Here is a 40,915-nt window from a genome sequence, read left to right as displayed (position 1 = left end):
GGCACGACTGCCCGCGGAGAGCGGAGAGCGGAGAGCCGGTACGGGCGGCTCTTTGCTAGTGGGTGTTGTGAGAGTTATAGTCTCTAACAGTTGTGAGGGGGATTGAGTGATCCCTCTTGTTCGCTGTCGAGGAGGCCGTCATGTCCGCCGCCACCCATGAAACCCGCCCCCTGCACGCCGTCCTGGGATCCGGCCCCGCCGGAACCACCCTCGCCCGGGAGCTCGCCCGGCGCGGTCACGCCGTACGGCTCGTCGACCGGAAGGGGGACGGACCCGCGATCGAGGGAGTCCGGCGGCATGCCGCCGACGTCGGCACCGCCGACGGCGCACGCGCGGCCGTCGCCGGCGCCGCCGTGGTGTACCACTGCGCCAACGTCGCCTACCACCTGCAGGTCGAGGTGATGCCGCGGATACAGGAAGCGGTGCTCGCCGCCGTCGAGGAGTCCGGAGCCCGGCTCGTCGTCCTCGACACGATCTACCCGTACGGCCCGACCGGGGGAGCGGTGATGACCGAGGACACCCCCTGGCGGGCGACCAGCCGCAAGGGCCGGATGCGCGCGACGCTCGACGAGCGGTATCTCGCCGCGCACCGGGAGGGCCGCGCCCGGGTGGTCCTCGGCCGCTCCGCCGACTTCGTCGGCCCCGGCGTGCTCAACTCCTCCCTCGGCGGCGCCGTGTTCCCGGGGGCGCTCACCGGCGGCGAGGTGATGGGGGCGGGCGACCTGGACCTGCCGCACAGTTACACCGACATCGGGGACGTGGCGGCCGGCCTGGCCACCCTCGGCGAGCGGCCCGAGGGCGACGGGCGGGTGTGGCACCTGCCCACCGCGCCCGCCGTCAGCACCCGCGAGATCCACGCCATGATCGAGAAGCGGACCGGCCGGCCCCTGAACGTGGTCGTCCTGGAGGAGCCGCGCCCCTTCGGCCCGTTCGACGAGGTCTTCATGGCCGAACTCGCCGAGATGTTCTACCAGTACACCGAGCCGCAGATCGTGGACTCCGCGGCCTTCGAGCGGACCTTCGGCGTGACGCCGACGCCGCTCGAGGAGACCGTGGACGCCACGGTGACCTGGTACGAGCAGTGGCTGTCCCGCCGCTGACGCGGACCGCCGGATTCCGTCAGCGGCCGGCCTTCGCGCGGTCCAGCGCGGCCACTCCCAGTGCGGCGAGGCCGATCTGGATCAGCCACTCCACCCAGTCGACGCCCTCGGTGTCGGCCACCCCGAAGGCCGCGGCGACCGCCGAGCCGATCAGTGCGGCGGCGATGCCGACGAGAATCGTCCAGAGGATTCCGATGCGCTGACGGCCCGGGACCACGAGCCGGCCCAGGACGCCGATGACCACACCGATGACGATGGCGCTGATGATGCCGTCGATCTCCATCTCACCCCTCTTTTCCTGACCTCCGCTGCACTGCGTATGCCCCCCGGCCGCCGGGGCAGTCCCGCCCGGACATGGGAACGCCGGTCCGCGGTCGACGCGGGCCGGCGTTCGGCTCCTTTCGCGGTCCTCCTACGACCGGCGGCCGCTCCTGACGGCCGTGGCGGCGCAGGCCGTGCCCAGGATCAGGGTGAGGGCGCCGATGACGACGTTGTTCCAGATGACGCCGGCGTCGGGGTCGGTGCCGACGATCCACGGCGAGATGATCATCCACAGGCCCAGGGCGCACATGGCCCCGCTGAGGCCGTACATACGCGCCGGGGCCGCGGTGAACCCCAGGGCGAGCAGGCCGATCGCGATGCCCACGATCAGGTTGTGGGTCACGAGCGCGGGCTGGCTCGTCGTGTAGTGGAGTATCCACGGGGACACCGCACAGTAGAGACCGAGCAGGAACACCGGTCCGTCCACGAGGGCCACATCACGACCCCCGAGCATACGGTCGTACCGTGCCCGCATCTCCGAGGCATCGGGGTGGCTCGTGATGTCACCGCGCGGATGTGAGACGTTGGCCATGAGTCGTCTCCTTTGACTAGCAGGCCTGACCGCGTCTGGTGCGGTATGCGGTAAGAGCCGCATAAGTGCATTCTGCCCTTATTTTCCCTTTATGTGTAGAGCTCGCGAGGGTTCGGTCCCGCCGCGGCCCCGCCCCGGCATCGGCCGCCGCCGACCGATCGGCATGTTCGCGTCACGATGACTGGTCTAAACCCTTGACTGGTACAGACCAAAGCGGTTGAGTGTGTTCTCACACCCCCCACCACGGCCGCCCCCACTGCCGTGACCGGCCCCGCCGGCATGTGCGGGCGAGGCCCCGCTCAGGCATGTCCTCGTCCGGGAGCGGCCGCGTTCCGCGAAGGAGTTGTTCCCTTGTCGAGAAGACGCATCGCCGCCGTGACCGCAGCCCTCGTCCTCGCCGGCGGCGCGCCGGTGCTGCTCCCCGCCGCCTCCGCCTCCGCCGCCTCGTGCTCCAGTTATCCGAACTGGGTGGCCGGAAGGTCGTACAACGCCGGTGACATCGTGCGCTACACCGACGGCCGGGCGTACATCGCCGAGCACGCCAATCCGGGTTACGACCCGATCATCAGCACCTGGTACTGGGAGCCGTACGCCTGTGACAACGGCCCCGGAACGCCCGTCGGCAACTTCGTCGTGACCGAGGCGCAGTTCAACCAGATGTTCCCGAACCGGAACCCCTTCTACACCTACAGCGGGCTCACCGCCGCGCTGAGCGCCTACCCCGGTTTCGCCAACACCGGCAGCGACACGGTGAAGAAGCAGGAGGCCGCCGCCTTCCTCGCCAACGTCAGCCACGAGACCGGCGGTCTGGTGCACATCGTGGAGCAGAACACCGCCAACTACCCGCACTACTGCGACTACGGACAGCCGTTCGGGTGCCCGGCCGGGCAGTCCGCTTACTACGGGCGCGGCCCGATCCAGCTGAGCTGGAACTACAACTACAAGGCGGCGGGCGACGCACTCGGCATCGACCTGCTGAACAACCCCTGGCTGGTGCAGAACGACTCCGCCGTCGCCTGGAAGACGGCCCTGTGGTACTGGAACACCCAGCGGGGTCCTGGGACGATGACCGCGCACAGCGCCATGGTCGACCAGGCCGGATTCGGTCACACGATCCGCGCCATCAACGGCTGGGTGGAGTGCGACGGCAAGAACCCGGCGCAGGTGCAGAGCAGGGTGAGCAAGTACCAGCAGTTCACCCAGATCCTCGGAACGTCACCCGGCGGCAATCTGTACTGCTGACGTCCGACCGCTCGGCGTGGTGTCATGCACCTGACCTAAGACGCTCGGATCGCGGCCCGCGCACCGCACGTGCGCGGGCCGTCCCCCGGACGAAGGGCAGCCGCCATGCGCACCCCCCACGCCCTGCTCGCCACGACCGTCACGGCCGCCGCGCTGGCCGCGACGGTCGTGGCACCCGCACCTGCCGCCGCCGCGGCGACTCCGTCGCCCGGCGCCTACTACGTCCAGAGCGCGACGACCGGACTGAACGCCGCCGGCACCTCCGGGGCGGTCGAGCAGCACAGACCGCGCGGCGACGAGGACCGTCAGCAGTGGAACCTGAGAGCCGACGGCACCCTGGAGAACACCGACAGCCCCGGCACCTGCCTCGGCCGCACTGGTGATCAGGCCCGGACCGTCGCCTGCGCGAGCCCGGAGGCACGCTGGGAGATCACCTCCGTGGGCGCGGACCGGTTCACGCTCACCGTCCCCGGCGCCGACCGCCGCCTCACCGTCTCCCCGAAACCCTCCGGTGCCAATTTTCCCGCCCCGCTCGCCGTCGGCACCGGCACGGGCGACCTCGCCACCTGGTACCTGACCCCGGTCGACCCGGTGACCCGCCCCCTGCCGCCGCGGGACCGACGCACCCTGGACGAGGTCACCTTCCTCACCGCCCACAACGCCTACGCCAACGGCGTCGACGGCGGCTTCGCCCCGCCCTTCATCGACCTCTTCCCCAACCAGAACCGGGGCATCGAGCGCCAACTCGCCGACGGTGTCCGCGGATTCATGCTGGACATCCACCAGACCCCGGACGGCGCGATCCTCTGCCACAACAGCTGCACCCTGGTCAGCAGGCCCGTCGCCCTGTGGGTGGACCTCCAGCGGATCGTCGACTTCCTGCGCGCCCACCCCGACCAGTTCGTCACCGTCTTCCTGGAGGACTACGTCGCCCCGGACGTCCTGCGCGCCGAACTCGCCCGCGTCCAGGGGCTGTCGGACGTGCTCTACCGACCCGACCGTACCGGTGTCCGGGAGGACGGCTGGCCGACCATGGGGGAGCTGACCGCCGCCGGGCAGCGGCTGCTGATCCTCACCGACCACAGCCGTGCCGCCGACCGGGCCGCCGGAACGACCCGGGACACCTTCGGCGTGATGTACCAGCGCGAATGGACCGTCGAGAACCACTGGTCCATGGGCCCGGGCGTCGGCGCCTCCGACTGGTCCTGCCACAGCCGGTGGTACGACGCGGGCACCAACATCCCGCTGACCCGCACCGAGCCCGGCTTCCGCCCCCTGTTCGTCATGAACCACTTCCGGGACACCACGATCACCTCCACCGCCGGCACGGACAACTCCAAGCTCGCCGACCGCGCCCGCCGGTTCTGCGGACCGGCCGCCCGCAAGAAGCCCAACTACCTCGCCGTGGACCGCTACGACCTCGGCGACCCGGCGGCCGCCGTCGCCGCCCTCAACACCTACGCGTATCCGTAGCCGCCCCGCCGGTCCCGCTCCGGGCCGCCGGTCCCGGAGCGGGACTGGCGCGTTCGGCAGTTTTACGTATAACCTCTCCGGTCAATCCCCCTTCGAGAGGGCACGATGAGACGCATCCCCCTGGTCACCCTCGTCGTCGACGACTACGACGAGGCGATCCGCTTCTACACCGAGGCGCTCGGTTTCCGGCTCGCCGAGGACGCGCCCCGGCCGGACGGCGGCCGCTGGGTCGTCGTCGAACCGGACGCCGGGCACACCGGCGCGGGGCTGCTGCTCGCCCGCGCCAAGGGGGAGGGGCAGCGGGCCAGGGTCGGTGACCAGACCGGCGGGCGGGTGGGCTTCTTCCTGTACACCGACGACTTCGCCCGCGACCACGCCCGTATGACCGCCGCCGGCGTGACCTTCCTGGAGGAGCCGCGCCACGAGCCGTACGGCTCGGTCGCCGTCTTCCGGGACCTGTACGGCAACCGCTGGGACCTGCTCCAGCCCGCCGCCCCCTGATCCACTCCGCTTTTTTGCCGAACGACCCGCTGAGGAACGACCGCACATGTCATCTACGCGCATAGACACCGAGACTCTCCGTCGCCTCCCCAAGGCGGTGCTGCACGACCACCTCGACGGCGGTCTGCGTCCCGCGACCGTCGTGGAGCTGGCGGAGGCCGTCGGCCACACCCTGCCCACCACCGACCCCGACGAGCTCGCCGCCTGGTACGTCGAGGCCGCGAACTCCGGTGACCTGGTCCGCTACATCGCCACCTTCGAGCACACCCTCGCCGTCATGCAGACCCGTGAGGGCCTGCTGCGCACCGCCGAGGAGTACGTGCTCGACCTGGCCGCCGACGGTGTCGTCTACGGCGAGGTGCGCTACGCCCCCGAGCTGAACACCAGGGGCGGGCTGACGATGAGCGAGGTCGTGGAGACCGTCCAGGAGGGCCTCGCCGCCGGCATGGCCAAGGCGGCCGCCGCCGGGACGCCCGTCCGGGTCGGCACCCTGCTCTGCGGCATGCGGATGTTCGACCGGGTCCGTGAGGCCGCCGACCTGGCCGTCGCCTTCCGGGACGCCGGGGTCGTCGGCTTCGACATCGCGGGCGCCGAGGACGGCTTCCCGCCCGCCGACCACCTCGACGCCTTCGCGCACCTGCGCCGCGAGAACGTGCCCTTCACCATCCACGCCGGTGAGGCCCACGGCCTGCCCAGCATCCACCAGGCGCTCCAGGTGTGCGGCGCCCAGCGCATCGGGCACGGGGTGCGGATCACCGAGGACATCGTGGAGGGCAAGCTCGGCCGTCTCGCCGGCTGGGTCCGCGACCGCCGGATCGCGCTGGAGATGTGCCCCACCTCCAACCTCCAGACCGGCGCCGCGACGTCGATCGCCGAGCACCCGGTCACCGCGCTGAAGGACCTCGGCTTCCGCGTCACCCTCAACACCGACAACCGTCTCGTCTCGGGCACCACCATGACGCGGGAGATGTCCCTCCTGGTCGAGCAGGCCGGCTGGACGGTCGAGGACCTGCGCACGGTCACGGTGAACGCCGTGAAGAGCGCGTTCCTGCCGTTCGACGAGCGGAACGCGCTCATCCGGGACGTGGTCCTGCCCGGCTATGACGCGGCGCTCTGAACCAGCCCCCGTACGTACGCGGCCTGTCCGACGTGCTGCAGATCGTCGGACAGGACGCTGACCAGCCGTACGCCCAGGGTCACCGGGGGATCCCAGCCCTCGTCGATCACCCGTTCCAGGTCCTTGGCGGCCACCGTGCGCAGCGCGCCGAGGGTCTGCTCGTGCACCGCGTCGTGGTAGCCGGTCAGCAGACCGCCGTCGTCGACCCGTACCTCGGCGACCTTCGCCGAGGTGTGGCCGTACCCCGTGTCGCGGCGGGGCAGGCCGAGGTCCAGGCGTTTCTCCCAGCCCTGGGAGAGCCACACCTGGTCGAGTCCGAAGGCGTCGGCGATGTGGTCGTCCTGGACCCGGGTGAGGTGCCAGACCAGCCAGGTGACGGAGTTCGCGTCGGGGCCGGGCCGGGCGTTGAGCGCGTCGGGGCCGAGGCCCTCGACGGCGGCGTGGACTTCTTCCCGGATGCGGCCGAAGCCGTCGATGAGGATGTCCTTGGCATGCATGCCTCCACCCTCGCGCATCCGCGCGCCTCACGCGCCCCCGTCGTCCAACAGGGCCATCAGCGCCCGTGCCGCCGGGCTCGTCGCCCGCGGTGACGGCACCAGGGCGACCGTCTCGTACACCGCCTCCCCGGTGTCCTTCAGCGGGAGCGCGGTGAGGGCCTCCCGCTTGTGCCGGAAGTGCCGCGGTACGACGGCGACGCCCAGGTTCTCGTCGACCAGGTCGAGCAGGCTGTGCACGTCGTTCACCTCCAGCGCCACCGTGCGCCGTACGCCCGCGGCGGCGAAGGCGGCGTCGGTGGCGCGGCGCGGACCCCAGTCCGGGTGGAAGTCGACGAAGACCTCGTCGGCCAGGTCGTGCGGGGTCAGCGGCGCCCCCGTCCGTGCGAGCCGGTGGTCCGGGTGGCACAGCACGGTCATCGGCTCACTGGTCAACGGCACCGACCGCAGCTGCTCCGGATCCGCCTCCGTCCGGTAGGCGAAGGCCAGGTCCAGCCGCCCCGCCGCGACCTCCTCCGCCAGCGCGGCCGAGCCCCACTGGCGCAGCCGGATCTCCACGTCCGGGTGGAGCCGCCGGAACGTGGCGAGCAGCTCCGCCACGTTCACCCCGGCGATGCACTGCTCGGCGCCCAGCGCGAGGGTGCCGCGCAGCACACCCTGCACCGCGGCCACCGCCTCGTGCGCCGCCCGCACCTGCGCCAGGATCCGCTCGGCCTCCGCCAGCAGCGCCCGCCCCGCCTCGGTGAGCGTCACCCTGCGGGTCGTCCGTACGAAGAGCGGTGTCTGCAGCTCGCGCTCCAGGGCGCGGATGGACGCGGACAGGCCCGACTGGGAGACCATCAGCCGCTCCGCCGCGCGGGTGAAATGCTGGTCCTCGGCCACGGCGACGAAGTGCTGGAGGTGACGCAGTTCCATGATTGAGAAGCGTATCCGCTGAATCCCATCGGATTCTTCTGTTGGACCACTGCCCGCAGGTCACGACAGAGTGGACGGGCGGTTCGACGGAACCGCCGAGACGTGTGCCAACCCCTCTGGAGTCGTGTTGTACACCGCACACCCCGACCGTTACGCGGACATGCCCTACCGGCGCACCGGACGCAGCGGCCTGAAGCTCCCCGCGCTCTCGCTCGGCCTGTGGCACAACTTCGGTCCCGACCGTGCGGCCGAGACCCAGCGCGCCATCCTGCGCCGCGCCTTCGACCTGGGCGTCACCCACTTCGACCTCGCCAACAACTACGGGCCCCCGCCGGGTGCGGCCGAGTCCGCCCTCGGCGAGGCGCTGAAGTCGGACTTCGCGGCCTACCGCGACGAACTGGTGATCTCCACCAAGGCCGGCTACCTGATGTGGCCCGGCCCGTACGGCGAATGGGGCTCGCGCAAGTACCTGCTGTCCTCGCTGGACCAGAGCCTGAGCCGGATGGGCCTGGACTACGTGGACATCTTCTACTCGCACCGCTTCGACCCGGAGACTCCGCTGGAGGAGACGATGGGCGCGCTGCACTCGGCGGTCCAGCAGGGCAAGGCGCTGTACGTCGGTGTCTCCAACTACTCCGCGGAGCAGACCCGCGAGGCCGCCCGCATCCTCGGTGAGCTGGGCACGCCGCTGCTGATCAACCAGCCCCGCTACTCGATGCTCGACCGCCGTCCGGAGGACGAGGGGCTGATGGACGCCCTGGACGAGCTCCAGATCGGCTCCATCGCCTACTCCCCGCTGGAGCAGGGCCTGCTGACCGCCCGCTACCTCGACGGCATCCCCGAGGACTCCCGGGCCGCGAGCGACAGCCCCTTCCTGAACACCGACGCCGTCACCGGGGAACTGGTGGGCCGGCTGCGCACGCTCGACGAGGTCGCCGCCTCGCGCGGCCAGAGCCTGGCGCAGATGGCGCTGTCCTGGGTGCTGCGCGGCGGCCGGCTCACCTCCGCCCTGGTCGGCGCGAGCAGCCCGCAGCAGCTCGAGGACAGCGTCGCGGCCACCCGGAACCTCGATTTCAGTGAGGACGAGCTGTCCCGTATCGACGCGGTCGTGAAGCAGTAGCCCCACCGGTACGGTCGAGGTCCGGGCGAGCGCCGGTAGGACACTCGCCCGGACCACGCCGGACGCGTAGGCCTGCTCGGCCTTCGGCGACCCCACGGAAGGTGGGGGTCACGCCCCCTCGGGCACCCGGTCCAGGAAGCCGTACACGGCGCGGACGCGGTCCTCGGCGTCGAGCGTGATCACGTCCGAGCCGGCGACGGGGGCCGAGCCGTCCGCCCGGTTCACCAGCTCCCAGGAGAAGCGCGCGGTGTCGTGGTGGCCGTCGACGTTCCCCGCGAGCCGGAAGGCGAAGCCGGGGAACTGCTCGTGCGTCGCCGCGATCACCGCGGTGATCGCCTCGTGGCCGAGGGCGTCGGACAGCGGGTCGGTGTAACGGCCGTCCGCGGTCCACACGTCGGCCACCGCCTTGGCGCGTGCCTCGGCGCCGTCGGCGTTCCAGGCCTCGAAGTAGCGGGCGACGACGGCGTCGTAACGGTGGGCGGCTGTGGTCATGGCGAATCCCCCAGGGAGGTCGTGTCTGCTGGTCGGACGGTGGATCCCGGTCGTGGTGACCCGGTGCCCCCACCTTGCCCGCGCCCCCGGTCCGCGGTCGATTACCTCCGAGGTCATATGCGGCCCGTCGGTCGCACCCGCACTGTTTCGGCCAGCGGCGGCTGTGAATATGCCAGGAGACTGGCCGGAAACACATGGTGACAGTGTTTCAGCGGTGAACATACTCGACTAGCGAGAGCGCTTCACACCGCGCGACGGCGCCCTCACGCACAGCATGCGAGCCACGAGGCGGGCAGCCGGCCCGGCCCGGCGGGCGAGCAACGCAGCGGGGGAGGGAACGTGCACGACGAATTCCTGTGCCATGTCACCGCGTACGGGGTCTGCGACGGCCGGCGCATCGGCGTACCGCTCGGCACCTACCGGGCGCCCACCCTCGCCCTCGCCCTGTGGTGGCTGCGCGACCGTGCCCTCTGGATCGCCGAGCGCCTCGACCCGCAGCCCGACGCCGAGCACTTACCGCCGGGGGCACTCGTCCCCGTCGCCGACGGCGTGCCCGACGTCCCCGCCGTACTGCGCACCTGGTGCGGCGACGTCGCCCGGCAGGAGGAGGTGGCCGAGACGCTCGCCGCCGGGCGGATGGTGCGCCTCGCCACCGGCGACGACACCACCGAGTACGAACTGCTGGCCGAGTCCGTGGACGCCCTGCGCATGCAACGCGCCGCCCGGGTGCTCGGTGTTCCCGTCGCCTGAGGAGGTGCCGGGCGACTGATCGGACGCGTCGTTGACCGACGCTCGGTGAGTGGTGATCGAGCCGTTGCCACCCCGGCGGGATCCGCACCGGCTGACCCCGCAGACGGTGCTGTGCGCGCCGGGCACCGGCTGCGCACGACGGCTGATCCCGCACGACCTGGCCCCTGGAGCGTCGCCTGCCGGTGGTTCTGCACCCGGACGGCGGACGGGATGTGCAGCCCTCGGCGGCTGTGCCGGACCCGCAGTCCACCCGGACCGGCAAGTCCCCCGCCCCTTTCCGAGGCGCACGGCCGCACCCCGGCCGGTGACGCCGGGCACCCGAACGGGCCAATGGGTAGAATCCAGACATGGCGGAGCGACTGGTCGCCCCGGAGCTCGTCCTGGAGACCGAGACGGGCTCCACCGTGATGAGTCCGGTCCGCGACTACCACGTGGGACGCGACCCGTCGAGCGACATCGTCATCGACGACGCCCGGGTCTCCTGGCACCATGCGGTGCTCCACCCCGTGGACGGCCGCTGGACCGTCGAGGACGAGCACAGCACCAACGGCACCTACGCCGACGGCCGGCGCGTCCGAGCCCGGGAGGTCGGCCCCGGCAGCGTCCTCCACTTCGGCAATCCCGAGGACGGCCCCCGCGCCGTCCTCGCCGCCCCCGCACACGACCGGCCGCAGGCGGTCTCCCGACCCGCCCTCACCCACACCTTCCGGCAGCCGGCCTCCGTACGACCCCTGCCCACCCGCACCGTCCGCATCGGCCGGGACCCCGACAACGACCTGGTCGTCGACGACCTGCTCGTCTCCCGGCACCACGCCGAACTGCACGTCCACGCCGACGGCTCGTACGAGATCGTCGACCTCGGCAGCCACACCGGCACCTACCTCAACGGCGTGCCGGTCGACCGGGCCGACATCCTCCCCGGCGACATCGTCGGCGTCGGCCACTCCGACTTCTCCCTGATCGGCGACGAACTCCAGGAGTACGTCGACACCGGCGAGGTCTCCCTCGACGTCCAGAACCTCACCGTCGCCGTCGACCGGGGCGCCAAGCGCCTCCTCGACCACGTCTCCTTCCCGGTGGGGGAGAAGTGCCTGCTCGCGGTCGTCGGCCCGAGCGGCGCCGGCAAGTCCACCCTGATGAACGCGCTCACCGGTCAGCGCCCCGCCGACCACGGCACCGTCCTCTACGACGGCCGCGACCTGTACCACGACTACGCCGAGCTGCGCCAGCGCATCGGCCTCGTACCGCAGGACGACATCCTGCACACCCAGCTGACCGTCCACGCCGCCCTGTCCTACGCCGCCGAGCTGCGCTTCCCGCAGGACACCGCCCAGGCCGAACGACGGGCCCGGGTCGACGAGGTGATCCGTGAACTCGGCCTCGCGGAGCGGGCCCGCCAGCATGTCCACAGCCTGTCCGGCGGACAGCGCAAACGGGTCAGCGTCGCGCTGGAACTGCTGACCAAGCCGTCGCTGCTCTTCCTCGACGAGCCGACCTCCGGCCTCGACCCCGGCATGGACCGCTCGGTGATGCGCATGCTGCGCGGCCTCGCCGACGACGGCCGGACCGTCGTCGTCGTCACCCACAGCGTGCTCAGCCTGGACGTCTGCGACCGCCTCCTCGTCCTCGCCCCCGGCGGCAGGGTCGCCTACTACGGTCCCCCCGGTGACGCCCTCGCCTTCTTCGGTTTCGAGCACTGGCCGGAGGCCTTCGAGGCGTTCGAGCAGCAGCAGGACCGGGACTGGGCGGGGCGGTACCGCGACTCAGCCTTCCACCGGCGGTACGTCGTCGAGGCCGCCGCCCAGCCCGAGCGGCCCCGCGAGGAGCCGGTCGTCGTGGGGCCCCCGCCCCGGCCGCGCGGTTGGGGCGCCCAGCTCCGCACCCTGGTCCGCCGCTACACCGCCGCGCTCGCCGCGGACCGCACCTTCCTCGCCGTCATGATCGCGCTGCCGTTCGTGATGGGTGCCATGGCGCGGGCCCTCGCGGGCAGTGAGCTGACGCGCAGGTCCGCCATGAACGCCCTGCTCATCCTGTGCGTCGGCGCGGTCCTCACCGGCGCGGCCAACGCGGTGCGCGAACTCGTCAAAGAGCGGGTGATCTACCAGCGGGAGCGGGCCGTGGGCCTGTCCAGATCGGCGTACCTGATGTCCAAGGTGGTCGTGCTCGGCACGGTCACCGTGCTCCAGGCCGTGGTGCTGACCCTCGTCGCACTGCTCGGCGTGGACCTGAACGCACCCGGCGGCGAAGGCGTGCTGATGCCGCCCCTTGTCGAGATCACCGTCGCCGTCGCGCTGCTCGCCTTCACCGCGATGATGCTCGGCCTGCTGGTCTCCGCGGTGGTCCGCAAGGAGGAGGTGACGATGCCGCTGCTGGTGCTGCTCGCCATCGTCCAGGTCGTCTTCTGCGGCGCCCTGCTGCCGCTCGACGGCGTGCTCGTGCTGGAGCAGCTGGCCTGGCTGGTACCCGCCCGCTGGGGGTTCGCCGCGATGGCCGGCACCATCGGGCTCCCCGCGCTCTCGCCCGGCGACCTGAGCCGTGATCCGCTCTTCGCGCACACGGCGGACGGGTGGCTGCTCGCCGTGGGCATGCTGCTCGCCCTGTCGCTGCTCCTCGGCCTGCTGGTGTCCCGTCTGCTGCGGCGTCACGAGCCGGCCGTGATGCGGGAGTAGGCGCCCACGATGACGGCCCCGGATTCCGTCCCACGCTCGTCGTCCCCGAGCACGACCTGTCCGCCCGGGAGACCACCGACCCCGGCCGGCCCACCGTGTCCCTCGACCCGCTGCTGCCGGTGCGGCCGCCGGAGCGGTGCGGCGACCGGGGGCACGTGCTGCGCTCCAACGGCCGGCCGGCGTGGATCGACGGCCGCCGCCCGGTCTTCGTACCCCGGGGCCCACCCACCGCCGGCGCTCCCACGGCCGTGACCGGCCGTCCGGCGATGCTGAGGGACCTGCGTGTGCCCGGACCCGACGCGGGCGAGGACCGGCCCGAGCTGCCGCGCCGGGCGCGGCCGGCGTCCGGTCCGCAGGTGTGAACCCGGTCAGTGGCCGGTCCTGCCCCTCCGGCGTACCCCTCGCGCCGGCAGCGCCCCCGCGAAACCCGTGACCAGGCCCCACAGCAGGGCCAGGCCCAGGGTGCTCCACAGGCGTGGTCTCAGCAGCACCTGGCCGGAGAAGCCCTCGCCCAGGTCGCCGATGCCGAGCACGGACAGGCCGAACCGTGCGGAGATCCGGGCCATGAGGCAGATCATCAGCACGGTCAGCGCCAGCGCCACCGCCATGTGCACGGCGTGCTGCCAGGCCCGCACCCGGTCGGGGGAGCGGGCCGCCATCAGGAACGCGGTGGTCAGCAGCAGCACCGCTGTCACCACCAGCAGCCACCACCACTTCCCGCCGTCGTGCTCGGTGAGGGTGCCCAGGTTCAGGGTGGAGACGTCCGGTGTGCGCAGCACCTCGTCGAGCACGTGCGGCATGGGCAGCCCGAAGGGCCCCTCCACCCTGCCGTCCCAGGTGGCACCGAACCCGATCGTCAGCGCCGGCCAGACCACGTTGGGCAGCCCCAGCAGGATCACGGCGAACGTCTCGGCCGGATGCCCCCGGGTGGCGGCGACGACCAGCGCGATGACGAGTCCGATGACGACGGCGGCCAGCAACAGCAGCAGCATCGCGTGCGCCGCGGGACGCACCGACGTCTGGAAGCGCAGCAGCCCGGCCGGCAACGGGGCGCCGCGGGACACCATCAGCGCCACCAGCAGCACGCCCGTCAGCCAGAGCAGGCCGATGAGGACGGTCGGCGGCACGTCGGTGGAGAACCCCACCACCGGCCTGATCCCGAACAGCTCACCCAGGTCACCGAGCGGGCCGTCGCCGAGGGAGAGCTCGTACGTGTGCCGCGCGGCGAGCGCGAGGCCGAGGACCGCGAGCAGCCACAGCGCGGCGATCCGCGCCGCCCACCCGGCCAGCTCGGGCGCCCCGGCGACCGCCCGGTGCCGCAGCGGGCGCAGGAAGCACCGGCCGATGACCAGCGCCCCGGTGAGGGTGACGGACAGCGGGATGACCGTCAGACCGCCCTCCGCGCCGGCCAGCTCGCCGGCGTCCCCGGAGAGCTCCACCGTGCCGCCGACGGCCGTGACCACGGTCGCCGCGACCACCTGGGGGAAGGAACCGCCCGGGAGGTCCGTGGCGCCGGCCGCCCACAGTCCCAGCGCGGCCACCGCGCCCATGGCGACCATCGCGCCGAGTACCGTGGCGAGGGCCTGCGCCCAGCCGTGGCGGGCGGCCGGACGGCCGGAAGGGGTGCGTGAGCTCACCCCTGCACGCTAAGCAGCCCCGGCCCGCCCCGCCCGCCGGGAGACCCTAACCGGGATGTCCGTGGCCCGTCCGGATCACCAGGGCGTGGTCGCCGAGGCCCAGCAGGCGGCCGGCCGGCAGCTCGCCGAGGGTCGTCAGGACCGCCTCGATGCGGGCGGTGGCCGGATCGAACGCCGCGTCGAGCACGGTGCCGCGCTCCTCGCCGCACTCGGTGAGCACCCTGCTCCCCACCAGATCACGGTGGGGCGGGGCCTCGCCCGGCCGGCCGGCCGGGCGCGCGATCAGCATGTCCGGGCCGACCGCGCCCAGGGCGCTCCAGGCCACCACGGCCTCCCTGCGCAGCCGCCCACGCCGTATCCGGACATGTGTGACCTCCCCGGACGCCGCGTCGACCGTCAGCGCGCGGACCACCCCGACCCGGTCCGCGTCGCCCGGCGTCAGGACGGGCAGCCCGCGCACCCGTGAGAACAGCATCATCGGACCGCGCCCCTCCCGCGGTCGTGGTGGGCGCCGGCCCGGGCGACGAAGGCCGGCAGGCCGTCGGTGACGTACGTCGTCGCGTGCGCCGGGATCACCAGCGTCCGGCCGGAGACGCTCAGCACCTCGCCCCGCGGCACGTACACCTGGTGCCGGCGGTGCCGGGAGCCGTGCACCAGCTCCCGGTGCGCGGCGAGCCGGAACGCGACGAGCCGGCCGCTGGTGCCGCCCTCGACCAGCACGTCGAGCACGGTGCCCACCAGGTCGCCGTCGTCGGTCAGCACCTGCGCCCCGAGCAGCCGCCCGCGCAGGGCGTCCCGGCGCGCCACCGACAGGGGCAGGTCGCACAACGCCCCTTCGTCGCGGACCATCACCGCGTGACGGCCCAGGCAGTGCACCGCCGGCCAGGGCAGATCCTGCGGCAGCGGGCCCGACATCAGGGTCCGGCCGGTGAGGGTGAAGCTCGCGATCCGCCCGGCCGCCGGGTCGAAGACCGTGTCCTTGACATGTGCCACGGCATCGCCGCCCAGCGTCACCACGGGCAGCGTCGTCAGGCTCCGTACCGCCGTCAGTCCGTTCATGGCGCCCCTTCCGCCGAACCCGGCGGAACCCGGGTTCCCCGCCCCACGGGGGCGAACACCGATCAGGGGGACTGTGCCGCGAAACTCGGGGTACCAGGACTGGTGCAGATTCGTCCGGCCGGCCCGGCTTCGCGGAGAGAAACGAGCATGACCTACCACCTGGACGGGGCAGTGATACCGACTGGTTTCGACGTGCCCGTGGAACCGCTGCGGCGGGCGGCACACTTCACCGGCGAGCCGGGGTGCATCGCCGAGGCGCGGACGTTCGCCGCGCACTTCCTCCAGCAACTGCGGACCGAATGGTGCGCCACGATCGACGAGCGGGCCGACGGCGCGGTGCTGCTGGTGGTGAGCGAACTGGTCACCAACGCGGACCGGCACAGCGAGGGCCCGTACATCCTGGAACTGGAGGGCACCGACACCGCGCTCACTGTGGCGGTCTACGACAGCAGCGCCAGCCTGCCCCGGGTCTTCCCGCGCGACCCCGAACGCGTCGGCCGGCACGGTCTGGAGATCGTCCGCGCGCTGGCGCGGGACGTCACCGTCGAACACGTGCCGGTCGGCAAGTGCGTACGCGCGGTACTGAACCTCGGCGCCGCCTGACCGGCCACGCCGCCGCCCGCCCGGTCAGGCGCAGCCGAGCTCGCCCAGCATGCCCTCGCGCAGCCGGGTGATGATCCGCTTGATCAGGCGGGACACGTGCATCTGCGAGCAGCCGAGACGCTCACCGATCTCCGCCTGGGTGGCCTCCTCCACGAACCGCAGGTGGATGATCTCCCGGTCGCGTTCGCTGAGCTCGGCCATCAGCGGAGCGAGCGAGTGGAAGTCCTCGACGAGGCGCAGCCCCTCCTCCTCGACGCCGATGAAGTCGGCCAGGACGGCCTCGCCGTGCTCGGGGCCGTCACCGGTGAGGGCGGCGTCCAGCGACGACGAGTTGTACCCGTTCGCGGCGATCTGTCCCTCGACGACCTGCTGCTCGGTGATGTTCATCAGCGTGGCCAGCTCACCGACCGTGGGCTCCCGGTCCAGCCGGCTGGCCAGCTCCTCGCGGGCCTTCGCCAGCTCGACCCGCAGCTCCTGGAGCCGGCGCGGCACGTGCACGGCCCACGTGGTGTCCCGGAAGAAACGCTTGATCTCACCGACGATGTACGGCAGCGCGAAGGAGGTGAACTCGACCTCGCGGGACAGCTCGAACCGGTCGATGGCCTTGATCAGACCGATCATGCCGGTCTGCACGATGTCGTCCATGTCGTCGCCGCGGCCGCGGAACCGCCCGGCCGCGAACCGGACGAGGGACATGTTCATCTCGATGAGGGTGTTGCGCGCGTACTGGTACTCGTGCGTGCCCTCCTCCAGCTCCGCCAGGCGACGGAAGAACTGGCGGGACAGCTCCCTGGCGTCGCGCGGGGCGACGGCACGCGGATCCACCACGTCCTGCGGATTCCCGTCACGCGTCCCGGCCTCGGTGTGCTTCTCGGCTACCTGCGCCTGCGACCGGATCACGGCGGTCCTCATTACCTCTCCCCACGAACGTCACGGCTGACATGTGCCTGAGACCTGCGAGTACCCAGGTCGCACGGACCCATGCCCACCAAGTTCCGGGAGGATCGGAACCGCGGTGCGCACCGGTCGTCACTCGTACGTCCGATGGTACGGGGGCGCGGCCCGTACGGCGCTCCGGGCCGCGCCCCGGAGCGCCTTCACTCAGGGCGGAATGCCGGTCCCTTCCCCTCGGGGCCGGAATTCCTAGGCTGAGGAGGTGACCAATCAAGAGGTGACCGGCCCAGCGCCGGACCGTGCCCGTGTCATCCCCCTGCGCCCCGGCCCGCCGCCGGACCCGGCGGCTCCCGCGCCCAGGGAACCGCTGCTGCGCGACCTCGTCGGGGACGTGCTCCGCAGCGAGCGGCTCGCCCAGGAACGGACGCTGAAGGACGTCGCCGACGCGGCCCGGATCTCCATGCCCTATCTCTCGGAGGTGGAGCGGGGCCGCAAGGAGGCCTCCTCGGAGGTCCTCGCGGCCGCCGCCCAGGCGCTCGGCCTCGGCCTCGGCGACCTGCTGACCCGGGCCCACGGAGAACTGGTCCGCGTCACCGGCCGGCGGGCCCTCACCACGACCCGGGGAGTGTCCGGCTCCGCGCACAACGGACTCTGCCTGGCCGCCTGACCCGCGCCCGGCGCCTCACACCCCCACGAGGCGCCGGGCCAGCACCTCGTCGGCCAGGCCGTACGCCACGGCCTCCTCGGCGGTGAACACCTTGTCGCGGTCCATGTCGGCCCGCAGGGTCGCCACGTCGTGGTGCGTGTGCCGGGACAGCACCTCCTCCACCTGGGAGCGGATCCGCACCATCTCCTTGGCCCGCAGCGACAGGTCGGACGCCGTGCCGCGCGTCCCGCCGGTGGCGGGCTGCCCGAGCAGCACCCGCGCGTGCTCCAGCACGAACCGCCGCCCCGGGTCCCCGCCGGCCAGCAGCACGGCCGCCGTGGACGCCGCCTGCCCGACGCAGAACGTCGAGATCGGCGCCTGGACGAACGTCATCGTGTCGTAGATCGCCATCAGCGAGGTGAACGAGCCGCCGGGGGAGTTGATGTAGACCGCGATCTCGCTCTCCGGGGCCGACGACTCCAGATGGAGGAGCTGCGCGATGACGACGTTGGCGACCCCGTCGTCGATCTCCGTCCCCAGGAAGATGATCCGCTCGGCCAGCAGCCGGCTGAACACGTCGTAGGACCGCTCGCCCTGCGGGGTGCGCTCGACGACGTTCGGAATCGTGTACGACCCCATCACCGCAGCCCCATCCTGGGCCGGGCGGCGGCCGGACGGACGTCGTCCAGCGACTCCACCACCCGGTCGACCATCCCGTACTCCCTGGCCTGCTCGGCGGTGAACCAGCGGTCCCGGTCGCCGTCCCGGGAGATGGTCTCCGGGGTCTGGCCGGTGTGCTCGGCGGTGATCCGCTCGATGGTCCGCTTGGTGAACTCCAGGCTCTCCGCCTGGATCTCGATGTCGGCGGTGGTGCCCCCGATGCCGCCCGACGGTTGGTGCATCATGACGCGCGCGTTCGGCAGGGCGTAGCGCTTGCCGGGCGTGCCGACACAGAGCAGGAACTGGCCCATGCTGGCCGCGAAGCCCATGGCCAGGGTCGAGACGTCGTTGGGGATCAGCCGCATCGTGTCGTAGATGGCCAGGCCCGCGTGGACCGAGCCGCCGGGGCTGTTGATGTACAGGCTGATGTCGGTGCGCGGGTCCTCGGCGGACAGGACCAGCAACTGCGCGCACACGCGGTTGGCGGACACCTCGTCGACCTGCGTGCCGAGCAGCACGATGCGCTGCGCGAGGAGCTGGGAGGCGAGATGGTCGTCGAACCGGGTCGGCGGGGTGTCGCCCTCCTCGGCCCGGGGCAGCGGGACCGGCCACGGGCCGGCGGTGAACGGAGACATCGGCGCTCCTGAAGGTCGCTGGAACGCGGCCGGGACGACCGCGTGCCCCCACTCTCGACCGGCCCGCCGGGCCCGCGGGGAAATCTCTGCCCGTGGCAGATTCGCCACGGGCAGAGCGCTCGTCCGTGCCGCCGTCCGGACTGTTCCGGGGCCGCACCGATGAGTTCCGGGGCAGGGCCGGGTCACCACCCATGACCGTGTTCCACGCCCGGGAGGTACTCATGACCACCGACGGATTCACCACCTGCCTCTGGTACGACGGCCAGGCCGAGGAGGCCGCGAACTTCTACGTCTCGGTCTTCAAGGACTCGAGCCTCGGCGACATCGTCCGGAACACCGGCGCCACGCCCGGCGCCGAGGGCTCCGTGCTCACCGTCGAGTTCACGGCCAACGGCCAGAAGTTCGTCGCGCTCAACGGCGGGCCCGAGTTCAAGTTCAACGAGGCGATCTCCTTCCAGCTCGACTGCGCGGACCAGGCGGAGATCGACCACTACTGGGAGAAGCTCGTCGAGGGCGGCGGCGAACACGGTCCCTGCGGCTGGCTCAAGGACCGGTTCGGCGTCTCCTGGCAGGTCAACGCGGTGCGGCTGACCGAGATGATCAGCGATCCGGACCGGCAGAAGGCGGACCGCGCCATGAAGTCCATGATGTCGATGGGCAAGCTCGACATCGCCGCCCTGGAGAAGGCGTACGCGGGCGAGTGAGGCGGCCCGGACCGACGGCGGGGCCGCCACGGGGCCCCGCCGTCCCCGGTCGGGCACGCTCGTGGGCCGTCGCACGGCAGGTACCGCGCCCAGGTGCACCGGGCCCCGCCGGGCCCGCCGGAGGCGGCGGCCCGATCCCCGTACGGCACGGTCACCCGGCGCACCCGGACGACGGGCCCGTGCACGCGCCGGGCGGTGCGGCGGCCGGCGCCGCGGGCACGGTCCACGGCTTGCGCGTACGGCGGTTCCCGCCCGGCGCGAGGAGACGGACCGGCCCCCGTCCGGAAGGGACCGAAGCCACGGCCGTACCGCCCGGAGGCGCCCCGCGCCGGGCCGACGCGACGGCCGGCGGCCCGCAGGACGGCGCCCTCCCGGTGACCGGCGTCACCACCCCGGGCGGGCCCGGCCGGTCCGGCCGGACATGGCATGATCGGGCGCATGCGTGAACGAGTTGTGGCCGCGTGCGACGGGGCTTCGAAGGGGAACCCGGGGCCCGCCGGCTGGGCCTGGGTGGTCGCCGACCGGTCCGAGACGCCGGTCCGCTGGGAGGCGGGAGCGCTCGGCAGGGCCACCAACAACATCGCCGAACTCACGGCGCTGGAGCGGCTGCTGGCGGCGACCGACCCCGCCGTACCGCTCGAGGTCCGGATGGACTCGCAGTACGCCATGAAGGCCGTCACCACCTGGCTCCCCGGCTGGAAGCGCAACGGCTGGCGCACCGCTGCCGGCAAACCGGTCGCCAACCAGGAACTCGTCGTCCGCATCGACGAACTCCTCCAGGACCGCTCGGTCGAGTTCCGCTACGTCCCCGCCCACCAGGTCGACGGCGACCGGCTCAACGACTTCGCCGACCGCGCGGCCAGCCAGGCGGCCACCGCCCAGGAGGACGCCGGCAGCGAGCTGGGCTCGCCCGAGCCGCCGGCCGCTCCGGACCGCCCGGCGGGCGGCGCGGCCGGGCGCGGGTCCGGCGGGGCGAGGACGCCCCGGCAGCGCGGCGGCTCCTCGTCCCGCACGATCAAGGCGAAGTTCCCGGGCCGCTGCCCGTGCGGACGGTCCTACGCGGCCGGCGAGCCCATCGCCAAGAACGGCAAGGGCTGGGGCCACCCCGAGTGCCGGACGACGGCCCAGAGCGTCTGAGCGGGCGCACGACGACGACGGCGGAGCCGCCCGCCGGCCGGGCGGCACGGATGACAGACTGACCCCATGGACGAGCGCACATTCGACAGATCGCAGCAGCACGCCTCCGTGATCGGTCTCGGCACATGGCAACTCGGGGCGGACTGGGGCGACGTCGACGACAAGGAAGCCCTCGCGGTGCTGGAGACCGCCGCCGAGTCCGGCGTCACCTTCTTCGACACCGCCGACGTGTACGGCGACGGACGCAGCGAGCAGACCATCGCGTCGTTCCTCAGCGGGCGGCCCGATCTGCACGTACTGGTCGCCACCAAGATGGGCCGCAGGGTCGACCAGATCCCCGGGAACTACGTCCTGGACAACTTCCGCGCCTGGAACGACCGCTCGCGGCGCAACCTGGGCGTCGACCGCGTCGACCTGGTGCAGCTGCACTGCCCGCCCACCCCCGTCTACTCCACCGACGAGGTCTTCGACGCCCTCGACACCCTGGTGGAGGAGGAGCGGATCGCCGCCTACGGCGTCAGCGTGGAGACCTGCGCGGAGGCGCTCACCGCGATCGCCCGGCCGAACGTGGCGAGCGTGCAGATCATCCTCAACCCGTTCCGCATGAAGCCGCTGCGCGAGGTCCTCCCGGCCGCCCGCGAGGCGGGCGTCGGCATCATCGCCCGCGTCCCGCTCGCCTCCGGACTGCTGTCCGGCAAGTACACCCGGGACACCGTCTTCGCCGAGAACGACCACCGCACCTACAACCGGCACGGCGAGGCATTCGACCAGGGCGAGACCTTCTCCGGCGTCGACTACGCGACCGGCGTCGAGGCCGCCGCCGAGTTCGCCGCGCTCGCCCCCGAGGGGTACACGCCGGCCCAGCTCGCCCTGCGCTGGATCATCCAGCAGCCCGGCGTCACCACCGTCATCCCCGGCGCCCGCTCGCCCGAGCAGGCCCGCGCCAACGCGGCCGCCGCCCGGCTCCCGGAGCTGCCCGAGGCGACGCTCACGGCGATCCGGGACCTCTACGACCGGCGCATCAAGGACCAGGTGGAGGGCCGCTGGTAGCGGCCACGGACGTCACGGCTCCAGGAGCAGCTGCCTCTCCTGCTCCTGGTCGCCGGAGGCGGCACCCTCGTCACGCGCCGTGAAGGACCGCGTGAGGGTGTCGCTCGCCCGCCGCACCGCCTCCGGGGTGCCCTGCACGGTGACGGTCACCGGCGCCGACAACGGCCCCGCGTCCGCGTCCCCGGCCGCCGCCTCCCGCCTCTCCCCGGTGAACGTCGCCACGCGGACCGTCGCGTGCTCCGCGGAGGGACGCTGGTCCGCGTCCCCGAACGCGCCCTCCAGGACCCGGACGACCGTCCGGGCGTCGTCGACGTCCCCGCCGCTGAACGTCACGGTGAGCTGGGTGTCCGACATGCGTCCCACGACCTCCTGGCCTCGGTGTCATCGCCGTCCGTGTAACCGTGCCCCGCACCCCCAAACCGGCGACCGGCCAGGGAGAACGGCGGCTTTCGGGGCATCCGGAGAGGGAGACCCACGGAAAGGGGAGGCACTGTGCAGGACACGGATCGGGGCGAGGACAGGCGCCGGGGACGCAACGAGACGCAGGACGAGAGAGCGGACCGGATGTGGACGGAACTCATCCAGGAGGTCCGCGTCGCCCAGATGGGGGTGCAGATCCTCTTCGGCTTCCTGCTGACCGTCGTGTTCACCCCGACCTACGCCAAGCTGTCCGACACGGACGAGACGATCTACATCGTGACCGTGGTGCTGGGCGCCTGCGCCACCGGCGCCCTCATCGGCCCGGTGTCCCTGCACCGGCTCGTCTCCGGACGGCGCATCAAGGCACAGGCCGTGCAGTGGGCCTCCCGGCTCACCCTGCTCGGCCTGCTGCTGCTGCTGGCCACCACCAGCTGCTCCCTGCTGCTCATCCTGCGCGTGGCCACCCACGACGACTTCGTCCCGTATCTGGTGGCCGGAGTGGTGGCCTGGTACCTGCTGTGCTGGTTCGGCCTGCCGATGTGGGCCCGGTACCGTCACACCGCGCGCCAGGGGTTCAGTTCCCGGTGAGGACGTCCGCGAGGAAGTCGTCCACGCGGACCTCCTCGCACCCCGGCGGCACCAGCAGCCGGGTCTCGTGCAGGAACTCGCCGACGGTCTCGGCCCACGCGAACACCACCGCGTGGTGCCGGCCGCCGTCGGCGTGGGCCTCGCCGAGGAACTCCATCCGCAGCTCCCGCCCCACACCCCGGGACTCCGGCCGCAGCCGTACGTCCCCGATGCCGACCGGGCGGGTGAGACCCTCGGTGACCATCTCCCGGTCGAGCTGCCAGCGGGCGAGGACCCGGCCGTCGTGGCTGAAGACGATGGTGACGGCGAACGGGTCGGACGGGTCGTAGCTCAGGTGGGCGAGCACGGGAAAGCGGTCCGTGTCGCCCGCCTGGAGCTCCACCACCAGGGTCTTGTGCACGAACGAGTTCACGAAAGGGCCTCCGGGAAGTACCGACGTAGAGCCCTCTAGTACCCCGCATCCACGCAAGATGCTCAGCTCTACGGGTGAATCACCGACCGTGCGGGGCCGTCGGGGGGGGCATCAGCCGAGGGCGTCCCGCAGCGCCGGCAGCAGTGTCTTCTCCGACCAGTCCAGGTACGCCGGCTGCGACTCGCCGCCGATCTGCACCAGGGCGATCTCGGTGAAACCCGCCTCGGCGTAGGGGCGGACGGCCTCGACGAAGTCCGCCGGGTCGCTGCCGCACGGAATCGACCCGGCGACGTCGTCGGGCCGGACGAACTGCGTCGCCGACGCGAAGGAGTCCGGGTGCGGCAGCTCCGAGTTGACCTTCCAGCCGTTGCCGAACCAGCGGAACTGGTCGTGGGCGCGTTCGACGGCCGCGTCCCGGTCGGGGTCGTAGCACACCGGAAGCTGCCCCACCCGCGGCTTGCCCTGCCCGCCGTGCCGGTCGAAGTCGTCGAGCAGCTCCGCTTTCGGCTCGGTGGCGATCACCAGGTCGGCCAGCCGGCCCGCGAGGGCGCAGGACCGCTTCCCGGACACCGCGATGCCGATCGGCGGCGGCTGGTCCGGCACGTCCCACAGCTTGGCCGACTCGACGTCGAAGTGGGTGCCCCGGTGGTTCACGTGGCCGCCCTCGAACAGGGCACGGATGATCTCCACCGCCTCCTCGAGCATCTCGTGCCGCACGTCCACGGACGGCCAGCCGCCGCCCACCACGTGCTCGTTGAGGTTCTCGCCGGAGCCGAGCCCCAGCCGGAACCGGCCCTCGGACAGCAGCTGCACCGTCGCCGCCTTCTGCGCCACCACCGCCGGGTGGTAGCGCAGCGTCGGACACGTCACGTACGTCATCAGCGGGATGCGCGAGGTGGCCTGCGCGGCGGCGCCCAGCACGCTCCAGGCGTACGGCGCGTGACCCTGCGACGCCAGCCAGGGGAAGTAGTGGTCCGAGGTCACCGAGAAGTCGAAGCCGGCCTCCTCGGCCCGCACCACATGGTCGACCAGCTCACGGGGCCCGGCCTGCTCGGTCATCATCGTGTATCCGATTCGCACCATACCGCCCGGGTCCCCCGGCCCGGGGCGGGGAAAACGATGGATCACCCGGCGGTGCCCCGGGCAGGATGCCCCTCATGACTGCCCACCCGCTCCCCACCGCCGACCCCGCCGCCCAAGGCGTCGACGCGTCCGGCGTCCACGCCTTCCTCGACGCCCTCGAAGCCGCCCCGGACATCGAGCCGCACAGCCTGATGATCCTGCGCCACGGCCGGCTCGTGGCCGCCGGCTGGTGGGCGCCGTACACCGCGCGGCGCCCGCATCTGCTGTACTCGCTCAGCAAGAGCTTCACGGCGACCGCCGCCGCCCTCGCCGAGGCCGAGGGACTGATCGACTTCGACGCCCCGGTGCTGTCGTACTTCCCGGAGTTCGAGGCCGACGTCACCGACCCGCGCAGCCGGGCGATGCTGGTCCGGCACGTGGCGTCCATGGCCAGCGGCCACGAGAGCGAGACCGTCGACGCGGCGTACGGCACCGACCCCGCCGAACCCGTGCGCGGCTTCCTGCTCCAGCCGCCGCAGCGCGACCCGGGCACCGTCTTCGCGTACAACCAGCCCTGCACGTACACCCTCGGCGCGATCGTGCAGCGGGTCACCGGGCAGACCCTCACCGACTATCTGCGGCCCCGGCTGTTCGACCCGCTGGGCATCGGCGAGACGCTGTGGCAGCGGGACCGCACCGGCCGCGAGATCGGCTTCAGCGGACTGCACGCCGCCACCGACGCCGTGGCCAGGCTCGGTCTGCTGTACCTGGACGACGGGGTGTGGCGGGGCGAACGGCTGCTGCCCGAGGGATGGGTCGCCCGCGCCTCGCGCCCGCACATACCGACCGCCGGTGCCATGGGGGAGCAGGACCGGCAGGACTGGGACCGCGGCTACGGACACCAGTTCTGGATGTCCCGGCACGGATTCCGGGGCGACGGGGCGTACGGGCAGTTCTGCCTCGTCCTGCCCGAGCACGACGCGGTGATCGCCGCGACCACGGCGACCGAGCGGATGCAGGAGTACCTCGGCCTGGTCTGGCGGCACCTCCTGCCCGCCTTCCACCCGGCGCCGCTGACCGGCCGTCAGGCCGCGGACACCGCCCTGCGCGAACGCCTCGAACGGCTCGCCCTGCCCCCGGCCGGGGGCGGCCCCGTACCGCCGGAGCGGGCCGGGGACTGGTCCGGCGCCGCGTTCACCCCGGAGGGCGGGGGCTGCGGCGACCAGCCGAAGCTGACCGCGGCCGAGGTCACGGCGGACGCCGACGGCGGCTGGACGCTGACCCTCACCGAGGACGGCGAACGGTTCGACGCACGGTTCCTCGACGGGCAGGGGTGGACGACCGCCGAGAAGCCCGTCCCGGCCGCCGCGAGCGGCGGCTGGGCCGACGGCGACACCCTCGCCGTGGACCTGGTGTTCCTGGAGACGCCGCACCGTCTCCGGATCACCTGCTCCCTCACCGGCCGGACCTTCCGGGCCCGCTGGTTCACCCGCCCGCTGCACGAGTGGCCCCTGCGCAGGCTGCGCGCCCCGCGCGGCTCAGTCCGCGGCGGGCCGGAACGTCCGTAGGAAGGTCCGCAGGGCCTCCCGGCTCGCGGGTTCCTCCCAGCCGGCGGCCGGGGTCGTCCAGCGCAGCGAGAAGCCGCGCCCGCCGCCCAGCAGGAACCCGCGGCCGAAGGTGCGCACCCGGGCGCCGCCGGCCTCGGCGTACCACTCCAGGTCGGCGGCCTCGCGCCCCTGGTACGTCGTCGCCCGGATCCCGCCGATCCGCTTGTAATCGTCGCCGGACCGCTCCAGGCGCGGCTCCACGTCGTCCCGCCACACGGCCACCGCGTCCGACCCCACCCGCTCGCTGTAGGTGACGGCGAGCGTGCGCGGGTCCCCGTCGGCGCCGAAGGTGACGCGGTAGCCCCGGTCGGAGCCGCGGGAGGTGTCCAGCCGCTCCCAGCCCTCGGGCAGCGCGACGGAGAAGCCCTCCGGGGCGTGGTAGGCGCGGTAGCCGGGCGGGAGGCCGCCCGCGCCGTCCGACGGGGAGGGGGACGGGGTGGGCGCGGACGGGTCCCCGGGCCCGTCCGGTGGGCCGGCCGGCGCGGACGCCGAGGGCGGCGGCGCGTCGGCGGCGGAGCCGGCGCCGGCGCCCGGCAGCCCCCGCGCCGCGGCGAGCACGGCGACCGCCACCGTGACGACGGCCAGCGCGGTGCCGAGGAGCGTCGTCCGCCTGCCCCACTCCCGGCCCGCGTACCGCACGGTGCCGGTGCGCCCGCCGTGCGGCCGGGGGCCCGGCGCCGCCGGGGCGGCACCCGGGTCCTCCCGCAGCACACGGGTGAGCGCCCCGCGGACCACCTGGCGGGTCAGCCGCTCCCGCGGGTCCTTGCGCAGCAGCCCCTGGACGACCTGGGTGAGCGGGCCCGCCCGTACCGGTGCGCGCGGCGGCAGCCGGTCCACGCCCTTCAGCGTGGCCTCGGGCCGCCCGCGGTCCCGGAACGGCGGACGCCCCTCCAGCATCGTGTAGAGGATCGCGCCCAGCGCCCACAGGTCCGCGGCGGGCCCGATCCGCTCGTCGCGGGCCTGCTCCGGGGAGGCGTACGACGGTGCCGTGAGCCGGGGCGCCGGCACCGTGCCGGCCAGGCCGTACCCGGTGACGACGGCCGGCCCGCCCTCGCGCAGGAACACCTGGCCGGGGCTGAGCTCGCCGTGCGTGACGCCCCCGGCGTGCGCGGCCTCCAGCACGTCGAGCAGCTCCAGCGCGACGCGGGCGGCCCGCACCGGGGTGAACGTGCCCTCCTCGGCGAGGACATCGTCGAGCGGTGTGCCGTCGATCCACGCGGTGACGGTCCACAGGAAACCGGCCTCCTCGACGGTGTCGACGACGCCGGCGATCCGGCCGGGGCACAGTCGCGCCACGCTCTCCGTCGCCCGCGGCGCACGGGAGGGCGCGCGGCGCGCGCCGGCCGTGTCCTGCGGGAGCCCGACCTGGGTGACCAGGCACGGGCGGCCGGTCCGCAGATCGTCGGCGTACCAGCGGACGCGGTTGGTCTCGCGATGGGTGATCTCGACCAGCCGGTAGCGTCCGGCGACCGGCCGTTCCGTGGAGACGTGCGCCCTGCCCATGGCCATCCCCCGTCGAACCGCCGGCTCCCGCTTCCCCCAGTGGTACGGGAAGCGGGCGGGGTCCGTTCAACGGGAGGCTCAGCGAAGCTCGAAGTGTTCCGTCCAGGCGATCATGTCGCCGGTGGTGGCGTTGCCGCCGCACACCACGAGACCGAGCCGGGCCCCCTCGCCGGCCCGCTCCAGCACCCGCCGCGCGGCGGGCAGCAGACAGCCGGCGGCCGGCTCGGCCCACACCTTGGCGTGGTCCGCGAGCTCCAGCGAGCCCCGCACCGCCTCCCGGTCCGGTACCACCAGCACCTCGGTGACCAGCTCCGACACATGCTCGTACGTCAGCGGGGAGACGGCCGGGGCGCTGAGCGTGGAGACGATCGACGTCAGCTCCACCGGCACCGGGCCGCCCGCCGCCAGCGCCTCGGACATCGCCTGCGCGCCCTCGGTCTCCACGCCCCAGATCCGCACCCCGGGCCGCAGCGCGCGCAGCGCCGCCGCGACGCCGGAGATCAGCCCGCCGCCCCCGATGCTCACCAGGACGTCCGTGAGGTCACCGGCGTCCGTGGCGAACTCCAGCCCCACCGTGCCCTGGCCGGCGACCACCACCGGGTCGTCGAAGGGGTGGACCAGGGTCAGCCCCTCCTGCTGGAGCCGGGACATGAGCGCGAACGCGCCGTCCATGTCGTCGGTCAGCCGCACCGACGCGCCCGCGGACTCCGCGATCTCCACGGCCCGCAGGGGCGCCGAACGCGGCATCACCACCGTGGCCTTCACGTCGAGGGCCGCGGCCATCACCGCGAGGGCGATCCCGTGGTTGCCGCCGCTCACCGCCACGACCCCGGCGGCCCGCTCGGCCTCGCTCAGCGACAGCAGCTTCGCCGCCGCGCCCCGCACCTTGAACGAACCGGTGCGCTGCAACAGCTCCAGCTTCGTGGTGACCGGGGCCCCGAGCAGTGCCGACAGGCCGGGGCTCGGCACGGTCGGGGTCCGCACCACGTGCCCGGCGATCCGCTCGGCCGCGGTCTCGATGTCGGCGATCCCGATCACGACTGCCACCTCTCCGGCGCGGGGGTGTGATCCGTGCCGTCATCCACCCTGACCCGCGCGGCGGCCAAGGTCAACATCGCTCAGTGCTGCTGGGCTTTCTGCGGTGTCGCCTCACTGGGCCGGACGACGACGTACCCCTCGCCCTGCAGCATCAGCTGCACGGCCTCGCCCGACCCGCCGCGCAGCATCGAGCCCAGCGACTGGGAACGGTGCAGCGAGGTGGCCAGGCCCGCGGTCCAGCCGACGATCGCGTCCGTGTCCACGTACACCGGGTACTGCGGCGACACCGGGATCACCAGCGGATTCCCCTCGCACACCAGCCCCAGCCGGCCCTGCCCGGTGAACACGCTGTTGAACAGCCCGCCGCCGGTGATGCCGGCGCCCTTCACGGTCGCGATGCGGTACGACAGCGAGGAGTCGAAGCACAGGACGTTGCGGCCGTTGACGGTGAACTCGTCGCCCGGGTCGACGTCGACGACGAAGCAGTTCTGCGCCTCGTGCGCGAACCAGGCCTCGCCCTGGCCGCGCACCGCCATCAGCGGCAGCCCCTCGCCGGTCACCGCCCGTTTGAGCATGCCGCCGACGCCCTGGCCCTTGCGCTCGAACTGGAGATTGCCGCGGTAGGCGATCATCGCGCCCTGCCGGGCGTGCATCTCGCCGTCGACCGTGTAGCGGATGCATTTGGCGTTCTCGACGGTCATGCCCGCGGTCGTGGCCGGCTGCACCATGTGCTGACTGGAAAACAGATCACCCTTCATACAGGCATCCTCGCCCGGACTGTCCCCCTCCGCCAGGATCACGCGCGGACGGGACCGGGACCGGCGCGCGGTCAGCCACCGAAGAGCTGGGTCCAGTACGTGCCCGCCCGGCCGCCGCCCGCGAATCCGACGCCGATGTGGGAGAAGCCGGCCTTGAGGATGTTGGCGCGGTGACCGGGGCTGTTCATCCACCCCTGGACGACCTCGGCGGCCGAGCGCTGTCCGCACGCGATGTTCTCGCCGATCGTCCGCAGTGCCGAGCCCGCGGCGGCGGCCCGGTCCCAGGGTTCGCCGCCGTCGGGCGCGGTGTGGGAGTAGAAGTCGCGGGCCACCATGTCGGCGCTGTGCGCCTGCGCGGCCGCGGTCAGCAGGGGGTCGTGGGACAGGGGCGGCAGTCCGGCGCGGGCGCGCTCCCGGTTGGTGAGGTCGATGACCTCGCCGGTCGTACGGTTCAGCCCGTCCGGGGTGAGCGGACTGGCCCACAGCGCCGTCCAGTAGAGGTCGCCGGACCCGTCGCAGGACCCCACGGCGGCATGGGTGAAGGAGGGGTCGCACACGGTGCGGCGGGCCGCGTCGTGGCGCAGGCAGTGGTCGACGAACCGGTCGACCGTGAGCGGCCCGGAGACCAGGTGCTCGCCGACGGTGAGGTACGGATATCCGGCGGCGACGACCCGCTGGTGGACGGAGACGCCGTCCACGCCCTCGACACCGAGGCGTCCGCCCCGCGCCATCATGCCGGCGTGCTCCCGCGCCGCGCCGGCCAGCCGCGCGTCATGGGCGACCGGAGGTGAACCGGCGGCGGCCCGGACGGAGTTCACCAGTGCGAGGAAGCCGTCCCCGGCGGCCGGACCCACCGGGGCGGCGGGCGCCGTGCGGGTGGCGGCCGCCCCGTCGTCGTCCGCCACGTCGACCCCGAAGTCCCGTGCGAGACCGGCCAGTCCATCGGCGTATCCCTGCCCCAGGGCGCGCAGTTTCCACTCCCCGCCGCGCCGGTAGACCTCCGCGAGGAGCAGCACGGCCTCCTGTCGCACCCGGGGCGGGGAGAACCGGGCGAGCGGGCGTCCGCCGGCGCCGGCGACCTGGAGCACGGGGGCGGGCAGGCCGCTCAGCGGGGTGCCGGGCTCGGTGGGGCTGACGGCCACCGTGACGCGCGCGGCACCGGGACGCAGCGCCGACGGGTCGACGGTGAGGGTGTCCCCGACGAGCCGGGCGCCCGGCGCGGACGGCTGGTTGTAGAACACGAAGTCGCCGTCGCCCCGCACCTTCCCGCCGTCGTCCGTGATCAGCGCGGACACGTCGAAGGGGCCGGGCACCCGGACGGTCACGGCACCGCCCGGGAGGGCCAGATTGCCGCCGGGGACCAACTCCTGCATCGCGCCGCCCTGCTGTCGTCGTACACGGACCGGTGGGGGTGTCCGGACAACGACGATCGGCGGCCGCGGGTTCCCGGCCGCGGTTCCTCAGCGGCGCAGCGCCTGAGCCCAGTTCGACGGCACCCGTCCCGCCGGGCCCGGCGACGGCTGGTCCGCCGGGTGGCTCACGGGCGGGGCCAGGTCGGGGCCGGACTCGTACAGCTCGTTCGTGGCGTAGTCCCAGAACCAGTCCTCGCCCGGCTCGTAGCTGCGGACCACGGGATGCCCGGTGGCCTCGAAGTGCGCCGTGGCGTGCTGCCCCGGCGAGCTGTCGCAGCAGCCGATGTGGCCGCACTGCGCGCAGCGCCGCAGATGGAACCACCAGCCGCCCGCGGCGTCGCAGTCGGCGCAGCCCGCGCCAGTCGGGGGAACACCGGGGTCGATGGCGTGGTCGCTGGTCATGCGGGCTCCTCGGGGGTGTCGTCGGGGGCCGGAGCGGTGAGCGGCAGCAGCACCTGGAAGCGGGTGTCGCCCGGCTCGGACTCGAACCGCAGGGTCCCGTGGTGCCTGTCGACCACGATCCGCCAGGAGATGTCCAGTCCGAGGCCGGTGCCCTCGCCCACCGGCTTGGTGGTGAAGAACGGGTCGAAGACCCGGTCGCGGACCTCCGGCGGGATGCCCGTGCCGGTGTCGCCGAACTCCACCAGCAGCCGGTCGTTCTCCCGCGCGGTGCGCACGGTCAGCGTGCCCTGCCCGTCGTCCGCGCCCGCGCCGTTCATGGCGGAGACCGCGTTGTCGATCAGGTTGGTCCACACCTGGTTGAGCTCCGCCGGGTACGCCGGGATCCGCGGCAGCGCGCGGTCGTACTCCTTGACCACCTTGATCCGCTGCCCGAACTTCCCCGACAGCATCAGCAGGGTGCTGTCGAGGAGTTCGTGCACGTCGGCGACCTGGAAGGGGGCGCGGTCGAGCTGCGAGTACTGCTTGGCGGCGCCGACGAGGTGCGAGATGCGGTTCGTGGAGTCCGCGATCTCGTCCATGAGCAGTTCCGTCTCGACCGTGTAGCTGAGCCAGCCGACCGCCGACGGCAGCGTCGCCTCGTCCACGGCGGCGGCGACCTGGTCCAGCCAGTCCAGGTCCAGTCCGGCCTGGACGAACGTCGGGGCGATCCGCCAGCCGTCGGGGATGCCGTGGTCGTCCAGCCAGTCGGCGAGCGCGTCCTCCCGGTCCGACGCCTCCAGCGGGCTGAGCACGGGCGCCTTCGCGACCCGTTCGGCCGTCCGCTCCTGGATGTCGATCAGATGGGCGAGGGTCTCGCGGTCGTAGGTGCCCGCGGAGATGACGCGCAGCTTGTGCCGCATCTTGCCGACGCGTTCGCGCAGCGTCGCCGTCGCCCGTACGGCCGCCGCGGCGGGGTTGTTCAGTTCGTGCGTCAGCCCGGCCGACAACGAGCCCAGCGCCAGCAGCCGTTCGCGCTGGCCGATGGCGCGCTGGGTGTTCTTCGAACCGAAGAACAGCCCCTCCAGGAGGTGGACCGCCATCGGGAACCACTCCCGCATGATGCTCGCGAACGTGTCCGCGGGCACCACGAAGAACCGGGTCGGCTCCGTCACGCGCATCGAGTTGTTGTAGACCTGCCGCACCCGGTCCCCGAGGTACGCCTGCATGGCCCCCGCGTACACCCCGCGCTGGGAGGTGCGGCTGATCTCCACGTCGTCCCCGCCCACCCGGCGGGACAGCACGACGGTGCCCTCCAGCATCACGTAGAAGCAGGTGGCGGGGTCGCCCTCGGCGTAGACCGGCCCGGGTTCGAACCGCTCCACCCGCCCCTCGGCGCAGAGCCGTCCGAGCTGCTCGGCGGTGAGCTTCTCGAACAGGAACAGGGAGCCGATCTCCCGCGGGCTGCACGGCATCGGCCGCCCGCTCACGACTGCTCCAGGTACCGGTGGACGAGCATCACGGCCATGGCTCCCTCTCCGACGGCGGACGCGACCCGCTTGGCGGACTCCGCGCGGGCGTCGCCCGCGACGAACACGCCGGGCACGTTGGTCTCCAGGTGGTACGGCGGCCGGTCCAGCTCCCAGTCGGCCGGTGGCCGCCCGTCGGGGGTCAGATCGGGCCCGGCGAGGATGAACCCGCGTTCGTCCCGCAGCACCGTGCCGTCCAGCCAGTCGGTCAGCGGGGCGGCACCGATGAACACGAACAGCCACTGCGCGTCGACGAGTTCGGTGCCTCCGCTGCCCGTGTCGCGCAGCGTCAGCCGCTCCAGACGGCCGTCGCCGTGCGCGCTCTCGACGACCGCGCCGCACCGCACCGAGATGTTCGGCGCCCGGTCGATCTGCTGGATCAGGTAGTGCGACATCGACGCCGCCAGATCCGGCCCGCGCACCAGCAGCGTCACCGACTTGGCGAACCGGGACAGGTACATCGCGGCCTGCCCGGCCGAGTTGGCGCCGCCGACGATGTACACGTCGTGGCCCTGGCAGGCGGCGGCCTCCGTCAGCGCGGACCCGTAGAAGACCCCGCAGCCGTTGAGGTCGTCGCAGCCGGGCGCGGCCAGCCGCCGGTACGACACCCCGGTCGCCAGGATCACGCTGTGCGCGGCGACCGACGACCCGTCGGAGAACCGTACGACCCGGGCGGAACCGTTGACCTCGAGACCCGTGACCTCCCGCGCGGTGAGGATCTCGGCGCCGAACCTCGTGGCCTGCCGCCGCGCCCGCTCGGTGAGCTGCGCCCCCGACACGCCGTCGGGGAAGCCCAGGTAGTTCTCGATCCGGGAGGACTGCCCCGCCTGCCCGCCGGTCGCCGACCGCTCCACCAGCACGGTCCGCAGCCCCTCGGAGGCCCCGTAGACCGCCGCGCCGAGCCCCGCCGGTCCGCCGCCGATCACCACCAGGTCGTAGAAGTCTGCCTCCGGGGTCGTCGCCAGGCCCACCTGTGCGGCGAGGTCCACGGACTCCGGCTCCACCAGCGGCGTCCCGTCCGGGGTGATCACCACCGGCAGCCGCATCCCGTCCTCGCCCGCGGCGGCCAGCAGCCGCCGGCCCTCCGGCTCGTCGGCGGAGTACCAGCGGTAGGGCACCTGGTTGCGGGCCAGGAACTCCCGTACGTCCGAGGAGCGCGCCGACCAGCGGTGCCCGACCACCTTGGTGCTGGGCACCGGCCGGTAGTCGCTGCACCGCCAGGCCTCCAGGAGGTCGTCCAGGACCGGGTAGAGCTTCTCCTCCGGCGGGTCCCACGGCTTGAGGAGGTAGTGGTCGAGGTCGACGACGTTGATCGCGTCGATCGCCGCGCCGGTGTCCGCGTACGCGGTGAGCAGCACCCGCCGCGCACCGGGGTGGATGTCGAGGGCCTGCTCCAGGAACTCGATGCCGTTCATCCGCGGCATCCGGTAGTCGGCGAGGATCACGGCGACGAGGTCGCCGCGCAGCTTCAGTTCGCGCAGCGCGTCCAGCGCGGACTCGCCGGACTCCGCGCGCACGATCCGGTACGACGCCCCGTAGCGCCGTCTGAGGTCCCGGGCCACGGCGCGGGAGACGCCCGGGTCGTCGTCCACGGTCATGATCACGGTCCGCGCCGCTTCGGCGGCCTGTGTCATACGTCCCCCACGTCGTGCGGTCGGATCCCCGGCGCGGCGGGCCCCGGCCCGGCCGCGGCCACCGCACCGGCCCTGCCCATCGTATGTTCGACGGCGCTCCCGCGCTCGGGTATGCGCGAGCCTCGGAGCGTGGGGAAGACTGGATCACGCGAAGCGGACACGACACCGGGAGGAACCGCATGACGCGCCCGATCACGGCAGGGATCGACGGAACCGGGGAGAGCCTCGCCGCGCTGGCCTGGGCCGCGCGGGAGGCGGTCCGCCGGGGACTGCCGCTCAGGGTGGTGCACGCCTGGCGGTTCGAGGCGCACGACGCGGTGGACACGGGGGACAGGGCCACGCAGGAGCAGTGGGTGCGCGCGTCGGTGGAGGAGGCGGTCCGCGCCGTCGGTGAACGCCACCCCGATCTCGCCGTGACGACGGACGTCCTGGAGGGCGACGCCGTGCGGACGCTGACCGGTGCCGCCGCGGACGCGGAGCTGCTGGTGCTCGGCTCGCGCGGACACGGGCGGATCATGGGCTTCCTGGTCGGCTCGGTCGGCCAGCAGGTGATCGTCGACGCCGAGCGCCCCGTGGTGTTCGTGCGGGCCGGGGACCAGGCGTCGAACGAGGTCGCCGGACACGAGATCGTCGTCGGCCAGCAGGGCGACCCCGAGGACAGCGCCGCCGCGCTCGGCCTCGCCTTCGAGACCGCGGCCCGGCGCGGGGCCACGGTGCGCGCCGTACGGGCCTGGGCCCTGCCGCCGGTGTTCGCCTACAGCCCCGCCTCGCTCCAGCTCCTCGACGAGGCCGGCGGCCTGGAACCGTTCGAGCAGAAGGCGCTGGCGGCGGCCCTCGCGCCGTGGCGGGAGCGCTATCCGGACGTGCACGTGATCGAGCACGTGGAGATGGGCAGCGCCGGACAGGTGCTGCTGTCGGTGGCGGGCACCGCCCAGCTCATGGTGGTCGGCCGCCGCGCCCACCGCACGGCCGTGGGGGCCAGGATCGGCTCGGTGGCCTACGGCGTCCTGCACCACGCGGACTGCCCGGTGGCGGTCGTTCCGCCGACCTGACCCCGCGCGCTCCGGCCGGCTAGTCGTCCGTCGGCCGGAGCGTCTCCCGCGCCTTCGGCAGGATGTTCCTGATGTAGTCCTCGACGGCCGTGTCGAGCCCGATGTCGTGCTGCGCCCGCTCGGACAGGTACCAGCGGTGCTCCAGCAGTTCGTGGTAGATCTCCGCGGCGTCCACCGGGCCGCGCAGCTCCGGCGGCACGGACCGCACGGTGGGCCGGAAGACCTCGCGCACCCAGCGGTGGGCGAGGACCTCCGGGCGGGCGCCGAGGGGATCGCCGGGCGCGTAGTCGTCCTGGGTGGCCATCCAGCTCTCCAGGTCGTTCAGCAGCCGCCTGGCCTGGTTCTCCTCGGCGTCCAGGCCGGTCAGGCGCAGCAGTTGCCGCTGATGATGGCCGGCGTCGACGACCTTGGGCACGAAGGTGACGGTGTCGCCGTTGGAGGCGTGCTCGATCTGCATCTCGGCCACGTCGAAACCGAGGTCGTTCAGCCGGCGGATACGGCGCTCGATGTAGTGGTGCTTGCCCGCCGGGTAGACGGAGGTGCGGGTCAGCTCCTGCCACAGCCCCGTGTAGCGGGCGCAGATCTCGGTGCCGAACTCGATCGGGTCGACGGAGGGGTGCAGCGCCCCGGAGGCCTCCAGGTCGAGCAGCTCGCCGCTGATGTTGACGCGCGCGAGATCGAGGTCGTACTCCCGCTGGCCGACGCTCAGTTCCGGGTGCAGGTCCCCGGTCTCGGCGTCCACGAGATACGCGGCGTAGGCGCCCGCGTCGCGCCGGAACAGCGTGTTGGACAGCGAGCAGTCGCCCCACGCGAACCCGGCCAGGTGCAGCCGCACCAGCAGCACGGCGAGCGCGTCCATCAGCCGGTGCATGGTCGCCGGGCGCAGCGTCGTCTCGAACATCGACCGGTACGGCATCGAGCCGCCGAGGTGACGGGTGATCAGCACGCTCTCCAGCGGCTCCCCGGCGGTGTCGGTGCGGCCGGTGACCACGGCGAGCGGGTCCACCGCCGGGATGCCGATCCGGTCCAGGTCGCGCAGCAGCTCGTACTCGCGCAGCGCGGGCCGCCGGGCGAGCTCCTTCACCGCGATCACCTCGTCGCCGGCACGCGCGTAGCGCACCACGTGCCGGGAGATGCCGCGCGGCAGCGGCACCAGGTACTCCTCCGGCCACTCCTCCAGCGGCAGCTGCCACGGCAGTTCCAACAGGAGCGCGGGGTGCTCCGGGTTGGTGGCGTTGATCTGCAGTGCCATGGCGGGGGTGTCCTCGTCTCGTGGGCGATCGTCGTCTCACCCTATTGCGCGCGCTCCCGGGCCAGCCGGGCGGCGTCCCGTACGGGCCCCTCGTGCAGCGGGCCGTGTCCGGGCAGCAGCAGGTCGCCGTCCAGTTCCGCCAGGACGTCCAGCGAGGCCACGGCGGTGGCGCGCTCGTGGTGGAACATGTCCGTCAGCATCTGCGGTCCCTCGGTCCGCGAGGTGGGATGGCCGCTCACCAGGGCGTCGCCCGACACCACCACCCCGGTGTCCGGGAAGTGGAACGCGCAGTGCCCGGCGGTGTGGCCGGGCGTGTGCACGGGCACGGGCCGGCCGGGCAGATCGAGCGGACCCGGACCGGCCCCCGGGAACGGCTCGGGCGCGGTGACCGCCACGTCCGCCGTCCCGCCGGAGCGCAGGGCGTGCGCCGCCCAGGGCAGCACACCCGGCCGCCAGCCGTTGCGCAGCACCTGCCCGACGGTCACCTGGTGCAGGAAGTCCCGCCGGGCGTGCGGCACTTCGGCCTTGTGGGTGTACACGGGAGTGCCGTACGCGGCGCTCAGGTGCTCGGCGGAGCCCAGGTGGTCGCTGTGGGCGTGCGTGATCAGTACGGCCGTCACCGCCTCCGGTGAACTCCCCACCTCCGCGAGGGAGGCGAGCAGTCCCTCGCGGTCGCCGGGGTAGCCGGTGTCGATCAGTGTGACGGCGTCCCCCTCGGTCAGGATCACCCAGTTGGTGTTCGTGCCGTGCACCAGGAAGGTGCCGTCCGCGACGTGCCGCACGGTTGCTCGCATGATCGTCCCGAGTCCAAGTCGTTGCTGTCCGAGGCGAGTAGGAAAGCAGATCACCGCGCGGGCGCGGGCGGAGGGGTGCGCGGGTCCGGGCGCATCCCGAACAGGAACCGGGTCACCGCCCACCTGCGCACCCCGTACTCGTACAGCGCGAGGACCGCCGTCAGTGAGGCGGCCACGATCACCGCGTACTTGACGGCCATCGGCGCGGACCAGCCGACCACGCCGTACGCGAAGGCGACCACGACCGGCTGGTGCAGCACGTACAGCGGCAGGGCGGCGACGGCCAGATACGGCAGCATCCCGCCCCGGCCGCTCCGTACGCGCGGGCGCCGCGGCCGGTCCAGCAGGCCGAGGATCGCGATCACCCAGCACCAGCCGGCCGCCCCGAACAGCGCCCTGGTCACCAGCGCGGACGGGGTCCACGCGGTGAACGGGTCGTCCCCGGCGACGAAACCGGGCGCGGTCCCGGCGAACAGCACCACACCCAGCACGCCCACGGGGACCGCGGTGCGGCGCGTCGCCTCCCGGACCCGCTCGTCGTCCGCGAGGGCGAAACCGTGGACGAAGAACAGCAGGTACGCCCAGCGGTTCCAGCCCGCGAAGCCCTCCTCCATGCCCAGCAGCGCGTTGACGGCGGCGAGCGGCAGCGCGGGCAGCAGGAGCAGCGCGGGGCGGCTCCGGAGCGCGGGCGCCACACGGCCGGCCCCGGCCGCCAGCCGGGCGGCGACCGGCGCGAGCAGCAGGCAGAAGGCGAGCAGCAGGACGACGAACCACAGGTGCCCGGTCTCGAAGTGGTCGCCCTCCAGGACGAAGGGGAAGTCGGCGAGGTCCGGCCGCACGGACAGGAAGCGCGCCCAGAACCTCCCGTACGGCTCGTCGTACCCGGGGTCGGCGGCACGCAGCCGCAGCCACTGGGGGAGGGGGCACAGCACGGCCGTCGCGAAGACCAGCGGGACGCCCAGGCGCAGCAGCCGTTCCCGGGCGAACCCGGCGGGCCCCCGCCGGCGGATCGAGTGCCGGGCGCCGAGACCGGCGACGAGGAACAGCATGGGCATGGCCCACACCACGCCGAACCCGGCGAGGACGGTGACGGCGTCCGTGGTCCGCGCGTTCTTGACGTAGAAGTCGTCGTCCGGGGAGAAGACGAGGGCGGTGTGGAAGAACACCAGCCCGAGGACGACGAGGGCGCGCAGCACGTCCAGTTCGCCGCGCCGGCCCGCCCGTGCCCCGTTCCCCGTGTCCGCGCCCATCGGCCCCTCCCCGCCCGGGTGCGGCCCAGTGTGGGGGAGCGGGGGCGGGGAGGACAGGGCTCCGGTGTGAACTCCGCGGCTCCCGGACCTTTCGATACACCGGCGTATCGGATACGTTCCCGTATCGAACGAAGGGACGGCCATGGCGGTGGGCGGTACGGAGAGGCGTGTCACCAGGCGCCGGCTGCGCACGCGCGCGAACCTGCTCGAGGCCGCGTTCGCCGTCTTCGCCGCCAAGGGCTTCGGGCATGTCTCGATCGAGGAGGTCTGCGAGGCCGCCGGCTACACCAGGGGCGCCTTCTACTCCAACTTCGCCGGCCTGGACGAACTGTTCTTCGCCCTCTACACGGAGCGCGCCGAACTGATCGCCGAGCAGGTCGCCGGGGCCCTCGCCCAGGACGGACCCGACCTCGACGTGCCCGCCGCCGTGGACCGCGTCACCGAGGTCCTGCTCCTGGACCGCGACTGGCTGCTGGTGAAGACCGACTTCCTGGTGCACGCCGCCCGCGACCCGGAGGTGGCGCGCGCCCTGCTGGAGCACCGGGCGCGGCTGCGGCGGGCCGTCGAGGACCGCCTCGCCCGTGCCCGCGGCCACACCGGACTGCCCGCCGTGCTCGGTGACGTCGAGGGCGCCGCGCACGCCGTGGTAGCCGCCTACGACGGTGTCACCACCCAACTGCTGCTGGACCGGGACGTCGCGGGAGCCCGGGCCTGGCTGAGACAACTGCTGACCGCGCTGCTCACCGGACAACAGTCACCGCGCAACAGGAAGGGACGGTCGCCATGGATGCCGACGTCATCGTCGTCGGAGCGGGACTCGCGGGCCTCGTCGCGGCCCACGAGCTGACCAGCAGGGGCCGCAGGGTCGCCCTGGTCGACCAGGAGAACGCCGCCAACCTCGGCGGGCAGGCCTTCTGGTCCTTCGGCGGGCTGTTCCTCGTCGGCTCGCCCGAGCAGCGGCGCCTGGGCATCAAGGACTCCTTCGACCTCGCCTGGAACGACTGGCAGGGCAGCGCGGGCTTCGACCGGCTCGACGACGAGGACACCTGGGCGGTGCGCTGGGCGAGGGCCTACGTCGAGTGGGCGGCGGGGGAGAAGCGGTCCTGGCTGGACAGTCACGGCATCACCTTCCTGCCCACCGTCGGCTGGGCCGAGCGCGGCGACCTCCGCGCGGACGGCCACGGCAACACCGTGCCCCGCTTCCACATCGCCTGGGGCACCGGCACCGGCGTCGTCGCGCCCTTCGTCCGGTACGCCCGGCAGGCCTCCCGCGACGGACTGCTCACCTTCCACCACCGCCACCGGGTCGACGAACTCGTCGTCGAGGGCGGCACCGCGCGCGGGGTGCGCGGCACCGTACTGGCGGAGGACAACGCACCGCGCGGTGTCGCCTCCAGCCGCGAGACGACCGGCGAGTTCGAGCTCACCGCCCAGGCCGTGATCGTCACCAGCGGCGGCATCGGCGCCGACCACGACATCGTCCGCCGGTACTGGCCCGAGCGGCTGGGCACCCCGCCCCGCGAGATGGTCACCGGGGTCCCGGCCTACGTCGACGGACGGATGCTCGACATCAGCGCCCGCGCGGGCGTGCGGCTGGTCAACCGGGACCGCATGTGGCACTACACCGAGGGCCTGCGCAACTGGGACCCGATCTGGCCCGGACACGGCATCCGCATCCTGCCCGGACCGTCCTCGATGTGGTTCGACGCCCTCGGCCGCCGGCTGCCCGACCCCTGTCTGCCCGGCTACGACACCCTCGGCACGCTGAGGCACCTGCGCACCACCGAGGACATCGCCGGACACGACCACTCCTGGTTCGTCCTCACCCGGAGGATCATCGAGAAGGAGTTCGCGCTGTCGGGCTCCGAGCAGAACCCCGACATCACCGCCAAGGACCGGGCCGGCTTCCTGCGCACCCGTGTGCTGGGCAAGGGCGCCCCCGGCCCGGTGGACGCGTTCCTGCGCAAGGGCGCCGACTTCGTGACCGCCCCCACCGTCGAACAGCTCGTCGAGAAGATGAACGCCCTCACCGACAAGCCGCTGCTCGACGCGGCCGTCGTACGCCGCCAGATCGAGGCCCGCGACCTGCAGATGGCCAACGCCTACAGCAAGGACGCCCAGGTACAGGGCATCCGCAACGCCCGCCGCTACATCGGCGACCGCCTCGGCCGCGTCGCCACCCCGCACCGCATCCTCGACCCCGCGGCCGGTCCGCTGATCGGCGTCAAGCTGAACATCCTCACCCGCAAGACCCTCGGCGGCATCCAGACCGACCTCGACTCCCGCGCGCTCGGCGCCGACGGACAGCCCGTCGAGGGCCTGTACGCGGCCGGCGAGGTGGCGGGCTTCGGCGGCGGCGGTGTCCACGGCTACAACGCCCTGGAGGGCACCTTCCTCGGCGGCTGCCTCTTCTCGGGCCGGGCGGCGGGGCGCGCGGCGGCCGCGCGGACCGCCTAGGGCCTGTCCGGTGGGTCA

43 protein-coding genes are annotated in these 40,915 nt (G+C 73.0%); 19 read left to right on the top strand and 24 right to left on the bottom strand.

The genetic code is table 11. The annotated features are described in order from the left end of the window. Window positions 1-140 precede the first annotated feature (140 nt). On the top strand, window positions 141-1,100 hold the full coding sequence (locus AMK33_RS36455; RefSeq protein WP_073937389.1) for an NAD-dependent epimerase/dehydratase family protein: 960 nt from the start codon (window positions 141-143) through the stop codon (window positions 1,098-1,100). Between the two features lie 19 nt (window positions 1,101-1,119). Here AMK33_RS36455 and AMK33_RS36450 read toward each other — a convergent pair whose 3' ends face one another. Together AMK33_RS36450 and AMK33_RS36445 are read right to left on the bottom strand one after the other, a co-directional pair. Next, window positions 1,120-1,383, bottom strand: coding sequence for a GlsB/YeaQ/YmgE family stress response membrane protein (locus AMK33_RS36450; RefSeq protein ID WP_073937326.1), 264 nt, complete (start codon window positions 1,381-1,383; stop codon window positions 1,120-1,122). Window positions 1,384-1,512: 129 nt separating this feature from the next. After that, window positions 1,513-1,953, bottom strand: a complete 441-nt coding sequence (locus AMK33_RS36445) for an SPW repeat protein (protein WP_073937325.1) — start codon at window positions 1,951-1,953, stop codon at window positions 1,513-1,515. 351 nt (window positions 1,954-2,304) lie between these two features. Between AMK33_RS36445 and AMK33_RS36440 the strand changes: the two genes are divergently transcribed. The 4 genes from AMK33_RS36440 to AMK33_RS36425 all read left to right on the top strand — a co-directional run bounded on the left by AMK33_RS36440 (window position 2,305) and on the right by AMK33_RS36425 (window position 6,286). Continuing rightward, complete coding sequence (locus AMK33_RS36440; protein WP_073937324.1) at window positions 2,305-3,195, top strand: glycoside hydrolase family 19 protein; 891 nt, start codon at window positions 2,305-2,307, stop codon at window positions 3,193-3,195. Window positions 3,196-3,300: 105 nt separating this feature from the next. Next, the gene (locus AMK33_RS36435; protein ID WP_073937323.1) at window positions 3,301-4,668 is read left to right on the top strand and encodes a PI-PLC domain-containing protein; all 1,368 of its coding nucleotides are present in this window, start codon (window positions 3,301-3,303) and stop codon (window positions 4,666-4,668) included. Window positions 4,669-4,773: 105 nt separating this feature from the next. Next, a complete protein-coding gene (locus tag AMK33_RS36430) occupies window positions 4,774-5,169 on the top strand; it encodes a VOC family protein (protein ID WP_073937322.1) in 396 nt (131 codons plus the stop codon). A 46-nt stretch (window positions 5,170-5,215) separates the two neighbouring features. Continuing rightward, window positions 5,216-6,286, top strand: coding sequence for an adenosine deaminase (locus AMK33_RS36425; RefSeq protein ID WP_073937321.1), 1,071 nt, complete (start codon window positions 5,216-5,218; stop codon window positions 6,284-6,286). Here AMK33_RS36425 and AMK33_RS36420 read toward each other — a convergent pair. Beyond that, window positions 6,268-6,783, bottom strand: coding sequence for a mycothiol transferase (locus tag AMK33_RS36420; RefSeq protein ID WP_073937320.1), 516 nt, complete (start codon window positions 6,781-6,783; stop codon window positions 6,268-6,270). The two genes, AMK33_RS36425 and AMK33_RS36420, sit on opposite strands and share 19 nt — an antisense overlap. A 27-nt stretch (window positions 6,784-6,810) precedes the next feature. Next, entirely contained in the window at window positions 6,811-7,695 is an 885-nt protein-coding gene (locus tag AMK33_RS36415; protein ID WP_073937319.1) for a LysR family transcriptional regulator, read from the bottom strand. 127 nt (window positions 7,696-7,822) lie between these two features. Between AMK33_RS36415 and mgrA the strand changes: the two genes are divergently transcribed. Then, the gene (mgrA, locus tag AMK33_RS36410; protein WP_073937318.1) at window positions 7,823-8,815 is read left to right on the top strand and encodes an L-glyceraldehyde 3-phosphate reductase; all 993 of its coding nucleotides are present in this window, start codon (window positions 7,823-7,825) and stop codon (window positions 8,813-8,815) included. A gap of 108 nt (window positions 8,816-8,923) precedes the next feature. Here mgrA and AMK33_RS36405 read toward each other — a convergent pair whose 3' ends face one another. Further along, entirely contained in the window at window positions 8,924-9,307 is a 384-nt protein-coding gene (locus tag AMK33_RS36405; protein WP_073937317.1) for a nuclear transport factor 2 family protein, read from the bottom strand. Between the two features lie 339 nt (window positions 9,308-9,646). Between AMK33_RS36405 and AMK33_RS36400 the strand changes: the two genes are divergently transcribed. The 3 genes from AMK33_RS36400 to AMK33_RS36390 all read left to right on the top strand — a co-directional run bounded on the left by AMK33_RS36400 (window position 9,647) and on the right by AMK33_RS36390 (window position 13,088). Continuing rightward, window positions 9,647-10,057 (top strand): hypothetical protein, encoded by a 411-nt coding sequence (locus AMK33_RS36400; protein WP_073937316.1) that lies wholly within the window; start codon window positions 9,647-9,649, stop codon window positions 10,055-10,057. Between the two features lie 347 nt (window positions 10,058-10,404). Continuing rightward, window positions 10,405-12,726 (top strand): ABC transporter ATP-binding protein/permease, encoded by a 2,322-nt coding sequence (locus tag AMK33_RS36395; RefSeq protein ID WP_073937315.1) that lies wholly within the window; start codon window positions 10,405-10,407, stop codon window positions 12,724-12,726. A 95-nt stretch (window positions 12,727-12,821) separates the two neighbouring features. Further along, window positions 12,822-13,088, top strand: a complete 267-nt coding sequence (locus AMK33_RS36390) for a hypothetical protein (protein ID WP_073937314.1) — start codon at window positions 12,822-12,824, stop codon at window positions 13,086-13,088. Between the two features lie 6 nt (window positions 13,089-13,094). On the opposite strand, the gene AMK33_RS36385 is transcribed toward AMK33_RS36390, so the two are convergent. The 3 genes from AMK33_RS36385 to AMK33_RS36375 are packed head-to-tail and all read right to left on the bottom strand — an operon-like array spanning window position 13,095 to window position 15,422. Beyond that, entirely contained in the window at window positions 13,095-14,363 is a 1,269-nt protein-coding gene (locus AMK33_RS36385; RefSeq protein WP_073937313.1) for a streptophobe family protein, read from the bottom strand. 46 nt (window positions 14,364-14,409) lie between these two features. Next, complete coding sequence (locus AMK33_RS36380) at window positions 14,410-14,841, bottom strand: PRC-barrel domain-containing protein (RefSeq protein WP_073937312.1); 432 nt, start codon at window positions 14,839-14,841, stop codon at window positions 14,410-14,412. Continuing rightward, window positions 14,838-15,422 (bottom strand): PRC-barrel domain-containing protein, encoded by a 585-nt coding sequence (locus tag AMK33_RS36375; RefSeq protein WP_073937311.1) that lies wholly within the window; start codon window positions 15,420-15,422, stop codon window positions 14,838-14,840. Before AMK33_RS36375 ends, AMK33_RS36380 begins: the two co-directional genes overlap by 4 nt. Window positions 15,423-15,569: 147 nt before the next feature. On the opposite strand from AMK33_RS36375, the gene AMK33_RS36370 reads away from it, so the two are divergent. Then, a complete protein-coding gene (locus AMK33_RS36370; RefSeq protein WP_073937310.1) occupies window positions 15,570-16,025 on the top strand; it encodes an ATP-binding protein in 456 nt (151 codons plus the stop codon). 24 nt (window positions 16,026-16,049) lie between these two features. Here the strand turns inward: AMK33_RS36370 and AMK33_RS36365 are convergent, their stop codons facing one another. Next, a complete protein-coding gene (locus AMK33_RS36365; protein WP_073937309.1) occupies window positions 16,050-16,937 on the bottom strand; it encodes an RNA polymerase sigma factor SigF in 888 nt (295 codons plus the stop codon). A 259-nt stretch (window positions 16,938-17,196) separates the two neighbouring features. Between AMK33_RS36365 and AMK33_RS36360 the strand changes: the two genes are divergently transcribed. After that, a complete protein-coding gene (locus AMK33_RS36360; RefSeq protein WP_073937308.1) occupies window positions 17,197-17,586 on the top strand; it encodes a helix-turn-helix domain-containing protein in 390 nt (129 codons plus the stop codon). A 15-nt stretch (window positions 17,587-17,601) separates the two neighbouring features. On the opposite strand, the gene AMK33_RS36355 is transcribed toward AMK33_RS36360, so the two are convergent. Both AMK33_RS36355 and AMK33_RS36350 read right to left on the bottom strand, forming a co-directional pair. Then, a complete protein-coding gene (locus tag AMK33_RS36355) occupies window positions 17,602-18,204 on the bottom strand; it encodes a ClpP family protease (protein WP_073937307.1) in 603 nt (200 codons plus the stop codon). After that, complete coding sequence (locus AMK33_RS36350) at window positions 18,204-18,860, bottom strand: ATP-dependent Clp protease proteolytic subunit (protein ID WP_073937306.1); 657 nt, start codon at window positions 18,858-18,860, stop codon at window positions 18,204-18,206. Before AMK33_RS36350 ends, AMK33_RS36355 begins: the two co-directional genes overlap by 1 nt. Before the next feature lie 221 nt (window positions 18,861-19,081). Here AMK33_RS36350 and AMK33_RS36345 point away from each other — a divergent pair, with 221 nt between their 5' ends. The 3 genes from AMK33_RS36345 to AMK33_RS36335 all read left to right on the top strand — a co-directional run bounded on the left by AMK33_RS36345 (window position 19,082) and on the right by AMK33_RS36335 (window position 21,751). Then, complete coding sequence (locus tag AMK33_RS36345; RefSeq protein WP_073937387.1) at window positions 19,082-19,564, top strand: VOC family protein; 483 nt, start codon at window positions 19,082-19,084, stop codon at window positions 19,562-19,564. Window positions 19,565-20,002: 438 nt separating this feature from the next. Continuing rightward, entirely contained in the window at window positions 20,003-20,701 is a 699-nt protein-coding gene (locus AMK33_RS36340) for a ribonuclease H family protein (protein ID WP_235618298.1), read from the top strand. A gap of 66 nt (window positions 20,702-20,767) precedes the next feature. After that, window positions 20,768-21,751: an aldo/keto reductase gene (locus AMK33_RS36335; protein WP_073937304.1), complete on the top strand. Its 984-nt coding sequence runs from the start codon at window positions 20,768-20,770 to the stop codon at window positions 21,749-21,751. A gap of 12 nt (window positions 21,752-21,763) precedes the next feature. Here the strand turns inward: AMK33_RS36335 and AMK33_RS36330 are convergent, their stop codons facing one another. After that, window positions 21,764-22,105 carry a hypothetical protein gene (locus AMK33_RS36330; protein ID WP_073937303.1) on the bottom strand — a complete coding sequence of 114 codons (342 nt, stop codon included), beginning with the start codon at window positions 22,103-22,105 and terminating at the stop codon, window positions 21,764-21,766. 138 nt (window positions 22,106-22,243) lie between these two features. On the opposite strand from AMK33_RS36330, the gene AMK33_RS36325 reads away from it, so the two are divergent. Then, complete coding sequence (locus AMK33_RS36325) at window positions 22,244-22,759, top strand: DUF6328 family protein (RefSeq protein ID WP_073937302.1); 516 nt, start codon at window positions 22,244-22,246, stop codon at window positions 22,757-22,759. Here the strand turns inward: AMK33_RS36325 and AMK33_RS36320 are convergent. Together AMK33_RS36320 and AMK33_RS36315 are read right to left on the bottom strand one after the other, a co-directional pair. Next, window positions 22,746-23,171 carry an SsgA family sporulation/cell division regulator gene (locus tag AMK33_RS36320; protein ID WP_073937301.1) on the bottom strand — a complete coding sequence of 142 codons (426 nt, stop codon included), beginning with the start codon at window positions 23,169-23,171 and terminating at the stop codon, window positions 22,746-22,748. The two genes, AMK33_RS36325 and AMK33_RS36320, sit on opposite strands and share 14 nt — an antisense overlap. A 111-nt stretch (window positions 23,172-23,282) precedes the next feature. Continuing rightward, window positions 23,283-24,254 carry an LLM class F420-dependent oxidoreductase gene (locus AMK33_RS36315; protein WP_073937300.1) on the bottom strand — a complete coding sequence of 324 codons (972 nt, stop codon included), beginning with the start codon at window positions 24,252-24,254 and terminating at the stop codon, window positions 23,283-23,285. A 74-nt stretch (window positions 24,255-24,328) separates the two neighbouring features. On the opposite strand from AMK33_RS36315, the gene AMK33_RS36310 reads away from it, so the two are divergent. After that, window positions 24,329-25,801 carry a serine hydrolase domain-containing protein gene (locus AMK33_RS36310; RefSeq protein WP_073937299.1) on the top strand — a complete coding sequence of 491 codons (1,473 nt, stop codon included), beginning with the start codon at window positions 24,329-24,331 and terminating at the stop codon, window positions 25,799-25,801. On the opposite strand, the gene AMK33_RS36305 is transcribed toward AMK33_RS36310, so the two are convergent. The 7 genes from AMK33_RS36305 to AMK33_RS36275 all read right to left on the bottom strand — a co-directional run bounded on the left by AMK33_RS36305 (window position 25,772) and on the right by AMK33_RS36275 (window position 34,092). Further along, the gene (locus AMK33_RS36305; protein ID WP_201263141.1) at window positions 25,772-27,343 is read right to left on the bottom strand and encodes a serine/threonine-protein kinase; all 1,572 of its coding nucleotides are present in this window, start codon (window positions 27,341-27,343) and stop codon (window positions 25,772-25,774) included. The genes AMK33_RS36310 and AMK33_RS36305 overlap by 30 nt on opposite strands. Window positions 27,344-27,421: 78 nt before the next feature. Then, window positions 27,422-28,381, bottom strand: coding sequence for a threonine/serine dehydratase (locus tag AMK33_RS36300; protein WP_073937297.1), 960 nt, complete (start codon window positions 28,379-28,381; stop codon window positions 27,422-27,424). Window positions 28,382-28,461: 80 nt separating this feature from the next. Further along, window positions 28,462-29,139, bottom strand: coding sequence for an AIM24 family protein (locus AMK33_RS36295; RefSeq protein WP_073937296.1), 678 nt, complete (start codon window positions 29,137-29,139; stop codon window positions 28,462-28,464). A 71-nt stretch (window positions 29,140-29,210) separates the two neighbouring features. Continuing rightward, entirely contained in the window at window positions 29,211-30,512 is a 1,302-nt protein-coding gene (locus AMK33_RS36290; protein WP_073937295.1) for a CAP domain-containing protein, read from the bottom strand. 87 nt (window positions 30,513-30,599) lie between these two features. Continuing rightward, entirely contained in the window at window positions 30,600-30,953 is a 354-nt protein-coding gene (locus AMK33_RS36285; RefSeq protein ID WP_073937294.1) for a UBP-type zinc finger domain-containing protein, read from the bottom strand. Continuing rightward, on the bottom strand, window positions 30,950-32,419 hold the full coding sequence (locus tag AMK33_RS36280) for an ATP-binding protein (RefSeq protein WP_073937293.1): 1,470 nt from the start codon (window positions 32,417-32,419) through the stop codon (window positions 30,950-30,952). Before AMK33_RS36280 ends, AMK33_RS36285 begins: the two co-directional genes overlap by 4 nt. Further along, window positions 32,416-34,092, bottom strand: coding sequence for an FAD-dependent oxidoreductase (locus tag AMK33_RS36275; protein ID WP_073937292.1), 1,677 nt, complete (start codon window positions 34,090-34,092; stop codon window positions 32,416-32,418). Before AMK33_RS36275 ends, AMK33_RS36280 begins: the two co-directional genes overlap by 4 nt. A 179-nt stretch (window positions 34,093-34,271) precedes the next feature. On the opposite strand from AMK33_RS36275, the gene AMK33_RS36270 reads away from it, so the two are divergent. Continuing rightward, window positions 34,272-35,144 (top strand): universal stress protein, encoded by an 873-nt coding sequence (locus AMK33_RS36270; RefSeq protein ID WP_073937291.1) that lies wholly within the window; start codon window positions 34,272-34,274, stop codon window positions 35,142-35,144. 19 nt (window positions 35,145-35,163) lie between these two features. Here the strand turns inward: AMK33_RS36270 and AMK33_RS36265 are convergent, their stop codons facing one another. Genes AMK33_RS36265 through AMK33_RS36255 form a run of 3 tightly spaced genes read right to left on the bottom strand, consistent with a single transcriptional unit; the run spans window position 35,164 to window position 38,440 of the window. Beyond that, complete coding sequence (locus AMK33_RS36265) at window positions 35,164-36,396, bottom strand: DUF4032 domain-containing protein (protein WP_073937290.1); 1,233 nt, start codon at window positions 36,394-36,396, stop codon at window positions 35,164-35,166. A 41-nt stretch (window positions 36,397-36,437) separates the two neighbouring features. Continuing rightward, a complete protein-coding gene (locus tag AMK33_RS36260) occupies window positions 36,438-37,190 on the bottom strand; it encodes an MBL fold metallo-hydrolase (RefSeq protein WP_073937289.1) in 753 nt (250 codons plus the stop codon). 50 nt (window positions 37,191-37,240) lie between these two features. Beyond that, window positions 37,241-38,440: an acyltransferase family protein gene (locus AMK33_RS36255; RefSeq protein ID WP_073937288.1), complete on the bottom strand. Its 1,200-nt coding sequence runs from the start codon at window positions 38,438-38,440 to the stop codon at window positions 37,241-37,243. A 142-nt stretch (window positions 38,441-38,582) separates the two neighbouring features. Here AMK33_RS36255 and AMK33_RS36250 point away from each other — a divergent pair, with 142 nt between their 5' ends. After that, window positions 38,583-39,287, top strand: a complete 705-nt coding sequence (locus AMK33_RS36250) for a TetR/AcrR family transcriptional regulator (protein WP_235618297.1) — start codon at window positions 38,583-38,585, stop codon at window positions 39,285-39,287. Next, on the top strand, window positions 39,224-40,897 hold the full coding sequence (locus tag AMK33_RS36245; RefSeq protein WP_073937287.1) for an FAD-binding dehydrogenase: 1,674 nt from the start codon (window positions 39,224-39,226) through the stop codon (window positions 40,895-40,897). The genes AMK33_RS36250 and AMK33_RS36245 overlap by 64 nt, the downstream gene beginning before the upstream one ends. Window positions 40,898-40,915 lie beyond the last annotated feature (18 nt).

The organism is Streptomyces sp. CB02400 (assembly GCF_001905725.1).
Taxonomy (GTDB): Bacteria; Actinomycetota; Actinomycetes; order Streptomycetales; family Streptomycetaceae; genus Streptomyces; species Streptomyces atrovirens.
Note: the sequence above shows the minus strand (reverse complement) of the source record. Positions and strands in the feature narration are given on the sequence as shown.

Coding starts and splice junctions, on each gene's coding strand:
- AMK33_RS36455 (WP_073937389.1), top strand. CDS start 141: ATGTCCGCCGCCACCCATGAAACCCGCCCCCTGCACGCCGTCCTGGGA.
- AMK33_RS36450 (WP_073937326.1), bottom strand. CDS start 1,383: ATGGAGATCGACGGCATCATCAGCGCCATCGTCATCGGTGTGGTCATC.
- AMK33_RS36445 (WP_073937325.1), bottom strand. CDS start 1,953: ATGGCCAACGTCTCACATCCGCGCGGTGACATCACGAGCCACCCCGAT.
- AMK33_RS36435 (WP_073937323.1), top strand. CDS start 3,301: ATGCGCACCCCCCACGCCCTGCTCGCCACGACCGTCACGGCCGCCGCG.
- AMK33_RS36430 (WP_073937322.1), top strand. CDS start 4,774: ATGAGACGCATCCCCCTGGTCACCCTCGTCGTCGACGACTACGACGAG.
- AMK33_RS36425 (WP_073937321.1), top strand. CDS start 5,216: ATGTCATCTACGCGCATAGACACCGAGACTCTCCGTCGCCTCCCCAAG.
- AMK33_RS36420 (WP_073937320.1), bottom strand. CDS start 6,783: ATGCATGCCAAGGACATCCTCATCGACGGCTTCGGCCGCATCCGGGAA.
- AMK33_RS36415 (WP_073937319.1), bottom strand. CDS start 7,695: ATGGAACTGCGTCACCTCCAGCACTTCGTCGCCGTGGCCGAGGACCAG.
- AMK33_RS36405 (WP_073937317.1), bottom strand. CDS start 9,307: ATGACCACAGCCGCCCACCGTTACGACGCCGTCGTCGCCCGCTACTTC.
- AMK33_RS36395 (WP_073937315.1), top strand. CDS start 10,405: ATGGCGGAGCGACTGGTCGCCCCGGAGCTCGTCCTGGAGACCGAGACG.
- AMK33_RS36380 (WP_073937312.1), bottom strand. CDS start 14,841: ATGATGCTGTTCTCACGGGTGCGCGGGCTGCCCGTCCTGACGCCGGGC.
- AMK33_RS36375 (WP_073937311.1), bottom strand. CDS start 15,422: ATGAACGGACTGACGGCGGTACGGAGCCTGACGACGCTGCCCGTGGTG.
- AMK33_RS36370 (WP_073937310.1), top strand. CDS start 15,570: ATGACCTACCACCTGGACGGGGCAGTGATACCGACTGGTTTCGACGTG.
- AMK33_RS36365 (WP_073937309.1), bottom strand. CDS start 16,937: ATGAGGACCGCCGTGATCCGGTCGCAGGCGCAGGTAGCCGAGAAGCAC.
- AMK33_RS36355 (WP_073937307.1), bottom strand. CDS start 18,204: ATGGGGTCGTACACGATTCCGAACGTCGTCGAGCGCACCCCGCAGGGC.
- AMK33_RS36350 (WP_073937306.1), bottom strand. CDS start 18,860: ATGTCTCCGTTCACCGCCGGCCCGTGGCCGGTCCCGCTGCCCCGGGCC.
- AMK33_RS36345 (WP_073937387.1), top strand. CDS start 19,082: ATGACCACCGACGGATTCACCACCTGCCTCTGGTACGACGGCCAGGCC.
- AMK33_RS36340 (WP_235618298.1), top strand. CDS start 20,003: ATGCGTGAACGAGTTGTGGCCGCGTGCGACGGGGCTTCGAAGGGGAAC.
- AMK33_RS36335 (WP_073937304.1), top strand. CDS start 20,768: ATGGACGAGCGCACATTCGACAGATCGCAGCAGCACGCCTCCGTGATC.
- AMK33_RS36330 (WP_073937303.1), bottom strand. CDS start 22,105: ATGTCGGACACCCAGCTCACCGTGACGTTCAGCGGCGGGGACGTCGAC.
- AMK33_RS36315 (WP_073937300.1), bottom strand. CDS start 24,254: ATGGTGCGAATCGGATACACGATGATGACCGAGCAGGCCGGGCCCCGT.
- AMK33_RS36310 (WP_073937299.1), top strand. CDS start 24,329: ATGACTGCCCACCCGCTCCCCACCGCCGACCCCGCCGCCCAAGGCGTC.
- AMK33_RS36305 (WP_201263141.1), bottom strand. CDS start 27,343: ATGGGCAGGGCGCACGTCTCCACGGAACGGCCGGTCGCCGGACGCTAC.
- AMK33_RS36295 (WP_073937296.1), bottom strand. CDS start 29,139: ATGAAGGGTGATCTGTTTTCCAGTCAGCACATGGTGCAGCCGGCCACG.
- AMK33_RS36290 (WP_073937295.1), bottom strand. CDS start 30,512: ATGCAGGAGTTGGTCCCCGGCGGCAATCTGGCCCTCCCGGGCGGTGCC.
- AMK33_RS36285 (WP_073937294.1), bottom strand. CDS start 30,953: ATGACCAGCGACCACGCCATCGACCCCGGTGTTCCCCCGACTGGCGCG.
- AMK33_RS36275 (WP_073937292.1), bottom strand. CDS start 34,092: ATGACACAGGCCGCCGAAGCGGCGCGGACCGTGATCATGACCGTGGAC.
- AMK33_RS36270 (WP_073937291.1), top strand. CDS start 34,272: ATGACGCGCCCGATCACGGCAGGGATCGACGGAACCGGGGAGAGCCTC.
- AMK33_RS36265 (WP_073937290.1), bottom strand. CDS start 36,396: ATGGCACTGCAGATCAACGCCACCAACCCGGAGCACCCCGCGCTCCTG.
- AMK33_RS36260 (WP_073937289.1), bottom strand. CDS start 37,190: ATGCGAGCAACCGTGCGGCACGTCGCGGACGGCACCTTCCTGGTGCAC.
- AMK33_RS36255 (WP_073937288.1), bottom strand. CDS start 38,440: ATGGGCGCGGACACGGGGAACGGGGCACGGGCGGGCCGGCGCGGCGAA.
- AMK33_RS36250 (WP_235618297.1), top strand. CDS start 38,583: ATGGCGGTGGGCGGTACGGAGAGGCGTGTCACCAGGCGCCGGCTGCGC.
- AMK33_RS36245 (WP_073937287.1), top strand. CDS start 39,224: ATGGATGCCGACGTCATCGTCGTCGGAGCGGGACTCGCGGGCCTCGTC.